The organism is Mesorhizobium sp. M0923 (assembly GCF_040319365.1).
Taxonomy (GTDB): domain Bacteria; phylum Pseudomonadota; class Alphaproteobacteria; order Rhizobiales; family Rhizobiaceae; genus Mesorhizobium.
In genome coordinates, this window is sequence record NZ_JAMYNW010000022.1 from 55,211 (window position 1) to 101,659 (window position 46,449).

At 63.0% G+C, this 46,449-nt stretch carries 45 protein-coding genes and 1 pseudogene; 22 read left to right on the forward strand and 24 right to left on the reverse strand.

Annotated features, from left to right (window positions below; translation table 11 throughout):
- Positions 1–241 precede the first annotated feature (241 nt).
- The 3 genes from NKH89_RS28515 to NKH89_RS28525 all read left to right on the forward strand — a co-directional run bounded on the left by NKH89_RS28515 (position 242) and on the right by NKH89_RS28525 (position 2,197).
- Positions 242–940: a phosphatidylserine decarboxylase gene (locus NKH89_RS28515; RefSeq protein WP_023719847.1), complete on the forward strand. Its 699-nt coding sequence runs from the start codon at positions 242–244 to the stop codon at positions 938–940.
- A 3-nt stretch (positions 941–943) separates the two neighbouring features.
- A complete protein-coding gene (locus tag NKH89_RS28520) occupies positions 944–1,759 on the forward strand; it encodes a CDP-alcohol phosphatidyltransferase family protein (RefSeq protein ID WP_023719846.1) in 816 nt (271 codons plus the stop codon).
- Between the two features lie 174 nt (positions 1,760–1,933).
- The gene (locus NKH89_RS28525; RefSeq protein ID WP_023719845.1) at positions 1,934–2,197 is read left to right on the forward strand and encodes a hypothetical protein; all 264 of its coding nucleotides are present in this window, start codon (positions 1,934–1,936) and stop codon (positions 2,195–2,197) included.
- Positions 2,198–2,221: 24 nt separating this feature from the next.
- Here the strand turns inward: NKH89_RS28525 and NKH89_RS28530 are convergent, their stop codons facing one another.
- Positions 2,222–4,444: an AMP-binding protein gene (locus tag NKH89_RS28530; protein WP_023719844.1), complete on the reverse strand. Its 2,223-nt coding sequence runs from the start codon at positions 4,442–4,444 to the stop codon at positions 2,222–2,224.
- A gap of 149 nt (positions 4,445–4,593) precedes the next feature.
- Positions 4,594–5,001 carry a tautomerase family protein gene (locus NKH89_RS28535; RefSeq protein WP_023719843.1) on the reverse strand — a complete coding sequence of 136 codons (408 nt, stop codon included), beginning with the start codon at positions 4,999–5,001 and terminating at the stop codon, positions 4,594–4,596.
- 114 nt (positions 5,002–5,115) lie between these two features.
- Between NKH89_RS28535 and NKH89_RS28540 the strand changes: the two genes are divergently transcribed.
- A complete protein-coding gene (locus NKH89_RS28540; RefSeq protein ID WP_352494864.1) occupies positions 5,116–5,970 on the forward strand; it encodes a LysR substrate-binding domain-containing protein in 855 nt (284 codons plus the stop codon).
- Positions 5,971–6,169: 199 nt separating this feature from the next.
- On the opposite strand, the gene NKH89_RS28545 is transcribed toward NKH89_RS28540, so the two are convergent.
- Positions 6,170–7,060 (reverse strand): DMT family transporter, encoded by an 891-nt coding sequence (locus tag NKH89_RS28545; protein WP_352910759.1) that lies wholly within the window; start codon positions 7,058–7,060, stop codon positions 6,170–6,172.
- Between the two features lie 343 nt (positions 7,061–7,403).
- On the opposite strand from NKH89_RS28545, the gene NKH89_RS28550 reads away from it, so the two are divergent.
- Positions 7,404–7,910 (forward strand): OsmC family protein, encoded by a 507-nt coding sequence (locus NKH89_RS28550; protein WP_352481824.1) that lies wholly within the window; start codon positions 7,404–7,406, stop codon positions 7,908–7,910.
- Positions 7,911–8,085: 175 nt separating this feature from the next.
- Here the strand turns inward: NKH89_RS28550 and NKH89_RS28555 are convergent, their stop codons facing one another.
- The 12 genes from NKH89_RS28555 to rpsF all read right to left on the reverse strand — a co-directional run bounded on the left by NKH89_RS28555 (position 8,086) and on the right by rpsF (position 19,484).
- A complete protein-coding gene (locus NKH89_RS28555) occupies positions 8,086–8,307 on the reverse strand; it encodes a hypothetical protein (RefSeq protein ID WP_023719840.1) in 222 nt (73 codons plus the stop codon).
- Between the two features lie 125 nt (positions 8,308–8,432).
- The gene (locus NKH89_RS28560) at positions 8,433–9,173 is read right to left on the reverse strand and encodes an SDR family NAD(P)-dependent oxidoreductase (RefSeq protein ID WP_023719839.1); all 741 of its coding nucleotides are present in this window, start codon (positions 9,171–9,173) and stop codon (positions 8,433–8,435) included.
- Positions 9,174–9,393: 220 nt separating this feature from the next.
- On the reverse strand, positions 9,394–10,875 hold the full coding sequence (purF, locus tag NKH89_RS28565) for an amidophosphoribosyltransferase (RefSeq protein ID WP_502896949.1): 1,482 nt from the start codon (positions 10,873–10,875) through the stop codon (positions 9,394–9,396).
- A gap of 114 nt (positions 10,876–10,989) precedes the next feature.
- The gene (locus NKH89_RS28570) at positions 10,990–11,661 is read right to left on the reverse strand and encodes a CvpA family protein (RefSeq protein WP_352910762.1); all 672 of its coding nucleotides are present in this window, start codon (positions 11,659–11,661) and stop codon (positions 10,990–10,992) included.
- A 47-nt stretch (positions 11,662–11,708) separates the two neighbouring features.
- Positions 11,709–13,127, reverse strand: a complete 1,419-nt coding sequence (radA, locus tag NKH89_RS28575; RefSeq protein WP_023719836.1) for a DNA repair protein RadA — start codon at positions 13,125–13,127, stop codon at positions 11,709–11,711.
- Positions 13,128–13,358: 231 nt separating this feature from the next.
- On the reverse strand, positions 13,359–14,849 hold the full coding sequence (locus NKH89_RS28580) for a replicative DNA helicase (RefSeq protein WP_023677714.1): 1,491 nt from the start codon (positions 14,847–14,849) through the stop codon (positions 13,359–13,361).
- Between the two features lie 206 nt (positions 14,850–15,055).
- Positions 15,056–16,024: a small ribosomal subunit Rsm22 family protein gene (locus tag NKH89_RS28585; protein WP_352849220.1), complete on the reverse strand. Its 969-nt coding sequence runs from the start codon at positions 16,022–16,024 to the stop codon at positions 15,056–15,058.
- A gap of 3 nt (positions 16,025–16,027) precedes the next feature.
- Positions 16,028–16,351: a YnfA family protein gene (locus NKH89_RS28590; RefSeq protein ID WP_352849223.1), complete on the reverse strand. Its 324-nt coding sequence runs from the start codon at positions 16,349–16,351 to the stop codon at positions 16,028–16,030.
- An 82-nt stretch (positions 16,352–16,433) separates the two neighbouring features.
- Positions 16,434–17,723, reverse strand: coding sequence for a cyclopropane fatty acid synthase (locus NKH89_RS28595; protein ID WP_023719832.1), 1,290 nt, complete (start codon positions 17,721–17,723; stop codon positions 16,434–16,436).
- Between the two features lie 152 nt (positions 17,724–17,875).
- The gene (rplI, locus tag NKH89_RS28600; RefSeq protein ID WP_023719831.1) at positions 17,876–18,460 is read right to left on the reverse strand and encodes a 50S ribosomal protein L9; all 585 of its coding nucleotides are present in this window, start codon (positions 18,458–18,460) and stop codon (positions 17,876–17,878) included.
- 275 nt (positions 18,461–18,735) lie between these two features.
- The gene (gene rpsR / locus NKH89_RS28605; protein WP_006203718.1) at positions 18,736–18,984 is read right to left on the reverse strand and encodes a 30S ribosomal protein S18; all 249 of its coding nucleotides are present in this window, start codon (positions 18,982–18,984) and stop codon (positions 18,736–18,738) included.
- Positions 18,984–19,484 (reverse strand): 30S ribosomal protein S6, encoded by a 501-nt coding sequence (gene rpsF, locus NKH89_RS28610; protein ID WP_352481813.1) that lies wholly within the window; start codon positions 19,482–19,484, stop codon positions 18,984–18,986. The genes rpsR and rpsF overlap by 1 nt, the downstream gene beginning before the upstream one ends.
- Before the next feature lie 463 nt (positions 19,485–19,947).
- On the opposite strand from rpsF, the gene NKH89_RS28615 reads away from it, so the two are divergent.
- Positions 19,948–21,492, forward strand: a complete 1,545-nt coding sequence (locus NKH89_RS28615) for a pilus assembly protein TadG-related protein (protein WP_352856661.1) — start codon at positions 19,948–19,950, stop codon at positions 21,490–21,492.
- A 39-nt stretch (positions 21,493–21,531) separates the two neighbouring features.
- Here the strand turns inward: NKH89_RS28615 and NKH89_RS28620 are convergent, their stop codons facing one another.
- Positions 21,532–23,457, reverse strand: a complete 1,926-nt coding sequence (locus tag NKH89_RS28620; protein WP_352910766.1) for an LTA synthase family protein — start codon at positions 23,455–23,457, stop codon at positions 21,532–21,534.
- A 246-nt stretch (positions 23,458–23,703) separates the two neighbouring features.
- On the opposite strand from NKH89_RS28620, the gene fabD reads away from it, so the two are divergent.
- From fabD to NKH89_RS28660, 8 genes and pseudogenes are all read left to right on the forward strand, one after another.
- Positions 23,704–24,669 (forward strand): ACP S-malonyltransferase, encoded by a 966-nt coding sequence (gene fabD, locus NKH89_RS28625; RefSeq protein ID WP_352494870.1) that lies wholly within the window; start codon positions 23,704–23,706, stop codon positions 24,667–24,669.
- Positions 24,670–24,729: 60 nt separating this feature from the next.
- Positions 24,730–25,467 carry a 3-oxoacyl-[acyl-carrier-protein] reductase gene (gene fabG / locus NKH89_RS28630; protein ID WP_023719826.1) on the forward strand — a complete coding sequence of 246 codons (738 nt, stop codon included), beginning with the start codon at positions 24,730–24,732 and terminating at the stop codon, positions 25,465–25,467.
- Between the two features lie 187 nt (positions 25,468–25,654).
- Complete coding sequence (locus NKH89_RS28635) at positions 25,655–25,891, forward strand: acyl carrier protein (protein ID WP_006203723.1); 237 nt, start codon at positions 25,655–25,657, stop codon at positions 25,889–25,891.
- 34 nt (positions 25,892–25,925) lie between these two features.
- Positions 25,926–27,188, forward strand: coding sequence for a beta-ketoacyl-ACP synthase II (fabF, locus tag NKH89_RS28640; protein WP_023719825.1), 1,263 nt, complete (start codon positions 25,926–25,928; stop codon positions 27,186–27,188).
- 93 nt (positions 27,189–27,281) lie between these two features.
- Positions 27,282–28,502 (forward strand): endolytic transglycosylase MltG, encoded by a 1,221-nt coding sequence (gene mltG, locus NKH89_RS28645; protein ID WP_352481805.1) that lies wholly within the window; start codon positions 27,282–27,284, stop codon positions 28,500–28,502.
- A 137-nt stretch (positions 28,503–28,639) separates the two neighbouring features.
- A complete protein-coding gene (locus tag NKH89_RS28650; RefSeq protein WP_352481803.1) occupies positions 28,640–29,530 on the forward strand; it encodes a YicC/YloC family endoribonuclease in 891 nt (296 codons plus the stop codon).
- A gap of 33 nt (positions 29,531–29,563) precedes the next feature.
- The gene (gene gmk / locus NKH89_RS28655; protein ID WP_023719822.1) at positions 29,564–30,220 is read left to right on the forward strand and encodes a guanylate kinase; all 657 of its coding nucleotides are present in this window, start codon (positions 29,564–29,566) and stop codon (positions 30,218–30,220) included.
- A 168-nt stretch (positions 30,221–30,388) separates the two neighbouring features.
- Positions 30,389–31,014, forward strand: a pseudogene (locus NKH89_RS28660) (glutathione S-transferase family protein).
- On the opposite strand, the gene NKH89_RS28665 reads toward NKH89_RS28660, so the two are convergent.
- From NKH89_RS28665 to lptF, 7 genes are all read right to left on the reverse strand, one after another.
- The gene (locus NKH89_RS28665; protein ID WP_352494874.1) at positions 30,984–31,481 is read right to left on the reverse strand and encodes a GFA family protein; all 498 of its coding nucleotides are present in this window, start codon (positions 31,479–31,481) and stop codon (positions 30,984–30,986) included. The pseudogene NKH89_RS28660 and the gene NKH89_RS28665 overlap by 31 nt on opposite strands.
- Before the next feature lie 396 nt (positions 31,482–31,877).
- The gene (gene rsmA / locus NKH89_RS28670; protein ID WP_023719819.1) at positions 31,878–32,717 is read right to left on the reverse strand and encodes a 16S rRNA (adenine(1518)-N(6)/adenine(1519)-N(6))-dimethyltransferase RsmA; all 840 of its coding nucleotides are present in this window, start codon (positions 32,715–32,717) and stop codon (positions 31,878–31,880) included.
- Positions 32,718–32,769: 52 nt separating this feature from the next.
- The gene (gene pdxA, locus NKH89_RS28675; RefSeq protein ID WP_352494875.1) at positions 32,770–33,798 is read right to left on the reverse strand and encodes a 4-hydroxythreonine-4-phosphate dehydrogenase PdxA; all 1,029 of its coding nucleotides are present in this window, start codon (positions 33,796–33,798) and stop codon (positions 32,770–32,772) included.
- A gap of 13 nt (positions 33,799–33,811) precedes the next feature.
- Positions 33,812–34,738, reverse strand: coding sequence for a peptidylprolyl isomerase (locus NKH89_RS28680; RefSeq protein WP_023719817.1), 927 nt, complete (start codon positions 34,736–34,738; stop codon positions 33,812–33,814).
- Positions 34,739–34,857: 119 nt separating this feature from the next.
- Complete coding sequence (locus NKH89_RS28685; protein WP_352494876.1) at positions 34,858–37,275, reverse strand: LPS-assembly protein LptD; 2,418 nt, start codon at positions 37,273–37,275, stop codon at positions 34,858–34,860.
- Positions 37,275–38,360, reverse strand: coding sequence for an LPS export ABC transporter permease LptG (gene lptG, locus NKH89_RS28690; RefSeq protein ID WP_023719815.1), 1,086 nt, complete (start codon positions 38,358–38,360; stop codon positions 37,275–37,277). Before lptG ends, NKH89_RS28685 begins: the two co-directional genes overlap by 1 nt.
- A complete protein-coding gene (lptF, locus tag NKH89_RS28695; protein WP_352494877.1) occupies positions 38,357–39,559 on the reverse strand; it encodes an LPS export ABC transporter permease LptF in 1,203 nt (400 codons plus the stop codon). Before lptF ends, lptG begins: the two co-directional genes overlap by 4 nt.
- A 349-nt stretch (positions 39,560–39,908) precedes the next feature.
- Between lptF and NKH89_RS28700 the strand changes: the two genes are divergently transcribed.
- From NKH89_RS28700 to NKH89_RS28720, 5 genes are all read left to right on the forward strand, one after another.
- Positions 39,909–41,075: a flavin-containing monooxygenase gene (locus NKH89_RS28700; RefSeq protein WP_352481799.1), complete on the forward strand. Its 1,167-nt coding sequence runs from the start codon at positions 39,909–39,911 to the stop codon at positions 41,073–41,075.
- A 73-nt stretch (positions 41,076–41,148) separates the two neighbouring features.
- Positions 41,149–41,532 (forward strand): VOC family protein, encoded by a 384-nt coding sequence (locus NKH89_RS28705; protein WP_352494878.1) that lies wholly within the window; start codon positions 41,149–41,151, stop codon positions 41,530–41,532.
- Between the two features lie 87 nt (positions 41,533–41,619).
- Positions 41,620–43,116: a leucyl aminopeptidase gene (locus tag NKH89_RS28710; protein ID WP_023719811.1), complete on the forward strand. Its 1,497-nt coding sequence runs from the start codon at positions 41,620–41,622 to the stop codon at positions 43,114–43,116.
- Positions 43,117–43,146: 30 nt separating this feature from the next.
- Complete coding sequence (locus NKH89_RS28715) at positions 43,147–43,596, forward strand: DNA polymerase III subunit chi (RefSeq protein WP_023719810.1); 450 nt, start codon at positions 43,147–43,149, stop codon at positions 43,594–43,596.
- An 18-nt stretch (positions 43,597–43,614) separates the two neighbouring features.
- Positions 43,615–44,517 carry an aminoglycoside phosphotransferase family protein gene (locus NKH89_RS28720; protein ID WP_352515674.1) on the forward strand — a complete coding sequence of 301 codons (903 nt, stop codon included), beginning with the start codon at positions 43,615–43,617 and terminating at the stop codon, positions 44,515–44,517.
- Positions 44,518–44,568: 51 nt separating this feature from the next.
- Here NKH89_RS28720 and NKH89_RS28725 read toward each other — a convergent pair whose 3' ends face one another.
- Positions 44,569–44,745 (reverse strand): hypothetical protein, encoded by a 177-nt coding sequence (locus tag NKH89_RS28725; RefSeq protein ID WP_352481796.1) that lies wholly within the window; start codon positions 44,743–44,745, stop codon positions 44,569–44,571.
- A gap of 140 nt (positions 44,746–44,885) precedes the next feature.
- Between NKH89_RS28725 and NKH89_RS28730 the strand changes: the two genes are divergently transcribed.
- The 3 genes from NKH89_RS28730 to rlmJ form a co-directional block, all read left to right on the forward strand.
- Positions 44,886–45,545, forward strand: a complete 660-nt coding sequence (locus NKH89_RS28730; protein ID WP_352481795.1) for a TetR/AcrR family transcriptional regulator — start codon at positions 44,886–44,888, stop codon at positions 45,543–45,545.
- Positions 45,546–45,569: 24 nt separating this feature from the next.
- Positions 45,570–46,181 (forward strand): hypothetical protein, encoded by a 612-nt coding sequence (locus tag NKH89_RS28735; RefSeq protein WP_023719807.1) that lies wholly within the window; start codon positions 45,570–45,572, stop codon positions 46,179–46,181.
- Positions 46,178–46,449, forward strand: a 272-nt coding sequence (gene rlmJ, locus NKH89_RS28740; protein ID WP_352910773.1) for a 23S rRNA (adenine(2030)-N(6))-methyltransferase RlmJ, incomplete at its 3' end; no start/stop codon positions are given. The genes NKH89_RS28735 and rlmJ, both read left to right, overlap by 4 nt.

Consider the following 46,449-nt stretch of genomic DNA (forward strand, 5'->3'; position numbering starts at 1 on the left):
CAAATCGTCACGGCCGAAAGGCCGATGAGAGGCGCTGTCTTGCCAAGGACGGGCGTGGGGGCTTCGTGCCGACAATCGCAATCAACATATTTCCGGTTGACCACTTCGGCAGTCCGGATGCTGCCAAGGACGCCCCTGAGGCGGCACGACCGCCAACACCCGACCGCCTGATTGTCGCGTTGCGGCGAAGGGGTGTTTCCGCTATTGAGGCCGGACTTGGAACCAAGGTTGCCCTCATCCCATGAGCCTCGTTGACACGATCAAAAATGCGTTCGTTCCGATCCATCGCGAGGGTTATCCCTTTATCGCTGCGTTCGGCGCGGCGACGCTTTTTCTTGGCTATTTCTCCTCGACCCTGTTCTGGATCGGTCTCATTCTGACCGCGTGGTGCGCTTATTTCTTCCGCGATCCCGAGCGTGTCACGCCGATCGACGACCGGCTGGTTGTCAGCCCGGCGGACGGCATCGTCTCGGCCGTCGGCCCGGCCGTGCCGCCGCGCGAGCTTGGCCTCGGCGGCGGCGAAATGACCCGCATCTCGGTATTCATGAATGTCTTTTCCTGCCACGTGAACCGCGCCCCGGTGCGTGGCCGCATCTCCAGGATCGAGCATCGGCCAGGAAAATTCCTCAACGCCGAACTCGACAAGGCAAGCACCGAGAACGAACGCAACGGGCTGGTCATAGAGAGCCCCAACGGCACGGTGGCTGCGGTGCAGATCGCCGGCCTGGTGGCGCGGCGGATCGTCTGCTGGGCCGAGACCGGCGGCGCCATCGGCACCGGCGAGCGCTTCGGGCTGATCCGCTTTGGCTCGCGCGTGGACGTATTCCTGCCCTCGACGGCGACGCCGCGCGTTGCCGTCGGCCAGACGGCGGTAGGCGGTGAGACGGTGCTGGCGGAATTCGGCGGCGTTGCCGCAACGCCGCTCGTGCGGATATCCTGACCGGTGGCCCCGCCGTTCAAGAAATTCGAGGCGCATGGCGGCGGCGGCCCGCGCATCCGTGAAATCCCGATGCGCATGGTGCTGCCCAATCTGGTCACCGTGCTTGCCATCTGCGCCGGCCTGTCCGGCATCCGCTTCGGCTTCGAAGGCCGCTTCGAGCCGGCGGTGGTGATGGTACTGCTCGCCGCCTTCCTCGATGGTATCGACGGCCGCCTGGCGCGAATGCTGAAGGCGACCTCCAAATTCGGCGCCCAGATGGATTCGCTGGCCGATATCGTCAATTTCGGCGTGGCACCGGCGCTAGTGCTTTATGCCTTTCTGCTCGACAGGGCAGGTTCGCCGGGTTGGATCGCGGCGCTGCTGTTTACCATCGCCTGTGGGATGAGGCTTGCCCGCTTCAACGTGCTCGACGAAGAGCTCGACCGTCCGCAGTGGCAAACCGAATATTTCGTTGGCGTGCCGGCGCCGGCGGGTGCGGTGCTGGTGATGCTGCCGCTCTATCTGTTCTTCCTCAGGCTTGGCCTTGAACCCAGCCGCCTGGCGGCCTTCATTGCCACCGGCTTTACAATATTGGTGGCGTTCCTGCTGGTCAGCCGACTGCCCGTCTATTCCGGCAAGAGCGTCAGGATACCGGGCGACAGAGTGCTGCCGATCATCCTCGCAGTCGTCCTCTACGTCCTGCTTTTGATGACCTATCCCTGGTATACGCTGACGGCTTCGGTTGCCGGCTATTTGCTGTTTTTGCCATTCAGCGTGCGCGCCTATTCCAGACGCGCCAAGCGCGAAGGCGAGAAGGTACCGTCCTCGGACATCGGCTGACAGATTTGGTGCCAATTTCGCACGCGGCGCTGTGGAACGCCCTTCAAAACCACGTTTTCGGAACTTGCTGGGCGCCTGACCGTTTGTGTCGGTAGGTCCGTTTGAGCGACTGCTCGTGATCGTCAACGTCGCGCAAGCTGCCGCATCGGGCCCAGAATCATCGGAATACGAGAAATGGCTGTCATCCTCATTGGCGCATTACTGACTGTCGCCGGCCTCGTATATATGGCGGTTGCAGCCATCATGCGCGGGCGGCTCAGTGAGCCGGCCGCTGTCTCCACCGCGCCGGATAGCCCGAGGCCCAATCTCGCAACACCAGGTCCGACTCTGGAGCCGCGGCGGCGCGGGCTCCGTTTTCTCGGCTTGTCACAGAATTGGCCGGGCCTGCTGATGATGGCCGTCGGCGTCATTCTGCTGTTATCGGTAGTGGTCCTCTAGAGTTTTGGAAAGGTCTGGAAAACCTCAGGCGGCAGCGCTCAGTCCCAGCCTCTCGAGCGCCAGCTTTCTTGTCGAGACATAGTCGGTCTTGCCCGAGCCCAGCACCGGGATTTCCTCGACCTTGACGATGTCGTTCGGTACCATCAGTTCGGCCGCCCCGGCCTTCTTGCCGAATTCGCGCAATTCGTCGGGATTGGCACTGTCGGCGGTGGTGACCAGGACGAGGCGCTCGCCGCGCCGTCTGTCCGGCACCGCCACCACGGCGTGATGCTCTTCCGGCCACAGCGACTGCACCAGCATCTCGACCGCACCAAGCGATACCATCTCGCCGGCGATCTTGGCGAAGCGCTTGGCGCGGCCGCGAATGGTGATGAAGCCTTCGCGATCGACCGAGACGATATCGCCGGTGTCGTGCCAGCCTTCGAGCGGCAGTAGCTCGCCCGGCCGATCGGCGGTCATGTAGCCCATCATCAGGTTCGGCCCGTCGAGCCACAGCCGGCCGGCGTCGCTAATGCCTTCGACCGGTTCGAGTTTCATGCGCATGGCCGGCAGCAGCCGCCCGACCGTGCCGTCGCGACCGTGGATGGCGGTGTTGACGGCGACCACCGGTGCGGCCTCGGTCAAGCCAAAACCTTCGATGATCTCGGCCTGGAAGCGTTCGCGATAAACCCGGCGCGTCTCCGGCTTCACCGCCTCGGCACCGGCGACGACAAAGCGCAGGCTGGAAAAATCGCCGTCCTTGGCGGTGCGGGCATAGTTGGCGAGGAACGTGTCGGTGCCGAACATCACCGTTGGCCGGACCTTGCGCGCCACCTCCGGAATAAGCTTGTAGTGGAGCGGTGAGGGGTAGAGGAACAGTTTTACGCCGGTGACCAGCGGCAGGATGGTGCCACCGGTCAGGCCGAACGAGTGGAACACCGGCAGCACGTTGAGCAGGATGTCGACCGGCGAGATGGTGATGCGGGCTTCGGCCTGCATGGCATTGGCAAGAAGGTTCCGGTGCGACAGCACAACTGCCTTGGGTGTGCCTTCCGAGCCGGAGGTGAACAGGATCACCGCCGGCTTGGCTGCATTCTGGCGCTGCAACGGCCATCGCCACAGCAAGGCGGCAGCGAGCTTGTCCAGCGCGGTCACGCTTGCGCGAACATCCTCCAGCCAGAGCAGTTTGGCTCCGCCCTTTTCCACCGCCTCGACTATGTCGGCGAGGTTGGCCTTTTCGACAAAGGCGCGTGAGGAGACCACGGTGCGGATCACCGCCGTGCGGATGGCGGCGGTGACGCTCGCTGGGCCGGCGGTATAGTTGATCATTGCTGCCACTCGCCCAGCCGACAAAACACCGACGAACGCCAGCACGAGGCCATTGGCGTTGGGCAGGAGCAGCCCAACCGCTTCGCTCGGCGCTGTCATTGCCTCGAAGCGGCGGCCCAAAACCCTGGCACCGATAAACATTTTCCGGTAGCTCAGCGCACCGCCGATGATGTCTTCGATAATTGGGTGCGAAGCGCCGACACGGTCGGCGGCATCACGCATGGCAAGGAACAGCCCTCGGTCGAGATCACTGCCAAAAAGCCTGGCCTCGGCGAAGCGATCGAACAGCGCATTGGTATTGGAGGCCTGATTGGGGTTCCGCGCCACCAACTCGGCGATGGTCATCGGCTCCAGCGCGCTGATCGACAGCTGCGGGAACCAGTGGCGCGGCGCCTTGTCTGCCGGCGTCAGCGACGCCGGCAGGCTGCGCGCGCCGGCAACGAAGATCGGCACGATGCGAGCGTCGGCCTGCATGGCGATACGGGTGATGGCGCGGAACAATCGAAACGACTTGACGTCGGGCTCGACCGCATTCGGAAGGTAAACCGCGAGCCGGCCCTTGCCCTTCAGCACCCGCACCAGTCTGCGGCTGACGAAGACGTGCTCGGCGTTGAAGGCGATGGTGCGGCCAAGCTCGCGCCATGGTTCCAGCCAGGGCGATCTGGCCGAAGCCGGGTCGAGAATGTGCAGCGTGTCCTCCGGCAGCAGCGACAGCATCAATGCCGGCTCGAGGCGCGACTGATGCCAGACGACGTAGATGACCGGAGCCGCCGACTTGCGGGCAATCTTGATTCGCTCGTCGTTGATCCGGTAGGCGAGCTTGAACGGCACGTAGAGCAGCGCCTGGCTCAAGCGCAGGCCGAGGCGGAACTTCTCCACCACGCCGATCAGCAGCCAGGCCGTGACAAGACCCGCAAGCAGCGCCAGTGTCAGGATCATCGCCGCATCTCCCAACAATCTCACGTCGCGGCTCTTCAGTGGCCGCTTCGGGTGAGAACCTAGCCGAAGTTGGATCAACGTCAATGCGGCTTCATTTTTCCGTCTCTCCTGCTATCAGTGGGCTCGGCTGCCTTCTCCACAAATCGCAGCTACGCCGCCTTCATCCTCCCGCTGATGAAGCGGAATTCCTGCGTCTTGCCGCCAAAGCCATACGCGGCCGCCGGCACTTCGTGCACGAGGGCATAGCTTTCCTCATGGACCTTGCCTAGCAGCCGGCCGAATGCTGCAAAGATTGCCTGGAGATAGGCCTCCAGTTCGAGCTTGGTGTTGGTGCCGTCGACGACCTTGATGTCGAGCCAAGCCGTGTTGGCGCCGTGCTCGGCCAGCGACTTGCCGCCGGCGAACCAGTGCTCGGGGTCGAGATAGGAAATCGCGACAGCTGTGATCGTCGCGTCCTTGCGCAGATGCGTGGCCGTCAGTTCGGTCACCTCCTTGGCAATAGCGGCGGACAAAGCGGCATCGGGCTTGCCGGTAACGCTGACATTGATGATCGGCATGTTTCTTCTCCTCGGTTTCAAGCGGCGTCTCTTCGCCGTCGAGAAAATCATGCCATCGTTCTTGAGTCAGAAAAATCGAATTGTTTTTGATAAACACTTAGATATTATCGAATTATGCAGGCGCTCGATCCCGACCTCCTCAAAACTTTCCTCGCTTTCGTCGATAGCGGCTCGCTGGCGCAGGCTGCGTCGATCGTCGGCCGCTCGCCGTCGGCGGTGACCGCGCAGATGCAGCGGCTGGAGGATGTAGTCGGCGAACCGCTGCTGGTGCCGCAGGGGCGAGGGCGTGGCCTGACGCCGGCGGGCGAGGATCTGGTCGGCCACGCGCGGCGCATTCTTGCTGCGCACCGCGAGGCGTGGCTGGCCCTCAAAGGGGCGCATGCCGATGGGCGCGTCGCCATCGGCACGACGCAGGATTTCGCCGACAGCGGCTTGCCGCAGCTTCTCAGGGCCTTCGCCGTCAGCCATCCGCGCGTCAGGATCGAATTGCGTGTCGGCCGCTCCGCCGAACTGGCGCAGGCTTTGCAAGCCGGCACCCTTGATCTGGCCATTGCCATGCGACAGGCGCCGACGCGGGACGAAGTCGGCGTGCTCAAAGAGCCAATGATCTGGCTTTGCTCACAAAACGGCTTGGCCACCCGCCAAGAGGAATTGCCCTTGGCGCTGCTCGATCCCCATTGCGGGTTTCGCGATGCAGCGACCAGTGCACTGGATGCGGCCGGCCGCCGCTATCGCATTGCTGCCGGCAGTGCCAGCCTTGCCGGCCTGCGTACGGCGGTACACGCTGGCATCGCTTTGACGTTGAGGACGGCGCGCTTCGCTCATTCCGGCATCGTCGAGGCGCCGCGCGATCTTGATCTGCCGCCGGTGCCGGTCGCCGAATTCGCCATCCGCTTGCGTGAGGATGCCGACCGGCCGGCGCAGGATCTGGCCGCGTTGTTCAGCGGCAACCTGGGCTTGGCCAGTTGAGTCAGCAAAGAAAAAGCCGACCTTGCGGTCGGCTTCTGAGTAGGACGGGCCGAGGGGTTTGGGGGGACTTGGGGGTGGCCCGTCGCAGCCATAATGCCTGAGCCCGATGATGGTTCCATGACTTTTCAAATTTATTTTCAGGCACGGATTTCGCGTGATCGGACCTCCAACTCGCCCTCGGGCGTGGCGAGGATTTTGGTCATGCATCCGCTGCGCGCTGCCTGGCCATCAGCCAGTCACGGCCGGCGTGAGCGAACACGGCGCAAAGCACGATTGCGCCGCCGACCATGCTGGCTGCCGGCGGGATTTCCGCCAGGAACAGGAAGGCGAACAGGATCGCGAATGGCACTTCGGCCGAACCCAGCAGTCCGGACTCGGCCGCCGGAATGAGCCGGGCGCCCTCCGTCCACAGGATCGAGGCAAGCGCGAACGAGGAGCCGAAGGTGGCTAGAAGCAATGCGTCCCTGGCCGAGACGGCCAGCGGATCGGTGACGAACCAGCCGAGCACGAACAAAAGGAATGCCGACACCGCACCCGCCCACACCACCGGCGTATCGCGGAAGGTGCGCACCATGATCATGTAGAGGGCGCTGCCGATCGTCATCAGCAGCGCCAGCCCGTCCCCGAACAGATGGCCGGTGCCGAAGCCCGACCAGACCATGATCGCCACCCCGCATAGTGACACGGCAGCGGCAGCAAGCGTCTGCAGCCGGAACGGTTCGCGGACCAACAGGAGGGCCAGCAGCGCGGTGACGAAAGGGGCGGTGGCGTAGATGATGGCGACATTGGCGACAAAGGTGAACTTGAACGCCGAGATGAAGGCGATGCTGGCGAGCGCGCCCTCAATCGCCAGCAGCCAGCCGCGCCAGCCGAGCCGCAGGCTGCCGCGACCGCCGGAGCGCTGGCGACGCCATAGCACATAGAGGCTGATCAGGATCGAGCCGACGAAGCCGCGCCAGCAGGTAATCGTCAGCGGGTCGGAATGGATCGATTTGGTCAGCACGCCGGTGAGGCCGAAGACGGCCGCCGATGCCGAAACCAGGATGATGCCGAGGGTGCGTTCGCGGGCGCTTTCCACTGTGCCTGGCATATCCAGCGATTCCGTCATCTCACCAGCTTACGCTGCCCCGTCCTGACACCATAGTGTCAGCTTGATCGAGGCGTCATGCATCGAAACAGCAGACCGGCAGCCCCGGTGAACAGGCTGCCGGCGAAGCCCTTTCGCGGATTTCCAGGATGGCGATATCGGCCATATGTCCGGCGGCCTTACGAATGTGTTGCGAGAGAGGGTGTGAAGGCGTTGGATGCTCCCCGTATCGTCAGGCTATACGGGGCGAAGCCCTGCCAAGCGCTACGCCAGCGGGGACTTGCGTTTGGGGCAGCCGACACCGCCGTTAAGCAGCGAAGCCAGGCAACTATGGGAGGGAAATGAAATGGACGCGATCGCATTGAAGGCCATGCAGGTGCCGCTGAAGGAGGCCTATCGCGACGACGCCTCGCGCGCGCTGATTACTCTCCGCGCCAAAGGCTCGATCGACGACCAATCGATCGCCTGCAAGGTCGAGACAGGCAGGGCGATCGCCATTGCCGGGCTGCATCCGGCGACCGGCGGCACCGGGTTCGAACTCTGCTCCGGCGACATGCTGCTGGAGGCGCTGGTGGCTTGCGCCGGCGTCACGCTGAAGGCGGTGGCCACGGCGCTGGAATTCAAGCTTGGGGCCGCCACGGTGGAAGCCGAAGGCGATCTCGACTTTCGCGGCACGCTTGGCGTGGCGAGGGATGCGCCGGTTGGCTTCCGCGCCATCCGGCTGACATTCGGCCTCGACACCGACGAGCCGCAGGAGCGCATCGATGCGCTGATCAAGTTGACCGAGCGCTACTGCGTCGTGTTGCAGACCATCAGTCAGAAGCCGGAGCTGACGGTAAGCGCACGACGCTGATGCTGCCAATCTCTCCCCTTGAGGGGGAGATGCACGGCAGGGTAGAGGGGGTTGGTCCGACGGGGCTCGGCCTGCTGCGGCAGATGGAGGCTGGCGCTCCACGCCTGTCGACCCCCTCTGGCCTGCCCTCTTTGCCAAAACTTGGCATCTCCCCTCAAGGGAGGAGATGACGCTCCTACTGCGCCGACGGCTCCTCGGCGTCGCCCTCGTCCGCGAACGGCGAGGCACTCGGCACGCACTGCACCGACCAGCCGGCCGGCGTCGGCTGCTTCTGGTATTCGGTGACGGCGGAGGTGCACTGTTCGCGGGTGTCGAAGGTGCTGGGCAGCACGACCATGCCGCCTTGCGGGCCGGCGATCACCAGATACCAGACCAACGCTACGCTCGGTGCCGCCATGGGTGTTTCCTCGCTCTGCTTGTTTTGGGAGTCGGTGCGATCCTAGCAACTCCGGCCAAGCGGCGAAAGCTGGGCCGAAGCGCGGCGTTAAGCCACGGCATCACAGCCGCGTGATGCAAGGCCGCTTACTCCGGCTGCCGGTAGGCGACAAAGCGGTTGTGCTTGGCCTGGAAGATCAGCCCCGTCTCCTTGAGCGCAGGGCTGGCCAACGGCACGATACGCTTGGCGATCTCCGAAGGGTGCGGCAGCGTTTCCGGATACTCGCCGGGTACGGCCTGCGCCCGCATCGCGGTGCGCGTTGCCCCGGGATCGGCGGCGTTGACCCTGAGCGGCAGGTTTTCGGTCTCATGGGCCCACGAACGCGTCATGGCCTCGACCGCCGCCTTCGACGCCGCATAAGGCGCCCAGAAGGCGCGTGCGGAGTGGGCCAGGCTGGAGCTCAGCACGATAGCGCGGCCGGCATCGGAAAGCCTCAGCAGCGGGTCGACCGAGCGGATCAGCCGCCATGTTGCGGTGACGTTGATGGTCATCACCTTCTCGAAGGTCTTTGCCTCGACATGGCCGATCGGGGCGATGACGCCGAGCACAGCGGCGTTGGCGACCAGTATGTCGAGCTTGCCCCAGCGCTCGTGGATGGCGCCGCCCAGCCGGTCGATCCCCGCCATGTCGGCAAGATCGAGCGGGACGAGCGTCGCTTGTCCGCCGCCTGCTTTGATCTGGTCGTCGAGCTCTTCCAGCCCGCCGACGGTGCGGGCAACCGCAATCACATGCGCACCGGCTGCGGCAAGCTCCCTGGCGATGAAATAGCCGATACCGCGCGAGGCGCCGGTGACGACCGCAACGCGGCCGGAGAGATCGAGGGTCATGCTTGAACTTCCATGAGGTCGGCGTGAAGCACCCCCCTCTGCCTTGCCGGGCATCTCCCCCTCAAGGGGGGAGATTGGCCCTCATCAGGCTCAGCGCCTGTTCTGCGACCGTCGCGATTGGCGAAAGTCGACAGTTCAGCCGATCTCTCCCCTTGAGGGGGAGATGCCCGGCAGGGCAGAGGGGGGTAACCTGGCGAAGACAAATGGCGATCCGGCAACCTTACGACCCGCCCGCCGCCAAGAGCGAAAGCGTGCGGACATTGTCGGAGCCTTCGAAATCGGCAAGCCGGGTCGGATACTGGCCGGTGAAGCAGGCGTCGCAGAATTGCGGCTGCTCGTTGTCGCGGCCGGCTTCGCCGACGGCCCGGTAGAGCCCGTCGATCGAGAGGAAGCCGAGCGAATCGACGCGGATGAACTCGGCCATCTCCTCCACCGACATGCGCGAGGCCAGCAACTTCGACTTTTCCGGTGTGTCGACGCCGTAAAAGCACGAGGCGCGCGTCGGCGGCGAGGCGATGCGCATATGCACCTCCTTGGCGCCGGCATCGCGCACCATCTGCACGATCTTCTGGCTGGTGGTGCCGCGTACGATCGAATCGTCGACCAGCACCACACGCTTGCCTTCGATCATGCGGCGATTGGCGTTGTGCTTGAGCTTGACGCCCATGTGGCGGATCGAATCGCCGGGCTGGATGAAGGTGCGGCCGACATAGTGATTGCGGATGATGCCGAGCTCGAACGGAATGCCCGCGGCCTGCGAAAAGCCGATCGCCGCCGGTGTGCCCGAATCCGGCACCGGCACGACAATGTCGGCCTCGACCGGGCTCTCCAGTGCCAGCTCGGCGCCGATGCGCTTGCGTACCTCGTAGACATTGCGGCCTTCGACCGAAGAATCCGGCCGGGCGAAGTAGACATATTCGAAAATGCAGAAGCGGGTCTTCTGCGGCTCGAACGGGAACAGGCTTTCGATGCCCTTGCTGGTGACGACGACCATTTCGCCGGGCTTCAGGTCGCGCACGAAACGCGCCCCGATAATATCGAGCGCACAGGTCTCCGAGGCGAGAATCCAGGCGCCGTCGAGATCGCCTAGCACCAGCGGCCGGATACCGAGCGGGTCGCGGCAACCGATCATCTTCTTGGACGTCATTGCCACTAACGAGAAGGCGCCTTCGACCTGGCGCACCGCATCGATGAAGCGCGAATTGAGGTCGCGCTCCTTGCTGGTGGCGACCAGATGCAAGAGCGTCTCGGTGTCGGAGGTGGAAGAGAAGATGGCGCCCTGCTTCTGCAGGGCGCGCTGAACGGTCATGGCGTTGGTGAGATTGCCGTTATGGGCGACGGCAAAGCCGCCATCGGCAAGTTCGGCGAAGAAAGGCTGGATGTTGCGCAAGCCAGCGCCACCGGTGGTGGCATAGCGTGTGTGGCCGATGGCACGGTTGCCTTGCAGGCTGTCGATGACACGCTGCTTGGTGAAGGTGTCGCCGATCAGGCCGACATGGCGTTCGACATGGAATTGAGTGCCGTCGTAGGAAACGATGCCGGCCGCTTCCTGGCCGCGATGCTGCAACGCATGCAGGCCGAGTGTTACGATGGCTGCGGCGTCCTGCCGGCCGAAAATACCGAACACGCCGCATTCGTCGTGGAAATGGTCGTCGGCTTCGGCGGAAAGCACGTCGTCTGCGTCTGCCACTGAGACTGCCATTGGGGGCTCAAGCTCCGCTAAAGTCGCCATATAAGGTCATAGCGCATCGAAAGCAACGCACGTCGTGCGACGTTCACATGATCGACAGTCTCGAGGCGAGCAAGTCTGCCGAAATCAGTTTGCCGGCGCGGGGTTTGCAGGTGCCGGCGTCGCGGGCGCATTGTCGGCCGGCGGAGCGTCGCTGTCATCGGGTGCCGGAGCAGTGGCGTCGTCGCCGGCGGCAGGTGCTTCCGCTGCAGGCGGGTCGGGGGCCAGAGGCGTCTCGGTGGCCGGCTGATTCGGATTGAGCTTGTTGAGGATGGCGTTTTCCGGATCCTCGGGCAGCAGGCTTTCCAGCTTGGCACCGATCGATTCGAGCAGCGGCTTTGACTTGGCGTTGGCAATCCAGCCTGGAGCTTTGGCGCCGGCCAGCCAATTGAAAAACAGCAGTGCGACCGCGACCACCAGGATGCCGCGCGCCGCGCCATAGAGGAAGCCAAGTGTGCGATCGAGCGCGCCGATCCTGGAATCGATGATCCAGTCGGCGAGCTTCATGGTGATGACCGAAACGACGATCAGCGCGACAATGAAGACGATACCGGCGGCCGCCGCCATGGCTGCCTTTTCGTTGTCGATATAGGGCTGAATGTAAGGCAGCACCGGCTTGTAGAAGAAGAAGGCCGCCGCAGCGGCAACTGCCCAGGAGATGATCGACAGGATCTCGCGCGAAAAGCCGCGAACCATGGCGAGCATCGCCGAGACCAGGGTGAAGCCGACGAGAATTCCGTCAAGCAGCGTAATCGGCATGTTTTTCGCCCCGCTCCGATCTCTTTTTCACGACTCGACGAGCCGCATCAGTCTTGCTCGTCGGCGCGGCTGCGCCGAGAGCCGGCTATGCGCGCCACGAGATCGGCAAGCTCGGTGGGCTGGAAAGCGCCGGCTCCGATCCCCCCGGCCCCATTACCACCAACAAGTTCCTCGCTGCCCAAGGGCAGAACCGCGCTTCCGAAACCCAGCTTTTCGGCTTCCTTAAGGCGCTGCTGCGCATGCGCAACCGGCCTCACCGCCCCCGAAAGGCTGATTTCGCCGAAATAGACGCAATCGGCGGGAAGGGCAAGACCGGTGAGCGAGGAAACCAGTGCCGCCGCCACCGCCAGGTCGGCCGCCGGCTCCGAAATGCGGTAGCCGCCGGCAACGTTGAGATAGACGTCGTGCGTGCCGAAGCGAACGCCGCAATGGGCTTCCAGAACCGCCAGGATCATCGACAGCCGGGCGCCGTCCCAGCCGACGACGGCGCGGCGTGGCGTGCCGAGCGTCGAAGGTGCTACCAGCGCCTGGATCTCGACCAGCACCGGCCGTGTGCCTTCCATGCCGGCGAAAACCGCGGCACCCGGCGACTTCGCGTGACGTTCACCGAGGAAAAGCTCGGACGGGTTGGCGACTTCCCGCAAGCCCTTGTCCGACATTTCGAAGACGCCGATCTCGTCGGTTGGCCCGAAGCGGTTCTTGACCGTTCGCAGGATGCGGTAGTGGTGGCCGCCTTCGCCCTCGAAATAGAGCACCGCGTCGACCATGTGCTCGACGACGCGTGGGCCGGCGATCTGGCCCTCCTTGGTGACATGGCCGACCAGAACGATCGCCGCCCCTGTGGATTTTGCATAGCGGATCATCGCTTGGGCGGCGGCACGCACCTGGGTCACCGTGCCGGGCGCTGAATCGGCCATGTCGGTCCATAGCGTCTGGATCGAATCGAGAATGACCAGGTCCGGCCGCTTGCCATCGGCAATGGTGGCGAGGATGTCCTCGACGTTGGTCTCGGCGGCGAGTTCGACCGGGGTGTCGGCGACGCCGAGCCGCTGGGCGCGCAGCCTGATCTGGGCGACCGCTTCTTCACCGGAGACGTAGACGATGCGGTGGCCCTTTGCCGCCAGTGCGGCTGCAGCCTGGGTGAGCAGCGTCGACTTGCCGATGCCGGGATCGCCGCCGACCAAAAGCGCCGATCCGCGCACGAAGCCGCCGCCGGTGGCGCGGTCGAGTTCGCCGATGCCGGAGACGATGCGCGGGGCGTCCTCGATGTCGCCGGAGAGGCTGGTCAGCACCACCGCGCGGCCCTTGCGGGCGTTGCGGGTGTTGGCCGGGCCGGAGCCGATGCCGCCCGACGTGCCTTCCTCGACCAGCGTGTTCCACTCGCCGCAGGCATCACATTTGCCGGCCCAACGCTGATGCACCGAACCGCAATTCTGACAGATGAACTGGATACGGGATTTGGCCATCAGCGTCGCGTCGCTTGCCAATTGCCGAGGCTCGTCGATCCTGCCCACCCCCCTCTGTCCTGCCGGACATCTCCCCCGCAAGGGGGGAGATTGGCTGTCATTGATGCTTTCGCCAATCGCCGATGCCGCAAGAAGAGAGCCGGCGACAAAACTGCCGATCTCCCCCCTTGCGGGGGAGATGGCCGGCAGGCCAGAGGGGGGTGTGACGGAACGCGACGGTTGGCCAACAAGCTACTCGAACCGATCCGGCAAATGATGCTCTTCCGCGAGGTCCGAGAAGCGGGTGAACTCGCCCTGGAAGGCGAGGCTGACCGATCCCGTTGGGCCGTGGCGCTGCTTGGCGACGATTACTTCGGCCTTGCCGCGCATCTCGTTCATCTCGTGTTCCCACTTGATGTATTCGTCGGTGCCCGGCTTCGGCTCGCGGTTCTTCAGATAATATTCCTCGCGGTAGACGAACAGCACCACGTCGGCGTCCTGCTCGATGGAGCCCGATTCGCGCAGATCCGAAAGCTGCGGGCGCTTGTCGTCGCGGCTCTCGACCTGGCGCGACAGCTGCGACAGCGCGATGATCGGCACCGCCAACTCCTTGGCCAGTGCCTTGAGCCCGGTGGTGATCTCGGTGATTTCCTGGACGCGGTTTTGCGATGATTTCGCGCTCGATCCCTGCATCAGCTGGATATAGTCGATGACGATGACGTCGAGACCGCGCTGGCGCTTCAGGCGACGCGCGCGGGCGGACAGCTGAGCGATGGAAATACCGCCGGTCTGGTCGATGAACAGCGGGATTTTCTGCATGGTCTGCGAACAGGCAACGAGCTTTTCGAAATCCATCTCGCTGATCTCGCCGCGGCGGATTTTCGACGACGGGATTTCGGTCTGTTCGGAAATAATGCGGGTGGCGAGCTGTTCGGATGACATTTCGAGCGAAAAGAAGCCGACGACGCCGCCATTGGCCGCCTTGAACGAGCCGTCGGCCTGCTGCGCCGGGACATACGCCTCCGCGATATTGAAGGCGATGTTGGTGGCGAGCGAGGTTTTACCCATGCCGGGGCGGCCGGCAATGATGATCAAGTCGGACGACTGCAGGCCGCCCATGCGACGGTCGAGGTCGCGCAAGCCGGTGGCGACGCCCGACAAATGCCCGTCGCGCATATAGGCGGCATTGGCCATGTCGACCGCCGTCTTGACAGCGTCGGTGAAGCTCTCGAAGCCGCCGTCGTAGCGGCCGGTCTCGGCCAGCTCGAACAGCCGCCGCTCGGCGTCCTCGATCTGGTCGGAGGGCGACATGTCGACCGGCGCGTCATAGGCGATGTTGACCATGTCCTCGCCGACGGTGATCAGCGCGCGGCGCGTGGCCAGATCGTAGATGGCGCGGCCATAGTCGGTGGCGTTGACGACGGTGACGGCCTCGACCGCCAGCCGCACGACATATTGCGCCACCGTCATGTCGCCGACCTTCTCGTCGGCCGGCAGGAAGGTCTTCAGCGTGATCGGCGTCGCGATCTTGCCCATGCGGATGAGCTCGGCCGCGACCTCGAAGATCTTCCTGTGCAGCGGCTCGTAGAAATGGCCAGGCTTCAGAAAGTCGGAGACGCGGTAGAACGCATCGTTGTTGACCAGTATGGCGCCGAGCAGCGCCTGCTCGGCCTCGATGTTGTTCGGCGCCTCGCGATAGAGCGGTGTTTCCGCCACGCCGAATTTTCGTGCTGCCTCTGCCATGATGTCCCCGGTCCTGATCCCGGTCTCTCGATATCAGAACGAGACAAGTCGGTGATGACTTATCTGCATCAGTCCCCAACCAACCAACTTTGATGCCCGCGATTCACAGCCAAGATACTTCGGTGGAAAGAATCTCGATTGACTCGAATCAAGATGGCGAGCCTAGCCGTTCTTGAGCGAGAACAAAACAGGAAAATAGCTGCCGGTCATTCCGGCAAGGCGTCACCCCAGTCCAGTCGCCGCGCGGCCTTGAACGTCTCGCCGTCGCGCTTGGTGAACAGTCGCTCGGCAGCATGACCATCCTGTTGGCAAAGCTTCAGCAAGACCTTGCCGGAGCCCGATTTCGGCGGTGCGATCACCCGCGCGCGGGGCGGAGCGGCCGGATGACGGGAAGCGGCGACAAAGATGAACTTTTCGTCCTCCCACGGCACCTCGGCATCCTTGGCCAGACGGTGCAGGCGCGAGCGGGCGACGCGGCGGGCGAAATGGCACCAGTCGGGAGCGACAAGTGGGCAGGGCGCCTCATGCGGGCAGGGCGCGAGCACGTGCGCCCCCGCCTCGATCAGCTGCCGCCGCACGGCAAGGATGCGCTGCCAGCCGGCCGGCGTGCCTGGCTCGACGACCAGCAGCGTGTCGGCGGTCAGCTGCCAGAGCCGGTCGATTAGTTTTGCCAGCGATGCCGGCGCGATCTCATCCAGCACATAGGCTGAAGTCACCAGCTCGGCCGGCTCCAGATCGACCAGGTCGATGGTGACGTCACCGGTCAGCCAGGCGGTCTTGGCATGGATTGCCTCGGCGGCAAGCGCCTCGCCGACCCGCCGCACCGCGGCACCGGCCTCGAGCAGCACTGCCTGTTCGAGATCGGGCCAGAGATCGATTGTGGCCCAAAGCACCGTCCCAGGGCCGGCGCCGACATCGAGCAAGGTCTTCGGAGCATAGTCGGGCCGAGACTCGCCCACCGCATCGAGACTGGCGCGGACGGCCGCATAGGTCGCCGGCAGCCGCGTTGCCAGATAGGCCTTAACCGCCATTTCTTCTGCCATGTGCAGGCGGCCATCGCGCAACTCGGCGCGGTAGCGGTCCGACAGCGTCTTGGCCGCTTGCTTGATCATCGGCAACGGCACCTGTTCGAGAAGGCGGTCGACGCCTTGTCTAAGCGGGGCGGGCAGTTCCATGGTCTACGCAGCCCGAGGTGCGAGCACGATGACCGAGGCGCCAATGATGCAGATCGTGGCACCGGCAAGATCCCAACTGTCGGGGTGCACGCCTTCCGCCAACCATAGCCAGACCAGCGAGGCGGCAATGTAGATGCCGCCATAGGCGGCATAGGCCCGGCCCGCCGCACTGGTGTCGACAAGCGCCAGCAGCCACGCGAATAGCACCAGCGAGACGAGACCGGGCGCCAACCACAGCGGCGACTTATCCAGCCGCCACCACGCCCAGAACGAGAAGCAGCCGGCGATCTCGGCAAGTGCGGCGGCGACGTAGAGGAGGTAGGTCATGAAAAAAGGTCCCGCGTTGACGAGACCTTTTTCAGCGTGCCAGCCGGCAATGGCAAGCGGCAATGGCGCGATCGCCGGCAGTCTACTCCGGATCCGCCACCTTGCGGCGGCGAGTGGGCTTGGCCGCAGGAGCCTTTTCACGACGTCCAAGATCGCGCATCTCCAGCGCCTTCTCGCAACTGGCCATGTAGTCGCGCGTCACCGGCAGCGTGTCGTTCTTCTTGGCGATCTGGATTTGGAAGATCACCAGATCCTGCCATCGGAAGGCAGCTTCCGAGGCAGCAAGATAGAACTCCCACATGCGGCAGAAGCGCTCGTCATAGATCGCCTTGGCCTTGTCGCGGTTGGCGGCAAAGCGCTCGCCCCAATGCTTCAGCGTCTCGGCATAATGCAGCCGCAGAACCTCGATGTCGGTGACGACGAGCCCCGATTTTTCGATAGCCGGCATCACTTCGGAGAGCGACGGGATATAGCCGCCCGGGAAGATGTATTTGCGAATGAAGGCGCTGGTCGCCCACGGCACACCGGAACGGCCGATCGTGTGCAGCAGCATGACACCGTCCGGCTTCAGCAGCGTCGCCGACTTGTCGAAGAAGGTACGGAAATGATTGACGCCGACATGCTCGAACATGCCGACCGAGACGATGCGGTCGAAACGCTCATTGAGCTCGCGATAGTCCTTGAGGTCGAAATGCACCCGGTTTTGCAGGCCTTGCGCGTGCGCGCGGTCGGTGGCGACGCCGTGCTGCTCGGTCGACAGCGTCACGCCTTGCACGTCGACGTCGAACGCCTTGGCGAGATAGAGGCCAAGCCCGCCCCAGCCGGAGCCGATGTCGAGTACCGTCTGGCCGGCTTTCAACCTGAGCTTGGCGGCGATGTGGCGCTTCTTGGCTGCCTGGGCCTCATCGAGCGTCATGTCCGGCTGCTCGAAATAGGCGCAGGAATACTGCATGTCCTCATCGAGGAAGAGGCGATAGAGGTCGCCCGACAGATCGTAGTGGCGCTGCACGTTGCGGCGCGCCCGCGACGCCGTGTTGATCTGCTGCAGGCGCCGGAAGGCGTGGCGCAGACCCTCGATCGCCTTCGACCAGGTGGCATCGATGCCGCCGCTGCCCATGTTCTGGAACGCAATGCGCATCACCCCCAGCACGCCGCCCTCGATAATGTCGAGTTCACCGTCCATGTAGGCTTCCGGCACCGCCAGCATCGGATCAAAAGTGATGGCGCGCTCGGCATGCCTTGTCTTGATGTGCATGTGCACCGGCTCGCCGCTGCCGTCACCGAAAGTCACCATCGAGCCTTGCGGCCCTGTCACCTTGAGATTGCCTGTGCGGACCAGGCGGTCGAGAACGCGCTTAAGCAGAATATTCATGACCAATTGTCCCCTCTCGGCCAGACATGCTGTCCTATTCTGCATCAAGATATAGGGGTTCGAAAAGTTCCATTTGGCATAAAAATGCCCGGGTGCGAGGCCCGGGCATTGGTCCAGATAGGTATTAGCCGACGAATGCCGGCGAACAACGATCAGCCGTTGTCTTCGCCGCCCTCGAACTCCGCGTTCGGATCGAAGAAATTTTCCGGCCGCGCATTGTCGTTGATGTCTTCGCCGTAGATGGCTTCGGCGGTGGTCAGCGTTTCGCCCTTGGCCTGGCGTTCGGCTTCGTCGGCCGTGCGGGCAATGTTGAGCGTGATGGTGACCTCGACTTCCGGGTGCAGTGCGATCGCCACGTTGGTGACGCCGATGGTCTTGATCGGCTGATTGAGCAGGATCTGGTTGCGGTTCACCGAAAAACCTTCCGCCGTCAACAGCTCGGCGATGTCGCGCGTCGACACCGAACCATAGAGCTGACCGGTCTCGCCGGCCGAGCGCACGGCGATGAAGCTCTTGCCGTCGAGCTTTTCAGCAATCTGCGCGGCCTCGGACTTGCGCTCCAGGTTGCGGGCCTCGAGTTGGGCGCGCTGTCCCTCGAACTTCTTCTTGTTACCTTCGTTGGCGCGCAGCGCCTTGCCCTGCGGCAGCAGGAAATTGCGGGCGAACCCGTCCTTGACCTTGACGGTGTCGCCCATCTGGCCGAGCCGGGAAACGCGTTCGAGAAGAATGACTTCCATGGTTTTGTTCCTTCGGTTGGGCGCCTATCCTCAGGATCGGCGCCGAATTGTCTGGAACAGGTCAGGAAGCTGGGGCGTCGCCGCCTGTGTCGCTGTCCTGCCTGTCGCGGCAGTTAGGATCTCTTGTCGAAATCCAACCCGGGATTTGGTGTTCGATCCAGCTACGCCCGTCGTGGCCGGTGAAAAAAGCGGGCGGCGAACCGCCCGCTGGCTAGACCATGATCCCGAAAAGTGGAAACCGGTTTTCGGATAAGATCATGGTCAACTAATCAGTCTTAGCGGACCACGTAGGGCAGCAGGCCGAGGAAGCGGGCGCGCTTGATCGCCTTGGCGAGTTCGCGCTGCTTCTTCTGGCTGACGGCGGTGATGCGCGACGGCACGATCTTGCCGCGCTCGGAAATGTAGCGCTGCAGAAGCCGCACGTCCTTGTAGTCGATCTTCGGCGCGTTGGCGCCGGAGAACGGGCAAGTCTTGCGGCGACGGTGGAAGGGGCGCCGGGTTGGGATCTGGTTGATGTCGACCATTATTCTGCGGCTCCTTCAAAGCCTTCGCGCGGACGGCGCGGGCCACGATCGGCACCGCCATCGCCGAAGCTGCGCGGCGGACGATCACCACGGTCACCGCGATCGCGGTCGCCGAATGAGCGCGGGCCACGATCGCCACGGTCGCGGTCGCCGAAGCCGCCGCGTTCCGAGCGCTCTTCGCGCTTCTGCATCATTGCCGACGGGCCTTCCTCATGCGCATCGACCTTGATGGTCAGGAAACGCAGCACGTCCTCGGACAGGCCCATCTGGCGCTCCATCTCATTGAGCGCGGCCGGCGGGCAGGTGATGTCCATGAGTGTATAATATGCCTTCCGGTTCTTGTTGACCCGGTAGGTGAGGGACTTCAGTCCCCAGTTCTCGACCCGGCCGACGGACCCGCCATTCGCGGTGAGGACGCCCTTGTACTGTTCGACAAGCGCATCGACCTGCTGCTGCGAGAGGTCCTGCCGGGCAAGAAACACATGTTCGTATAGAGCCATAGTGTTCGTGCCTTTCTTCGTTTCTCTCCCGGTTCCCGGCGGCAAAAGCCTCTGCAACTTCTCTGACCCGCAATCCTTGCGAAGACGGGGAAGAAAGGAGCATGACGAGACGGTCGAGAGCGGAGACACGGGAGGCGGAAGCGCTTCTGGCTCCACGCGAAGGTTCGAAAACCTCCGGCCCTCCGTTCAGCCCCCAGCAAGGACCGGCAGATTGCGGGCGTCTATACAGGAATTTGACCGCAAAGCAAGGCCAAACGACAGGCCAAATGGCTCGATTAGCGCCCTACCTTCCAGAGCACAACGGGCCTCGATGGCAAGGTTTTACGGATTTCCTGAAACCTGACCTTAACCATCATGCGAAGTTCCCGTGCCGGCGGGCATGGTGGCAACCCGTCGTTCATCATGCGAATGCAAAACGAAACACTTCGCGCGACACCTGCAGCACGGCGGTTTTGGGGGTAAAATGCTGTTCGACAAGTTCTGCCGTTCGAAGAGCGGCAACTTTGCCCTGATGCTGGCGTTCGGGCTGCCTGCGGTTCTGACGGCGGTCGCCTTTGCCGTGGACGTGTCCACCTTGATGAGGGCCAAGGTCAGCTTGCAGAACGCGCTCGATGCCGCGAACCTTGCATCTTCGCATCTCGGCGACATCGAGGCCACGCGCAAGGACGTCTTCGACCGCTATTTCCAGACCAATGTCGCCGGCCACAGCGAGTTGAGGAACGCCGAAGCGACGCTTACCGTCGAAAGGGGCCTCAATTACATCCAGACAAAGGCTGTCGCCGCGGCGGACGTCAACTTGAACTTCGCTTTCCTGTTCGGCAACGACAAGCGCATCACCGTCGATGCTGGCGCCATCGAATCGACCAATCAGCTCGAAGTCGTGCTGGTGCTCGACAATACCGGGTCGATGGCCAGCAACGACCGCATCGGCGCATTGCGGACGGCGGCGACGGGCTTGATCGATATGCTCCAAGCCGCGAAGTCGCCGACGCGCAGCGTACGTGTCGCAGTGGTGCCGTTCGTCACCGCGGTCAACGTCAAGGGCGAGGACTACGATCCGTCCTGGATCGACATGGCCGGCAAATCGCCGAACAATGGCGCCAATTTCCCCTTGGTCGGCGGCAAGCGCATCACCCATATGGACCTGTTCAAGCAATTGGGCGTCGAATGGAGAGGCTGCGTCGAGGCGCGGCCCGGAACCAACAATGTTTCCGACATTTCGCCCGACCAAAACAAACCGGACACCTTGTTCGTACCTTATTTCGCGCCGGACGATCCAGGTAACGCCAAAAATCCGAACAGCTCCTATGGCAATTCGGCGACCGGCTACAATAATTCCTATCTCGACGATACGGTTATCACCCTGCTTCCCGGCCTCACCGGCGACATCGCGAAGTACAGTGTTTCGACGATGAAGCTGATCAACGACAAGAAAGGCCCCCTGACCATCGGCCCAAACCGGGCCTGTCCGACGCCGATAGTGCCGCTGACCGACGATTTCGACAAATTGCGTAAGGCCGTCAGTGAGATGATCGAATGGAACGGCTCGGGGACCAATGTTTCGGAAGGGTTGTCATGGGGGATGCGGGTACTCTCGCCGGAACCGCCCTACAGTGACGGCGCGCCGTTCAGGGCGTCAGGCACGACCAAAACGGTGCTGCTGCTCACCGACGGCGAAAATGTTGTCTATGGCGCGAAGGATACGCCACAGAAGTCGGACTATGGTTCTTACGGGTTCCTGGCTTCGGGTCGGTTCGGATCCAGCGACCAGACCGCGGCCGCGCGCAATGTCGACGACTGGACAACCAATGTCTGCAACACGTTGAAGAAACAGGACGTGCAGATCTTCACAGTACTGCTGCAGGCCGACACCGCAGCCAACCGCAAGCTCTACGAGGCCTGCGCGTCGTCGCCGTCGGATTATTACCCGACCAACGACGTCAGTCAGCTCGAAAGCGTCTTCCTGAAAATCGGAAGCTCGATTTCGCAACTGCACTTGACGAACTGAACGACGTCAGTCGCCCAACGGCCGTTCCGCCGCCGCTGCTCAACTCGTGTGCGCAGCCACTTTGCCTGTGGTTTCGGGGAAGAAGTCGGGCGCCGCATGGCGCTTGCCGAACATCATGTCGTACTGCAGCAGACGGAAGTCGCGGATTGCCGGGTCGATCTCTTTCTGACGCGACCAATCGGGGGTGGCGTCGCCCGCCGGTGCCAACAGCAAATTGCGGTCGATGACGCGGTAGTGCTCCCGCAACTGGCCGAGGAAGCCGGTGTAATAGGGATGACTGATGCCGGCAGTCTTCAGGATATGATAGGGCAGGAAGGCTGGGCTGACGGCGCCGAGATCCTCGGCCGGGCCGCTGCGGTTTGACCAGACGATCAGCGGCGTCTGGTGGTGCAGCAGCATCTGGTCGGCCGCCTCCTTGCGCGGCGCGACATTGTCCTTCAGGAAACCGGTCTCGACGTAGACCGGCCCAAGCGGCGGCAGATGGTCGCCGAAGAAGGCGATGACCGTCGGCCGCTGGCGTTTCTTCGCCCATTCGATCAGCCGCTCGAGGCCACGGTCCGCGTCGGAAGAGCCTTCGGCGTAGCTCAACAGCGATTCACGTGCCCATTGGCTGATCGGCGCCTGCACCTTATGGGTCGGATTGTTATAGCGATAGGGCTCATACGGCCCGTGGTTCTGCAGGCTGACGGCGAAAAAGAACACCGGCTCGGCGCTGGTATCGGCCTCGTGGATGATCTCGTCGGTCATCGCTGCGTCCGACGCGAGCGGTCCGCGTTTTTGCATGGGCGGCAACGTCTCCTCGGATTTGAAGTCGTTGAAGCCGAAATCGGCATAGACGGCTCCCCGGTTCCAGAACCAGTTGGTGCCGGGATGGATGGCGCGCGCCCGGTAGCCCTGACTTTTCAGGAAGGTCGCCAGCGACGGGGTCGGTGTCCGCACATATTGCTGGTAGGGAATACTGCCCGCCGGCAGGAAGGCGTTGGAAAAGCCGGTCAGGGCCTCGAACTCGATGTTGGCCGTCATGCCGCCGAATTCGGGCGAGAACATGTAGCCCGTGCGCAGTGCCCGCACATTGGGGATAGGGTCGGGCGTGATGGTGACGCCGGGCAGCTTGGTCGGATCCCAGAAGGATTCGCTCATGACGACGATGATGTCGGGCTTCTCGGCGGGTACCGAGGCCGTCACCTGCGGTTTGCCGATCGCTTCGATCGCCTTGCCGGAATAGCCGGGCGGCGCCGAGACATGGGCCATCGGGACGTTCAGCGCGAATGCGAGCGCAAAACCGTTCGAGGCATAGTTTTCCTTCTGGTCCCACATGATCGGGATGATCTGCAGCCGGTCGCGCGTCCATGAGAAAGTGGCATAGTCCATGATGGAGACGAAGAAGGCGATCAGCGGCACTGTCAGCGTCAGTCGGGCAAGGCGGCCCTTGTGGCTGAGCGCCGGAACGCGGCGGCGCCATAGCCGCCAGCCATAGACGAGAAGCGACAGCCCGCCGCCGACGCCGATCGCCAGGGCAATGGCGGTTCCCGGGCGATCGCGTACCAGGAGCGGCATCAGCGCCACGATCTGCCGAGAATAGAGGAAATCGGTCGGATAGAGCGGATCGCCGAGATAGAGCGACTTCTGGTGGCCGACGAACGCCAGCGACAACGTCAGCGGCGCGAGGATCATCAGGCTCTGATGGCTGCGGCCGAGCACGGCGTCGAGCCCTATGAGGATCAACGCAAAAATGATGATTGTGGTCCAGCCGGGTTTGAAGGGCTGCAGAAAGAAGTCGATGGTGCCGGCAAAGTTGCCGCGCACGATCAATTCGATAGCGAACACCAGGATGGCCGCGGCCAACAGGCTGATGAAGCCATAGCGGATGACAGGCCATTTGCGCCCTGGCAGATAGCCGGTGGCCGGATCGCCTTCGAGAAACTGTGGCGCGGCCTCGGCTGCGCTCTTCCTGGTCTTTGCCACTGCGATAGTTCCCCGGCCCGCAACAAAAGCGTCACTCGACTGTCATCGAACTGTCACGCAAAGCTAGCGCCTGTGGCGGAAATAAGAAGAGCCAGCAAACAAATCGTGAGCGGTTTTCATCATGAGTGATCGCCAAAAAGCCTGCCGAAACAGGCACTCGGCCGACGTTGCGCGGTCAAGGTTGGACTTGACTTGGCCGCACGCCTTGCGTCACAGGCAACGAGAACCAGCAGCTGGGAGCCGCCGATGGCCATCGCATTCACCTTTCCGGGGCAGGGCAGCCAGGCTGTCGGCATGGGCAAGGACCTTGCCGATACCTTTGTTGAATCGCGGCGGATCTTCGAGGAAGTCGATGATGCGCTCGGCGAAAATCTATCGAAGCTTATCTGGGAAGGCCCGGAAGAGACGCTGACGCTGACCGCCAATGCCCAGCCGGCGCTGATGGCGGTGTCGCTTGCCGCAATCCGGGCGTTGGAGGCGCGCGGCTTCTCCCTGAAAGGCAAGGTCACCTATGTCGCCGGCCACTCGCTTGGCGAATATTCGGCACTTGCGGCCGCCGGTTTCGTTTCGGTCGCCGACGCCGCCCGACTGTTGCGCATCCGGGGTAACGCCATGCAGGCGGCGGTACCGGCCGGCGAGGGCGCCATGGCGGCGATCATCGGGCTGGAACAAGCCGACGTCGAAGCCGCCTGCGCAGAGGCTGCCCAAGGCGCGGCCAAAGATCCCGCGCAAGCCTTGGTTTGCCAGATCGCCAATGATAATGGCGGCGGCCAGCTGGTAATCTCCGGCGCCAGGTCGGCGGTCGAACTGGCGGCGAAGCTATGCACGAAGAAGGGCGCCAAGCGGGCGCTCATGCTGCAGGTTTCGGCGCCCTTCCATTCGGCATTGATGAAGCCGGCGGCCGAGATCATGCGGGAGGCACTGGCCGCCGTGACGAAGAGTGCACCGGCCGTGCCGCTGGTCTCCAATGTTACGGTGACCCCGACGAGCGATCCCGACGAGATCGCCCGCCGCCTCGTCGAACAGGTGATCGGGCGCGTGCGCTGGCGCGAAACGGTGGAGTGGTTCGGCGCGAATGGCGTTGCGACGCTATATGAAGTAGGCGCCGGCAAGGTTCTGTCGGGGCTGGCGCGGCGCATTAACCGCGATATTGCCACCAGTGCAATCGGATCCGCGGCGGATGTCGAGGCGGCGCTGGCGGCGCTTGCATAATCAACTGGCGATTTGACCCCGCTCCGTGCGAAGGGTGTTCGCTCAGATCAGGAGACAAAAATGTTCGAATTGACCGGCCGCAAGGCGCTCGTCACCGGCGCATCGGGGGGCATCGGCGAGGCGATCGCCCGCGTGCTGCATGGCCAGGGCGCCATCGTCGGCCTGCACGGCACGCGTATCGAGAAACTGGAGGCGCTGGCCGCCGAACTGGGCGACCGGGTCAAGCTGTTTCCGGCCAATCTTTCCAATCGCGACGAGGTCAAGGCGCTTGGCCAGAAGGCGGAGGCCGATCTCGAAGGCGTCGACATCCTCGTCAACAATGCCGGCATCACGAAGGACGGGTTGTTCGTACGCATGGCTGATGCCGACTGGGATAGCGTGATCGAGGTCAACTTGACCGCCGTGTTCCGGCTGACCCGCGAGCTTACCCATCCGATGATGCGGCGCCGCCATGGCCGCATCATCAACATCACTTCAGTGGTCGGCGTCACCGGCAATCCCGGCCAGGCCAATTATTGCGCCTCCAAAGCCGGTATGATCGGCTTTTCCAAATCGCTGGCGCAGGAGATCGCCACCCGCAATATAACCGTCAACTGCGTCGCCCCGGGCTTCATCGAATCGGCGATGACCGACAAGCTCAACGACAAGCAGAAAGAGGCGATCATGGCGGCGATCCCGACGCGGCGCATGGGCACGGGCGCCGAAGTCGCCTCTGCCGTCGCCTACCTCGCTTCCAATGAGGCGGCCTACGTCACCGGCCAGACCGTTCATGTCAATGGCGGCATGGCAATGATCTAACACTTGGGAAAACGCTTCATTCCGTCTTGGATGCACGGGATTTTTCGTGTAATGCCGCCCGCAACCCGGCGGTTCGGGCAAAAACCGGTCCTGTTCCGCTGCGTTTCCGGCAGGACCATCTTTCAGCTTGATTAGCGGCATTCTGCCCGCTAACGAAGACAGACAACCAAAAGACGAGGATGCCCAAATGAGTGACACCGCAGAGCGCGTCAAGAAGATTGTCATCGAGCACCTTGGCGTCGATGCCGACAAGGTGACGGAGCAGGCGAGCTTCATCGATGATCTGGGCGCGGACAGCCTCGACACGGTCGAACTTGTCATGGCGTTCGAAGAAGAGTTCGGCGTCGAAATCCCCGACGATGCGGCCGAGACCATCCTGACTGTTGGCGATGCGGTGAAATACATCGACAAGGCCTCGGCCTGACGCTATTTGCAGTCATCACCGGGGAGGACCTGCGATGAGGCGTGTCGTCGTCACGGGCCTTGGGCTGCTTTCGCCGTTCGGCATGGGCTTCGAGCACAGCTGGAATGAGCTTCTGACCGGCCGCAGTGCAGCCAAGCGCATCACCGAATTCGAGGTGGAAGACCTTGCCTGCAAGGTCGCCCACGTCATTCCGCGCGGTGACGGCTCCAATGCCACTTTCAATCCTGAAGCCGTTCTCGAGCCGAAGGAACTGCGCAAGATCGGCGACTTCATCCTGTATGGGATCGCGGCCGCCGACGAGGCGCTCAAGGATTCCGGCTGGCAGCCGAAGACGCATGAGGAACAGTGCGCCACCGGCGTGCTGATCGGTTCCGGCATCGGCGGCATCGAAGGCATCGCCGAGAATGCGATGATCCTCAAGGAACGCGGTCCGCGCCGCATCAGCCCGTTCTTCATCCCCGGCCAAATCATCAACCTCGTGTCCGGCCAGGTCTCGATCCGGCATGGGCTGAAAGGCCCCAACCATGCCGTCGTCACCGCTTGCTCGACCGGTGCGCACGCCATCGGCGATGCCGCCCGGCTGATCATATGGGGCGATGCCGACGTTATGGTCGCAGGCGGCGCCGAAGCGCCGGTGACGAGGCTTTCGATCGCTGGGTTCGCGGCTTGCCGCGCGCTCTCCACCGACCGCAACGACGCGCCGCAAACGGCCTCGCGCCCCTATGATCGCGATCGCGACGGTTTCGTCATGGGCGAGGGCGCCGGTGTTGTCGTGCTCGAGGAGCTCGAACACGCCAAGGCCCGCGGCGCCAAGATCTATGCCGAGGTCACCGGCTACGGCCTGACCGGTGACGCCTATCACATCACCGCGCCAGCCGAGGACGGCGACGGCGCTTTCCGTTGCATGACGGCGGCGCTGAACCGGGCGAAGCTGACGCCCGCCGATGTCGACTACATCAACGCCCACGGCACCTCGACCATGGCCGATACGATCGAACTCGGCGCCGTCGAGCGGCTGGTCGGCAACGCCGCCTCGAAGATATCGATGTCGTCGACCAAATCGTCGATTGGCCACCTGCTGGGCGCGGCTGGTGCTGCCGAGGCGATCTTTTCGATCCTCGCCATTCGCGACAACATCGCGCCGCCGACCATCAATCTCGACAATCCGGAGCGCGAAACGGCGATTGACCTTGTGCCGCACAAGCCGCGAGCCCGGCAGATCGACGTGGCGCTGTCCAACTCCTTCGGCTTCGGTGGCACCAACGCCTCGCTCGTCTTCCAGCGCTACAATGGCTGACCGCTCCGCCGGTTTGCGTCTGCCGTCAATTTTGCCATATTCGCCCCTACTCTGCCCGAGGGGATTCGTCGCAAGATCAATTGGTAGGGCGCTATGAACACAAATCCGGCCGATAACGGGGAATTCGGGCAACGGGCAGCAACCCCCGGCCCGATCGTGCCGAAGACGGCCAGCGAGGCGTTGCGGCCCGAGGCCGGCACGCCGCCGCCGAAGCGCTCGCGTGCCTCGCGCAGCCAGTTCGTCGTGTTCATGAACTTCGTCATCTCTTCGGTGATGCTGATGGTTCTGGCGGCAGGCGTTGCGCTGTATTTCGGCAAGCAGGAATTCAACGAGCCGGGCCCGTCGGCCAATGGCGACACTTTCCTGGTCAAGCCGAATAGCGGCGTCCAGGAGATCGCCGACCAGCTTGAGCGGCGAGGGCTGATCAGCGACGCCCGCATCTTCCGCCTTGGCGTACGCGCCTTCGGCAATGATTCCGCCCTGAAGGCTGGCGAATACGAGATCAAGCCGCAGGCTTCGATGCACGATATCATGGAACTGCTGAAGAGCGGCAAGTCGGTGATGTATTCGCTGACCATCCCCGAGGGGCTGACGGTCGAGCAGGCACTGCAACGGATCGCTGAGCAGGACGCACTGACCGGCGATATGCCGTCGACCACTCCACCCGAGGGCAGCCTCGCCACCGACACGCTGCGCTTCACCCGCGGCGCAACACGCCAGCAGATGGTCGACAAGCTTCTGGCCGACCAGAAAAGGCTGGTCGACGAAGTCTGGCAGCGCCGAGCGCCGGATCTGCCGATCGCCAACATTGAGGATTTTGTCACCCTGGCCTCGATCGTCGAGAAGGAGACAGGTAAGGGCGATGAACGCTCGCGGGTAGCGGCCGTCTTCCTCAACCGGCTGGCCAAGGGTATGCGGCTGCAGTCGGACCCGACCATCATCTACGGCCTGTTCGGCGGCAAGGGCAAACCCATCGACCGCCCGATCTATCAGTCGGACATCCAGAAGCCGACGCCCTACAACACCTATCTGATCAACGGCTTGCCGCCGACGCCGATCGCCAATCCCGGCCGTGCGGCGCTGGAGGCAGTCGCCAATCCGTCGAAGACCAGCGATCTTTACTTCGTCGCCGACGGCAGCGGCGGCCACGTCTTTGCCGCGACGCTCGATGAGCATAACGAGAATGTCGCTCGCTACCGGGCACTGCTGAAAAAGCAGGCGCAGGACGCCGCCAAGGCCGGGGCAACCAATACCGGAGCCGACACGCCGGCGGGAGCCATCGTTGACGATGCGGGGGCTACCGCCGCCCAGTAGGGCCAGACGCCATCAGGTCGGCCCTGTGCATGTCCGGGTAGATGTGCAAGGGCTGCTATGGCATTGAAATTCACATGATCCTGTCCGGAGCAATCGTTCCGGCTTGAGGGGCATTCGGCAAGGGGACGCACGGCAACATGAACTTGCAGAGTATGACCGGTTTTGCGCGCAGTGTCGCCGAACACGAAGGCACTTCGATTGCCTGGGAAGCCAAGTCCGTCAACGGCAAGAGCGTCGAGGTCAGGCTGCGGCTGCCGCAAGGTTTCGACCGGCTGGAGCCGGCCGTCAGGCAGACGGTGCAAAAGCGTTTTGGGCGCGGTAATTTCCAGATGACGCTGACCATTGGCCGCGCCGCCGGCGCGCAAGCGCAACCCGTGGTCAACGAGGCTTTCCTGAAGGATCTGGCGGGGTTGGCCAAGCGGCTGCAGGAGCAGTTCGGAGTAGCGCCTGCGGCGGCCGACGGACTGCTTGCGCTGCGCGGCGTGCTCGACATTCCCGAAGCCATCGAAACCGAAGAGGCGCGCAGTGCGCTCGATACCGCGTTATTGTCGGCGCTGGAAGCAGCACTGGACGGGCTGCAGCAGGCGCGCCAAGGCGAAGGTGCGGCGCTTCGTTCCCTGCTGTCCGGCCATATCGATGCCATCGAGGCGCTGACACTGCGGGCCGAGGCCGATCCATCACGCGAGCCGGCCACGATCCGCGAAAGGCTTGCAGAGCAGATCCGGCTGCTGATGGACGCATCAGCCAATCTGGATGCCAGCCGGCTGCATATGGAAGCGGCGTTCCTGGCCACCAAGGCCGACATACGCGAGGAGATCGACCGGCTGAAGACGCACGTGGCGTCGGGCCGGGCGCTGCTCGCCGGCGGTGGCGCCGTCGGCCGCAAGCTCGATTTCCTGGCGCAGGAATTCAACCGCGAATCGAATACGCTGTGTTCCAAGTCGAATGCTGCCGCGGTCACCGCCATCGGACTGGAACTGAAGGCGGTCGTCGACCAGTTTCGCGAACAGGTCCAGAATCTGGAATGATCCCGATGCCAAGCCACATGACTGCCAAGCCCCATGACCACTAGGGATGTGGGTTCCCGCATTCGGCGCCGCGGGCTGATGCTGGTGTTGTCGTCGCCCTCAGGCGCCGGCAAGTCGACGATCGCGCGCAACCTGCTGGAGAGCGATTCCAGCCTGGAATTGTCGGTCTCGGTCACCACGCGGCCACGCCGCGGCAGCGAGATCGAGGGTGTCCATTACCACTTCCGCACGATGCGCGAGTTCGAGCGGCTGCGCGATTCCGATGCGCTGCTCGAATGGGCGGAGGTGCACGGCAATTGCTACGCGACGCCGCGCGAGCCGGCCGAACAGGCGCTGGCAGAAGGCCGCGACATGCTGTTCGACATCGATTGGCAAGGCGCTCAGCAGCTCAAGGAGAAGATGCGCGCCGACATCGTCTCGATCTTCATCCTGCCGCCGTCGATGAAGGAATTGAAGGCGCGGCTGAAGCGTCGCGCCGAGGACCAGGAAGCGGTAATCGAGACGCGGCTCAAGAACGCCCGTAATGAGATCGAGCACTGGAAGGAATATGATTTCGTCATCGTCAACGACGATCTTGACCGCGCTTTCGCCGAGGTGCGCGGCATCGTCACGGCCGAACGGCTCAGACGCGATCGCCGGCCGGGCCTGTTCGATTTCGTCTCGGGGCTGCTCGATGAGAAGACGGATTGAGCACCTTTATCGTAAGCGTCCGGCCTGCGGCGTCTTTCGGGACGGTGGCGATCACACGAAGATAGTGTCCACTTGTCGGGATAATTGACATTTGCCGATGTTTGTTGACGAGAGAGACGCCCTCGTACCAGCGATCAACGTCGGGATAAAACGCGATAGAGAGTTGGCATGCCGATTGAATTATGGGCTTTTGACACACCGAATGGCCGAAAGATCAGCGTCGCGCTCGAGGAGATGGCTGCCCTACACGGTGAAGGTGGTCGACATCACGAAGGGCGAACAGCATGCCTCTGGGTTTCTGCGTATTAGCCCCAACAATCGCATCCCCGCCATCGTCGATCCCGCCGGACCGGACGGGTAGACCGATCAGCGTGTTCGAGTCGGGTGCCATCCTAATTTACCTAGGCCAGAAGACCGGCCACTTTTGGCCGTCCAGACTCAGCGCGCAAGTCCCTGTGTTGGAATGGCTGATGTGGCAGGTGGGTGGTTTCGGTCCGATGCCGGGCCAGGTGCACCACTTTCTTGGCGTGACCGACGACCAGGACCGCCGCTACGGACTGGCACGCTATAGCGCAGAGACCCGACGCCTGTACGGAGTCGCCGATCGGAGGCTGGCGGAGGTCGAGTATCTCTCGGGCGAGCTGTCGATCGCCGATTTTGCTCTTCTCGGCTGGGCATGGCGGCACGAGCGGCATCAAGTCGATCTTGCCGAATTTCCGAATGTTGAGCGCTGGTATGGGACTATGATGGCACGGCCGGGGGTTCAACGCGGCTTTGCGGTATCGCTCTCCTGATGGAACGACACGAAGCTCGACGCTTCCGTGAATTCGCTCCTGTCTTCGACAATATTTTCGTCATATTGCGGCAGGTCGTCTGTAATGGTGAACCAAGGTGCCTTGGAGCCGACGAAAATGTGCGCGCTTGGGCGAATGTTTGGGTCGTCGACGAGGGTCCCCATAGCGATGTGGGCGAACGCGCCGTCACGAACAACCGCAAAAAGGAACGACCCGCATAGCTTGCATCGCTCGTCATGCCAGCTATTGCCGTCGACGATCTGGATTTTGTCCTCCCCACTCGGGATGCGCAATTTGACACGCTCTATGCCTGCGAGTGGCTTGAACGCTGCGCCGGTTGCGCGACGGCAGATCGAGCAATGGCAATTCACGGCAAATATGAACTCGTCCGTCACCTTATAGGTGACTGCACCGCACTGGCATGATCCACCTAGCGTGCGGGTGTTGGTCGGCTCCTGCAGCGTCACGACTGGCATTCCTCTGTGCGATCGAAGTTTACCAGATAGCACACTTTTATCGGACTTCAGGCGGGTAGTCGGGGCGACGCTTTGTCTGGGCGGGTGTCAAGTGTTCAATGATCTGTACAATGTCGGTCCGTCCGATCTGCGGATAGTGCTCTCGCATCCCCGTGACCTCTTGGGCCATTCCGATTCTCTCCAAGGAACGCTGCCGCCTCGGACAGGCGCAGATCGGTGCAGCGCGTGACCCACACAATCGCGATCCTGCTGGCATCGCCGTCACAAACATAGCGCATATAGCCCGGCAAAATCGATATTTCGCGCCAGCGTATGGTGGATATTTTCTCGCCTGCCTCGATAAGTGGGAAAAGCCGAGCGACCACTCCAAGTTCCTGCATCACAGCCTCACACCGCATTCGTCAGCCGCACGAATTCCTCGACGCTGAGCGTCTCCGCACGCCTGGTCGGATCGATGCCGGCGCGGGTGAGCAGCGCCTCGCCGCCAAGGCTTTTCACGCTCTGCCGCAGCATTTTCCGGCGCTGGCCGAACGCCGCTTCGGTGACGCGGCTGAGCCGTTTCACCTCTGCCGGCAAGGGGCTGGCGCGTGGCACCAGATGCACAACCGAGGACGTCACCTTGGGTGGCGGCGTGAACGCCTGCGGCGGCACGTCGAAGGCAATCCTCGCCTCCGTCCGCCACCCTGCCAGCACGCCGAGCCGGCCATAGGCCTCGCTGCCGGGGCTGGCTGCAATGCGTTCGGCGACCTCGCGCTGGAACATCAGCGTCATCGATGTGTAGAAAGGCGGCCACTCGGTGACGGTCAGCCAACGGATCAGCAATTCGGTGCCGATATTGTAAGGCAGGTTGGCGACGATTTTCGCCGACCCGCTGCTTCCCGGCACTCCTTTGGCAAGCGCTGCAAAATCAGTTTTCAGCGCATCGCCGGCCACGATCTCGAGCCGACCCGGATAGTGGTTCGCGATCTCGGCCAAGGCCGCCAGGCAGCGCTCGTCGCGCTCGATCGCGACGACCCGCCGGGCGCCGTTGAGGAGCAGGGCCCTAGTCAGCCCGCCCGGACCGGGACCGACCTCGATAACCGTAACGTCGCTCAGGTCGCCGGCGGTCCGCGCAATCTTGCTTGTCAGGTTAAGGTCGAGCAGAAAATTCTGGCCGAGCGCCTTTTTCGCCTGCAGCCCATGGCGCTCGATCACCTCACGCAGCGGCGGCAGCCCGTCTATGCTCATCGGGCTGGGCTCATCGGGCTGGGCTCATTGGGTTAGGATCATCGGATTGGGCTCATTGGCCTGCAGTTTTTGTCCCAGTATCGGCAAGTAGGCGAGCGAGCTTCAGTGCGCCGATCAGACTGTCGGCGCGGGCGATGCCCTTGCCGGCGATGTCGAAGGCGGTGCCATGGTCGGGCGAGGTGCGGATGAAGGGCAGGCCGAGCGTGACGTTGACAGCCTCGTCAAACGCCAGCGCCTTGGCCGGGATCAGCGCCTGGTCGTGATACATGCAGAGCGCCACGTCGTAGCCGGCGCGGGCGCGAGCATGAAACAGCGTGTCGGCGGGCAATGGCCCGAAGGCGTCGATCCCTTCCTGCCTCAGCCTGTCGACCGCCGGGCGTACGATGCGCTCATCTTCGGTGCCCATCGCGCCGCCTTCGCCGGCGTGCGGGTTGAGGCCGGTAATGGCGAGCCGCGGCTTGGCAATTCCGAAGCGGTTTGCAAGGTCGGCGGCGGTGATGCGGCCGGTGGTGACGATCAGGTCGGTCGTAAGCGCCTTCGGCACCTCGGCCAGCGCGATGTGGATGGTGACCGGCACGGTGCGCAGGTCCGGTCCGGCAAGCAGCATCACCGGCGTCACCTCGGTACCGGTATGAAGCGATGCCAGATGCGCCAGATATTCGGTGTGGCCGGGAAAGCGAAAGCCGGCATCGTAGAGCGGCTTCTTGGCAATGGGGCAGGTGACGACCGCGGCAGCGCGGCCGGCCAGGCAGTCGGCGACGGCGCGGTCGATCGCCTCGACGATGCCGGCGGCGTTGGCTGGATCAGGGCGGCCGGGACTGTCGATGAAACGGGCGGCAAGCGCCACCACCGGCAGCGCGCGCGAAAACATCTCCGGCGCTAGCGCCGGCGTTGTCTCGGCCATCGCAATATCGGCGCCGAGCCTGTGCGCCCGCGCGGCAATCAGTGCCGGATCGGCAAGAAGATAGAAAGACGGAACGCCGGCGGTATCGCGGGCCTGCCAAGCGGCGATGGCGATGTCCGGCCCCACACCGGACGGATCGCCGACGCTCAGCGCCAGCGGAAGCTCTGCGTGAGGCACGGCTATCGCGACTTCAGCGCTCGATGATGCGGGCTTTCTTCCGCAACTCCTCGACATATTTCTTCGAGAGCTCGTCGGCGTTCTTGTCGCTCGAACCTTCATTCTGGAACACCATCTGCGCGACTTTGTCGTCTGACACCTCGCGCGACGAGCAGATGCCGATGAATTCGACGCCGCGGTCGGTTTCGCGCGTCGTGGTGGCGCCGCCAACCTTTGTAGCTTTTATCTGCTCGGCCCAGTCCAGCGGCAATTGCGGCGCCAGCACCCGGCCGAGATCGCGAACGGTGACATCCATCAGGCCCTTGGCGAATTCGCGCGTGGTGTTGCAGCCGTTGAAGCGGGCGCGCATGGCGTCGGCTTCGCGTTTGCGCTTGGCCAGCGTCGCGCTTCGCTCGGCGGCCGGCACCACGAAAATGACCTGCTGCAGCATGTACTCGGTGGCACTCGGTTTGCTACCGCCTTTCTCGAGCATGCGCTTGACGAGGTCCTGCTCGCTTATGGCGCCGCCGCCGTCGCTAGAACGGTGACGCGCGGTCAGCGCCTGGTTCCAGGCCATCTGCGCCCGGATAAACTCCTTGAAATGCTCCTTGGAGACGCCGGATTGCGCCATGGCGCCGTCAAGCTGCTTGAGCGGCATCTTGTTGCTCGTGGCGAAACGCTGATAAGCGGCATCGACCTGCGCGTCGCTGATGCGGATGCCGAGCCGCCTGGCTTCGGCCATGCGCAGCGTCTGGTCGATCATTTCCTGGCCGGCATCGCCCTTTTTGTGCTGCAGGCGCAGGAAAGCCGCGCGATGCTGGATGTCGCCGGTGGTGATCGGTATATTGTTGACGACGTATTTGATCTCGCTGGCGAAAACCGGCCGCGTCACTGCGGTGATCGAGACCGCCACCAGCAGCGCGAAGCCTGCCGAAAAGAGGTATTTCCTCATCGAAAGCATCCCAATTCCATCTCGATTCGGCCCAACCTGTCCCAGTTCAGGCCGCGGAAATTCGTGCCTGCTCTATGCGGCGAAACAATGTCGTCCGCCAGCCGCCCCGTTGCCGACTGCTGCTCCCCTTATTGGATGGTGTCGATGGAGCGTTGCGACGAGCCGAAATCGCCGAGCGTGCGGAACGACAGGTTGAAGCCGACGTTCTGCGATACTTCCTTGGTGTTCAGGTCACGTCTTTCCGAAAACGTCATCAAATAGGTAAAGCACGAATCGCTATAGGCAAAGCCGACCCCGTCCTTGACCAGGATGCTCTGCTCCAGATCATACGTGCCGGTGCCAAAGACGCGCCAATTCTCAGCAAGATGCGTCGAGGCGCCGAGCGTGATCTCATGGCGATCCGTGGAGAAGCCATAGAGCGGCTGCGCCTGGATGAAGGCGTATTTGGCGCTCAGCGATACGGGCAGGCCTGAAAAGGCGGCCTTTACCTCAGCGCGGCGGACCTCGAAGCTTTGCTCGTCGAAACGGCCGCTGACCGAGCCGGAAAATCCGCTGGGGCTATTGAAGCCGACAAGGCCGACATAGTCGGAGGTTGCGGTTTCAAGACCCGAATAGGCGCCGACATTGACCAGATCCGGCGTGCCGAACGAGTTCTGGCCGCCGAGTTGGTAGGATTGCCCGAACACCGCATTGGTGCTCCAGCCATTGTCGTACGCGCCGGAATAGCGCAGCCCGACATTGGCGCGCGTGCCGCCTTCCATGCGGTCATAGCCGGAGAATTTGTCGCGCTCGAACAGCGTCGTGGCGTCGAAGACGAAGCTCTGGGCGTCCTCGTTGGGGACCGCCAGCCCGCCGACATATTGCTCGTTCGGACGCATGAACACTTGCGCCATCGGTTCGAAGACATGGCTGGAACTGGTCATCGAGAACAGTACCGGCCAGCGCATCTCAAGGCCGGCGGTCGCCATGTAGCGGGCAAGCGACGAACGCATGTCGTCGTCAACGCCGAGATTGGTCGCCATCTGGTTGACGGCGTCGAGCGAGGCCGAGGAGGCGTTGACATAGCCGGCGTCGCCGCGCAGCGCCAGCAGCGGCGTCAGCAGCAGCCCGCCATCGGTGGTGAAGGTGCGCTTCCATTCGGCCTCAGCGGTAACGCGGCCGGATTGACCGTCGATGCCGCGGACGTTGTTGACGGACGAAGGGATGCCCGAATCTGCAAGAGCCGTATCGAGCCTGTCGCGGTCTATGATCCGCGCGTTGACGTCGAACGACAGCTGCCCGCCGGCCACCGGCATGTCGGGGATATAGGCGTAGTCGAGCGAGGGCAGCACCCAGGGCTGCTTGGCGGCGCGGGCGGTCGGATCGCTAGCGAGGGTGTCTTCTTGAACGTCGAAGTGCATGGCGCGCACATCGAAATAATTGCGATCGTTGAGCCCCGTCAGGTACACCTCGGAGCGGTGTACGCTATCGTTGAAGCCATCGATATCGTAGGTGCGCGAGAAACTCTTGTCGCTCTGCAGCAGGATGTCCCAGCCGAAGTCCCAGCGCGGGTTGATGGCGAACTGGCCTTGGGTGCCCATCATGCCGCGGAACCTGTTCGGATCGCCCTCGGTACCCGAACTGACGTTGTGGCCATTGTCGTCGATGAAGGCATCGGGATTCTCTTGACGGATGCCCGCAATCTTCAGGCTGTACTGACCGTTGTTGAAGCGCTGCCTCCACTCGGCCTCACCGAGGAAACCCTGTCTGGTATAGCCGCTGCCGGTGACAGTTAGATCGTAGGTCGGCGAGAGCGCGAAATAATAGGGAACTCTAACACCGACGCCGAGATCGCTCTTGTAGGCGACGCCGGGGATCAGGAAGCCGCTCTTGCGCTTGACCGTCGGGTCGGCGATCTCGAAAGCCGGCAGATAGGCCAGTGGAAAGCCGAAGAACTCGAAATTCGAATTCTCGAAGCGAACCGTCTTCTTCTCGCCGTTCCAGATGATCTTCCTGGCCTTGATACGCCAGGTCGGCGCTTTGTCGGGCTTGTCCTCGCACGGCTCGCAGGCGGTGTAGACGCCATTGTGGAACGTCGTCAGCACGCCGCCCATGCGCTCCGCGCTTTCGGCGGCGAAATACGCCTTGTCGACGGTCTCGACACGCAGCGCGTTGACGAAGCCGTCGGCGAAATCGTCGGTGATGTCGGCATGCTGCGAATAGATTTTGGTGCCGTCGCTGTTGACGAGCTCGACATTGCCGCTGGCGACGAGGCGTTTGGTGTTGCGGTTGTATTCGACCCGCTGGGCGACGAGACGGTTGCCGCCATAGTCGATCTGGACGCCGCCGACGGCCGTCACAGTCTGCTTGTCGTTGTCGTAGACCAGCGTATCGGCTGCCAGCAGCATCTGCGTGCCGCTCGGAACCTTCGTTGCCAGCTCACTGACGTCCTGGGCGAAAACCGGAGCAACCGGGGCAGCGCCGGCAAGCAGGCATGCCAAGGCGCTCGCCGCAGAGAGGCGTGCCAAACCGGCGTGCCTATGGCTGCGCAAAACCGCCTCCCTCACTAGCCGTCTTCCTTGTATAGCAGGAATGTCACCCCGAAGAACATAGCCACGACAACCGGGACCCAAGCCGCTACGGCAGTGGGTACGAATCCCGCTACGCCGAATGCCTTGACCAGCACCGAAACGACATAAAGCAGAAAGCCGGCCACGATGCCACCCAGAATCATCGTCGCCGACTGCCCCATCCTCGCAAATCGCATTGATACCGTTGCCGCAATCAGCGTCATCGCGACGAGCAGGAAGGGCAGCGCAATCAGGGAATCGAACTGCATGGCGAAGGCATTTGCCTTGAGGCCGAAGGAGCGGGCCACCTCGATCTTGCCGGGCAGATCGTAGAAGGGGATGGTCTCAGGGCGCGCCAACCGCTCTTGCACGAATTCCGGCTTGAGATCGGTCGGCAGCCGATCGCTGGGTAACGACTGGATGGTGCCGTCCCGGAACACCTTGACGTCCCGCAATTCCCAGTAGCCGTCCCGCAAAAAGGCGTGCGCGGCATCCTTGCGCTCGATGATGTCGCCTTGCGGGCTGAAACTGAAGAAGACCGCGTCGGCCATCTCCAGGCCTTGATTGAGAATGGCGCGCGCGCCGATGATGGTATCGCCGGAGCTGGTTTTCTGCCTGATCCAGGGCGCGGCGTCGGCCGAGACGGTGTTCGACTTGCCCGAACGGAGCTGGGTCTCGATCTGCTCGGACCAGGAATAGGCGTGCGCGGCTATCGGATTGATGACGCCAACCGACAAGGCCCCAAACAGCAGCGCCCCGATGCAGCACGGCAGCAGGAACTGCCATGCGGAAACCCCGGCGGAACGGGCGATGACCAATTCATATTTGCGGTTGAGCGACACCAGGGTCGCCATCGCCGAGAACAGGCCGACGAACGGCACCGTCTGCAGCATGATCATCGGCATCCGGAGCCCCGAAATGGCGAACGCAGTTGCGTAGGTGAAGCCCGGCACGCCGGTCGTGCGGCCGGAAAGCTCGGTGAAATCGATCAGGAACACCAGCGCCAAAAGGCCGATGAAGAACCAGATGGTGATCGTCACATAGCGAAAGAAGAAGTACCGACCCAGAGTCCAGCCCATCAGCCGGCTCCCTGTCCGGATGCGCCACGCCGGGCAAAGCGGAGCTTGACGGCGCTCCAGCCGTCATTGAAGCGGCCGGCAAGATTGGTTATCCAATCGGCCCAAGCAACCGGCAGTTCCATCGTCCGGTTGGAAACGATGAACCAGATAGCGATCGCCGATGCCACGATCGGGACGCCGTAGACCATATAGGCATATTGCGGCACCTTGTCGGCCTTGCCGGCGGCAAAGAACCCGAGCCAGCGCACGAACAGCGCGATCGCGATTGCCGTGATCAGCGGGTGCACGCGCGCCTCGCGATGCGAGCGCGCATCTCCGGCGACCGCAAGCGCGATCAGCGCAAAGACGAGCGAATAGGACCACTCGGAAAAACGCTGGTTGAGCTCGGCCAGGTACCTGTTCGGCTTTTGCTGGTACATCTTGTCGTTCGGACTGGGATTGAGCAGGTACTGGGTCGTCCGGTCCTTCGGCAAAAGCAGAATGTCAGATGACGCCGACAAGAAAGCGGACAAGTCGAAGGCGTAGGAGGTGAACCGGATTACCGAGAGGTCGCCGGTCATGGTTTTGCGATGGATGACGCCGTCATTCATCATCAGCACCTTCTCGTCGCCGCGTTCGATGATGCTGCCGGTCTTGGCATAATAGATGAGATTGACGCCTTCTTCGCGCGAGTCGGCGACGAAGATGCCGCCGAGGCGATTGTCGGGAAGCCGTTCGCCAACCTGCAGGAACAGGCCATCATCGATCTTGCGGAAGGTGCCTTCCTGGATGATCAACGACAACAGATCGGCACGCGACGAAGCAATCAACTCGCGGTTCTTCTGGCGTGCGTAAGGGTCGACGCCATTGTCGACAGCAAACGAAAAAACGCTGGCTGCGAGTGCCAGAAGCATGATCGGCCTGACGATGGTCCAGCGTGAAGCGCCGGCGGCATTGATGACGGCCAGCTCCGAATCCGAATTCATCACGCTGAGGATCTGCGCGACCGCGACGACTAGGGCGAACGGCACGACGATCGGAACGATCGACGGGACGATCAGCGCTGCGACTTCGAAGAAGGTGAGGGCCGACTGACCGCTATCGGTGACGAGGTCGATGCGGGCGAGCACCTGAGTCGTCCAGACGATCGCCAGCGTCCAAACGAGCGCCAGCGCGAATACCGCGAAAGCACGGCGCATGATGTAACGTTCAACGACCTTCATGAAGGCTTTTCTCGGCGGTTTCGAACGGCATCATGCCTTGGAATAAGGTAGTCGTCCGGCGCCGGCTGCACAACTGGCTCAGTTTGGCGGTTCGATCTGGGTTCCGTATCGCAAATTCCGCTGGGCCGGAGTGTCGGCGGCAATGGATAAGAAAGGGCGAACATTGTTGGTTAACAACAGGTTGCGGCGGGAAGCGGGGCCGTGCCGCGACGAATCGTGGATGGTTCAATGTCGCATATGGGAGCGATTTCGGCCAAAGTCTTGTCAAATGCGGCAAAACGACCAAATGTCGCGCCGATCGCCGCCGCGGCGGCGTGATAAGACGGGTCAGGATCTGTTGAGCCCCAGCATGGAAGCGGAAAAATTGCGCAGTCAAACCGGTTGGGAAGCGGTCTTTGATGGCGCGATTGTGATCGGCGCCGGCGCGGCCGGCCTTGCCGCCGCCCACGCCCTGATGAAGGCCGGCGTACCGACGCTCGTCCTGGAAAAGGAGAGCCGGCTTGCCGAGCCCTGGCATCGGCGGCACCAACGTCTGCACCTCAACACGCATCGCGATCTCTCGACGCTGCCCGGCATCGGCTATCCCGCAGGCACCCCGGCCTTCCCGCACAGAACCGCCGTCATTCGCCATCTGAACGATTTCAGCCAAGTGCACCGGCTGCCTGTCACATTCGGCGTTGCCGTCGAAGAGATCACGTTCGATGGCGATCACTGGACCGTACAGACCAATTCCGGATCCCGTCCGGCGCGCCATGTCGTCGTCGCCACCGGGCGCGACCGGCAGCCGTTTATTCCCGCATGGAAAGGCATGAAGGATTTTGCCGGCCGGATCGTCCATTCGGCAGATTTTGGCGAGGCGAAAGACTATGCCGGCAAAAAGGTGCTGGTGGTCGGTGCCGGCAATTCGGGTTTCGACGTCCTCAATCATCTTGCGGATGCAGACGCCGAAAGCATCTGGCTGTCGGCCCGCAATGGTCCGTCATTGCTGCCGAAACGCATCTGCAAGATCGCCGTCCACAGGCTTTCGCCTTTCATGGCGCGCTTGCCGGTACGGATTGCCGATGCGGTGATGGCGACAACCCAGCGCCTGGTTTTCGGCGACCTGACGAAATTCGGGCTTCCGCCGGCCTCCATAGGAGGTGCGAGCCGTCTGAGCGCCGACTACACTGCGATTGCAGCCGATGACGGCGCGGTTCGCGCCATCAAGGCAGGCATGATCGTGGTGGTGCCGCCATTGCGAGAATTTACTCGCGACGGCATCATATTGAACGACGGCAGGTTTATCACGCCCGATATCGTCATCTCAGCGACCGGCTACCGGACCGGGCTGGAGCAGATGGTCGGCAAGCTCGGCGTTCTCGACGGCAAGGGCGTTCCGCTTTTCAACGGCGGCGAAGCCGACCCGCGATTGCCCGGTCTGTGGTTTACCGGCATGCGGCCGAGCATTCGCGGTTGTTTCGCCAATGCCCGCATTCAGGCTAGGGCGATAGCGGCGCGGATTGTCAAGCGGCGATAATGAGCAGGACTATGCCGACTGTTCCGCCCGCAATAGACACGCCTTGTTGGAACGTGCTCGAACCGAAAGGTCAATGATCATGACGCCAGTCAGCATTCGCTACATTGTCGATGATGTCGCCGCCTCGATCGACTTCTATTGCGGACATCTGGGCTTCGCCGTCCAACAGGACGCGCGACCGGCTTTTGCCTCCGTCACGCGCGGCGCGTTACGGCTCCTTCTAAGCGGACCCGGCAGTTCGGGTGCTCGGGCGATGCCCGACGGCCGGCAGCCGGTGCCGGGAGGCTGGAACCGCATCCTGCTGGTGGTGCCGGACCTGAAAGAAGAGGTTGCGCGTCTCAAGAGTGCTGGACTTGTCTTTCGCAACGATATCATAACGGGCGTCGGCGGTTCCCAGACCCTGCTCGAAGACCCATCCGGCAATGTCATCGAGCTGTTTCAACCCGCCGCTCACTGACGCAATAACACGGCATCTTAGATCCGATCTGCCCAATCGAACGCCTCTCCCCGATAATCCAACGCATTTCCCCGAAAGCAGGACATGATGAATTCGAGACCCTCGATCGCCTTCGCCAAATTCGCCGCGCCCAAAAAGGGCAGCGTTTTCGTTCTGGCGGCCGACGAGGGCGGCCTCGGTGATGCGGTCAGGGCCTGCGATCCGGCAAAGACCCTCGAGCGGGCCTTTCCCGTCGCCGACTTCACCGGCAAATTCGCCAGCCAGGTCGAAGTGCTGGCACCGGAAGGGACGTCGCTCGAGCGGCTGGTGGCGGTCGGCGCCGGCAAGGGCTCCAATCTCGATGACTACGCCTGGCTGAAGCTCGGCGGCACGATTGCCGCATCCTTTCGCAAGGCAACCGAAGTGGCCGTCGTGCTCGATCTTCCCGGCGCCGCCGTCAGCGGCAGGCAAGCCGTTCAGCTTGCCGCGGGCATCCTGCTGCGCAGCTATTCCTTCGACAAGTACAAGACCAAAAAGGACAATGGTGACGGCAAGCGTGAGCCAAAAAAGCCGGTAAAGGTGACCATTCACACGGCCGATCCGGCGGCCGCAAAGAAGGCCTTTGCCGATGAAGCGGCGGTGATCGACGGCGTCTTGCTGGCGCGCGATTTGGTCAATGAACCGGCCAATGTGTTGGGACCGGTGGAATTCGCCGCCCGCATCGCCCAACTGGAGGCGCTCGGCGTCACGGTCGAGATCCTGGCCGAGAAGGAGATGAAGAAGCTCGGCATGGGTTCGCTGCTGGGCGTAGCGCAGGGCTCGCCGCGTGGCGCCCGCATCGCCGTCATGCGGTGGGACGGCGGCAAGGCCAAGGAAAGCCCGGTCGCCTTCGTCGGCAAGGGAGTCACCTTCGACACCGGCGGCAATTCGATCAAGCCGGCCTCCGGTATGGAGGACATGAAGGGCGACATGGGCGGCGCTGCTGCCGTCACCGGGCTGATGCACGCGCTGGCCGCGCGCAAGGCGAAGGTCAATGTCGTGGGCATTGTCGGGCTGGTCGAAAACGCCGTCGACGGCCACGCTCAACGACCGGGCGACATCGTCACCTCGATGTCTGGCCAGACCATCGAAGTGCTCAACACCGACGCCGAGGGCCGCCTCGTGCTGGCCGATGCGCTGTGGTACTGCAACGACCGCTTCCAGCCGAAATTCATGATCAATCTGGCGACGCTGACCGGCGCCATCATGGTCGCGCTCGGCCAGCATTATGCTGGCCTGTTCTCTAATAATGACGAGCTAGCGGACCGGCTGACGGCGGCCGGTCAGGCGACGCAGGAGCGGTTGTGGCGCATGCCGCTCGGCGCCGAATACGACAAGCTGATCGAGTCCAAGAATGCCGACATGAAGAATATTGGCGGCCGTTATGGCGGCGCCATCATCGCCGCGCAGTTCCTGCAGCGCTTCGTCAAGGACACGCCCTGGGCGCATCTCGACATTGCCGGCACCGCGATGGGCTCGCCCTCCAACGAGATCAACCAGTCATGGGCTTCCGGATTCGGCGTCAGATTGCTCGACCGATTGGTGCGCGATCATTACGAGCAATGAGCGGCGCGCCAAATGATTTAGACTGAAGTCATGGCCGAAATCCTGTTCTATCACCTGACCGAATCGACCCTGGAGGACGCGCTGCCCGGCCTCCTGGAGCGCAGCATCGATCGCGGCTGGCGCGCCGTGGTGCAGACCGGCACCGAGGAACGGCGCGACGCGCTGGACCAGCATCTGTGGACTTTCCGGGACGATTCGTTCCTGGCCCATGCAACGGACCGCGAAGCCCATCCCGCCGAGCAGCCGGTGCTTCTGACCGTCGGACCTGACAATCCGAACCAGGCGCAGATACGCTTCCTGGTCGATGGCGCGGTGCCGCCGGAGCTTGGCGGCTACCAGCGCGCCGTGTTCCTGTTCGACGGCCACGATGCAGCCCAGCTAGAGGCGGCACGCACGCACTGGAAGACAATGAAGGAGGCCGGCCACACCGTGACCTACTGGCAGCAAACACCGGACCGGCGCTGGGAACGCAAGGCTTAGAAGACCTGAGCAAGCCCGATGCCGCCTGATGATCAAACACCAAGCATATCGATAGATGCCGCACTTGTTCGCCGCTTGATTGCCGCGCAGTTCCCTGAATGGGCGGACCTGCCGGTAGAGCCGGTCGAGCCTGGCGGCTGGGACAACCGCACCTTCCGGCTGGGCGATCGAATGTCGGTGCGGCTGCCCAGCGCTGCCGCCTATGTTGCCCAGGTCGAGAAGGAGCATCGCTGGCTGCCTCGCCTCGCGCCTCACTTGCCTCTGCCGATACCGGTGCCACTGGCCAGAGGCGCGCCCGGTGAAGGCTATCCATGGCCTTGGTCCGTCTATCGCTGGCTTCGCGGCCGGCCGGCGGCTGGTGGGCTGATTGCCGATCTCAATGAATTCGCTCGTTCGCTGGCCGGCTTTCTGGTTGCGCTCTACCGGATCGACGCCGCTGGCGGACCACCGGCAGGTCAGCATAATTTCCACCGCGGTGGCCAGCTTTCAGTCTACGACGCCCAGACCCGAGCCGCGCTTTCGGCGCTCGGCGGCCGCATCGACAAGGCAACCGCCGAGGCGGTGTGGGCGACCGCGCTCGGCTCGCGATGGCAAGGGCCGCCGGTCTGGGTCCATGGCGACGTTGCCTCAGGCAATCTGCTCGTCGAAGATGGCAAGCTCTGCGCGGTCGTCGATTTCGGCAGTTCGGCTATCGGCGATCCTGCCTGTGACCTGGTGATCGCATGGACGGAATTTTACGGCGAGAGCCGCCAGGCGTTCCGCGACGCCATTTCCCTTGACGAGCACAGCTGGGCGCGCGCTCGGGGCTGGGCGCTCTGGAAGGCGCTGATCGTCGCTTCGGGACATGACGGCAACCAGCGCGAGGCGGAAAAATCGTGGCGGGTTATCAATGAGGTGCTGGCGGATCACACAAACAGTTAGAGCGGGATGGAGAATTCAGTTTGAACGCATCCCGCTCCAAAAACGAAAGCATTACTGCCCGCCCGTCTCCCTCCTGAACGTATCGAAATCGACCTGCATGCCGTTGAAGATAGAGCTCCAAGCGCCCATGGTCGACTGGATGTCCTTGATGGTTGCGTCATAGTCGTCGGCACGGGCCGGTGCGGAGGCCAGCGTCAGGGTCAGCGCGTGGACCGTGGAGGCGAGCAAGGATGCATGATGAAGCGAAGAGGGCGTGGATGAAAACGATATGGAAGCTGTTCATGGCGTTCTCCTCTGGTTTTTGTTGGCCTTACGATGTAAGGTAATGTCGAAAATTAACCTTACAGCGTAAGTTGTCCAGCGGCACCATGGACATATCAGTCAAAAAAAAGCGAACGCGCGGCCGGCTGTCTCGCGAGATGATCGAGGATGCGGCTTTCGAGGTAATCGAGAGGGAGGGGCTTTCCGGCTTTTCGATGCGCAAGCTGGCGGCAGAACTCGGCTGCGAAGCGATGAGCATCTACCATCATTTCCCCTCCCAGGCGCATCTTTACGAGGCACTGGTCGATCGACAGATCAGCTCGATCAAGATTCCTGACGACGGCATGCCTTGGCGCCAGCGGATCCACGTCGCCGTGAAGGAATACCGCCGGGTCGCCACCGAACATCCCGCCTTTGCGCCGTTCATTGTGGTCTACCGCATGAATTCGCCGGCATGTCTCGCCAAGCTGAACCACGTGATCGGCCTGTTCGAAGCCGGCGGTTTCGGTTTGGAACTCAGCGCCCGGTTGTTCCGAGCCACGAGCTACTATCTGATGGGCGCGATCCTTGACGAGACGGCCGGCTACGCCAAGGGGCCTTCGGCGGTCACCACGGTGAGCGATGAAGCGCTAGCGCGGGATTTCCCCGGCGTCATGGCTGCCGGGGCATATTTCGGCACAGCCGGTTTTGACAAGACCTTCGATATAGGCCTCGACATGTTGCTGGACGAGATGGAGCGCATCCGCGACGGTGCCAATGCGAGGTAGTTGCATCAACGGGGCATTGTCCGCATGCGCTTTTTGTTTCTTCTGATCCTGCTCATCGGTACCGGCATCGGCGTCGTCTATCCCTGGGCGATGACCAATTTCTCCGGCCGTGAGATCGGCACCTGGCGGGTTTACGACCAGGGCCGGTTCAAGCCGGTGACGGTGGCCCTGAGCGCACGCGACGGGCCGCTACGCGTGCTGGTCGATCTTACTGCAAGAGCCGAGCGCATCGTCTCGCAGCAGCGCACCGTGCTGACCCTGACCGCCGCCACCGGCGGCAGGACGGTGCTCGCCTCGACGCTGCAGTTCAATCACTCCGACAATCCGCGCCAGGTCAGCCCACAGCTGCCGGACAGGATCTTTCGCGACGAGGCCGGCCTGATCCCGAGCGTTACCCCCGGTTCCTACATCTTCACCGTCGGTCCGGGCGACGCCGAGGGCATTCCGATGCGGGCCGTCGACCTCGTCCTGCGCTCGGCTGCCGGCGAGGTCGACCGCCGGGCGCGGCCGGTCGGTTTTTCCCTGATGGCGGCCGGCCTGGCCGGGCTGGCGCTGGCATTCCGTTTCGGCGGCCGCCGGCCGGAAAATCCGAACTCGCAGCCGCCACCGCCGCGCTGGGGCAGGGGCTCCAATTGAACTATCGCCACGCCTACCATGCCGGGAACTTCGCCGACGTCGTCAAGCATGCCGTGCTCAGCCGGCTGATCGAATATCTGAAGCAGAAGGACAAGGCGTTTCGGGTCATCGACACCCATGCCGGCATCGGCCGCTACGATCTGTCCTCAACCGAAGCGCAAAAGACGGGCGAATGGCAGGGCGGCATCGGGCCGGGGGCCGATTCCCCCCACCCCGCCCCCGCGGGGGGGTTGCGGGGACCGGATGTTGGGGGCGGGCGGTGGGGCAA

Excerpts from the sequence above, each read along its gene's own strand:
- purF (WP_502896949.1), bottom strand. The coding sequence starts at position 10,875 with ATGGCAGTCTCAGTGGCAGACGCAGACGACGTGCTTTCCGCCGAAGCC.
- NKH89_RS28515 (WP_023719847.1), top strand. The coding sequence starts at position 242 with ATGAGCCTCGTTGACACGATCAAAAATGCGTTCGTTCCGATCCATCGC.
- rpsR (WP_006203718.1), bottom strand. The coding sequence starts at position 18,984 with ATGGTCGACATCAACCAGATCCCAACCCGGCGCCCCTTCCACCGTCGC.
- NKH89_RS28525 (WP_023719845.1), top strand. The coding sequence starts at position 1,934 with ATGGCTGTCATCCTCATTGGCGCATTACTGACTGTCGCCGGCCTCGTA.
- NKH89_RS28560 (WP_023719839.1), bottom strand. The coding sequence starts at position 9,173 with ATGACCCTCGATCTCTCCGGCCGCGTTGCGGTCGTCACCGGCGCCTCG.
- rplI (WP_023719831.1), bottom strand. The coding sequence starts at position 18,460 with ATGGAAGTCATTCTTCTCGAACGCGTTTCCCGGCTCGGCCAGATGGGC.
- NKH89_RS28530 (WP_023719844.1), bottom strand. The coding sequence starts at position 4,444 with ATGATCCTGACACTGGCGCTGCTTGCGGGTCTTGTCACGGCCTGGCTG.
- NKH89_RS28700 (WP_352481799.1), top strand. The coding sequence starts at position 39,909 with ATGGAAGCGGAAAAATTGCGCAGTCAAACCGGTTGGGAAGCGGTCTTT.
- NKH89_RS28680 (WP_023719817.1), bottom strand. The coding sequence starts at position 34,738 with ATGCTTTCGATGAGGAAATACCTCTTTTCGGCAGGCTTCGCGCTGCTG.
- rpsF (WP_352481813.1), bottom strand. The coding sequence starts at position 19,484 with ATGGCTCTATACGAACATGTGTTTCTTGCCCGGCAGGACCTCTCGCAG.
- NKH89_RS28545 (WP_352910759.1), bottom strand. The coding sequence starts at position 7,060 with ATGCCAGGCACAGTGGAAAGCGCCCGCGAACGCACCCTCGGCATCATC.
- gmk (WP_023719822.1), top strand. The coding sequence starts at position 29,564 with ATGACCACTAGGGATGTGGGTTCCCGCATTCGGCGCCGCGGGCTGATG.
- lptF (WP_352494877.1), bottom strand. The coding sequence starts at position 39,559 with ATGAAGGTCGTTGAACGTTACATCATGCGCCGTGCTTTCGCGGTATTC.
- NKH89_RS28570 (WP_352910762.1), bottom strand. The coding sequence starts at position 11,661 with ATGCCGATTACGCTGCTTGACGGAATTCTCGTCGGCTTCACCCTGGTC.
- NKH89_RS28715 (WP_023719810.1), top strand. The coding sequence starts at position 43,147 with ATGGCCGAAATCCTGTTCTATCACCTGACCGAATCGACCCTGGAGGAC.
- rsmA (WP_023719819.1), bottom strand. The coding sequence starts at position 32,717 with ATGAGCATAGACGGGCTGCCGCCGCTGCGTGAGGTGATCGAGCGCCAT.
- NKH89_RS28735 (WP_023719807.1), top strand. The coding sequence starts at position 45,570 with ATGCGCTTTTTGTTTCTTCTGATCCTGCTCATCGGTACCGGCATCGGC.
- NKH89_RS28555 (WP_023719840.1), bottom strand. The coding sequence starts at position 8,307 with ATGGCGGCACCGAGCGTAGCGTTGGTCTGGTATCTGGTGATCGCCGGC.
- NKH89_RS28535 (WP_023719843.1), bottom strand. The coding sequence starts at position 5,001 with ATGCCGATCATCAATGTCAGCGTTACCGGCAAGCCCGATGCCGCTTTG.
- NKH89_RS28705 (WP_352494878.1), top strand. The coding sequence starts at position 41,149 with ATGATCATGACGCCAGTCAGCATTCGCTACATTGTCGATGATGTCGCC.
- NKH89_RS28730 (WP_352481795.1), top strand. The coding sequence starts at position 44,886 with ATGGACATATCAGTCAAAAAAAAGCGAACGCGCGGCCGGCTGTCTCGC.
- NKH89_RS28615 (WP_352856661.1), top strand. The coding sequence starts at position 19,948 with ATGCTGTTCGACAAGTTCTGCCGTTCGAAGAGCGGCAACTTTGCCCTG.
- NKH89_RS28720 (WP_352515674.1), top strand. The coding sequence starts at position 43,615 with ATGCCGCCTGATGATCAAACACCAAGCATATCGATAGATGCCGCACTT.
- NKH89_RS28550 (WP_352481824.1), top strand. The coding sequence starts at position 7,404 with ATGGACGCGATCGCATTGAAGGCCATGCAGGTGCCGCTGAAGGAGGCC.
- fabD (WP_352494870.1), top strand. The coding sequence starts at position 23,704 with ATGGCCATCGCATTCACCTTTCCGGGGCAGGGCAGCCAGGCTGTCGGC.
- NKH89_RS28595 (WP_023719832.1), bottom strand. The coding sequence starts at position 17,723 with ATGAATATTCTGCTTAAGCGCGTTCTCGACCGCCTGGTCCGCACAGGC.
- mltG (WP_352481805.1), top strand. The coding sequence starts at position 27,282 with ATGAACACAAATCCGGCCGATAACGGGGAATTCGGGCAACGGGCAGCA.
- NKH89_RS28580 (WP_023677714.1), bottom strand. The coding sequence starts at position 14,849 with ATGGCAGAGGCAGCACGAAAATTCGGCGTGGCGGAAACACCGCTCTAT.
- NKH89_RS28635 (WP_006203723.1), top strand. The coding sequence starts at position 25,655 with ATGAGTGACACCGCAGAGCGCGTCAAGAAGATTGTCATCGAGCACCTT.
- NKH89_RS28710 (WP_023719811.1), top strand. The coding sequence starts at position 41,620 with ATGAATTCGAGACCCTCGATCGCCTTCGCCAAATTCGCCGCGCCCAAA.
- radA (WP_023719836.1), bottom strand. The coding sequence starts at position 13,127 with ATGGCCAAATCCCGTATCCAGTTCATCTGTCAGAATTGCGGTTCGGTG.
- fabG (WP_023719826.1), top strand. The coding sequence starts at position 24,730 with ATGTTCGAATTGACCGGCCGCAAGGCGCTCGTCACCGGCGCATCGGGG.
- NKH89_RS28590 (WP_352849223.1), bottom strand. The coding sequence starts at position 16,351 with ATGACCTACCTCCTCTACGTCGCCGCCGCACTTGCCGAGATCGCCGGC.
- NKH89_RS28650 (WP_352481803.1), top strand. The coding sequence starts at position 28,640 with ATGAACTTGCAGAGTATGACCGGTTTTGCGCGCAGTGTCGCCGAACAC.
- fabF (WP_023719825.1), top strand. The coding sequence starts at position 25,926 with ATGAGGCGTGTCGTCGTCACGGGCCTTGGGCTGCTTTCGCCGTTCGGC.
- NKH89_RS28585 (WP_352849220.1), bottom strand. The coding sequence starts at position 16,024 with ATGGAACTGCCCGCCCCGCTTAGACAAGGCGTCGACCGCCTTCTCGAA.
- NKH89_RS28540 (WP_352494864.1), top strand. The coding sequence starts at position 5,116 with ATGCAGGCGCTCGATCCCGACCTCCTCAAAACTTTCCTCGCTTTCGTC.